The 55,382-nt window shown below is 39.1% G+C and carries 71 protein-coding genes (2 of these 71 only partly in view); 47 read left to right on the top strand and 24 right to left on the bottom strand.

Annotated elements, in window-relative coordinates; all coding sequences use genetic code 11:
• From V3I05_RS03465 to V3I05_RS03435, 7 genes are all read left to right on the top strand, one after another.
• Positions 1-522, top strand: partial view of a M20/M25/M40 family metallo-hydrolase gene (locus V3I05_RS03465; RefSeq protein WP_300448798.1) — the 3' end only. 843 nt of this gene lie to the left of the window's left edge; the window shows 522 of its 1,365 coding nt (coding positions 844-1,365); its start codon lies off the left edge, out of view; its stop codon occupies positions 520-522.
• A 3-nt stretch (positions 523-525) separates the two neighbouring features.
• The gene (gene argC, locus V3I05_RS03460; protein WP_295701693.1) at positions 526-1,566 is read left to right on the top strand and encodes an N-acetyl-gamma-glutamyl-phosphate reductase; all 1,041 of its coding nucleotides are present in this window, start codon (positions 526-528) and stop codon (positions 1,564-1,566) included.
• Positions 1,553-2,431: a metallophosphoesterase gene (locus V3I05_RS03455; protein ID WP_295701695.1), complete on the top strand. Its 879-nt coding sequence runs from the start codon at positions 1,553-1,555 to the stop codon at positions 2,429-2,431. Before argC ends, V3I05_RS03455 begins: the two co-directional genes overlap by 14 nt.
• A 24-nt stretch (positions 2,432-2,455) precedes the next feature.
• Entirely contained in the window at positions 2,456-3,382 is a 927-nt protein-coding gene (locus V3I05_RS03450) for a chemotaxis protein CheV (protein ID WP_300451793.1), read from the top strand.
• 39 nt (positions 3,383-3,421) lie between these two features.
• Positions 3,422-5,782, top strand: a complete 2,361-nt coding sequence (locus V3I05_RS03445; protein ID WP_300451784.1) for a hybrid sensor histidine kinase/response regulator — start codon at positions 3,422-3,424, stop codon at positions 5,780-5,782.
• A 1-nt stretch (position 5,783) separates the two neighbouring features.
• Positions 5,784-6,275, top strand: coding sequence for a chemotaxis protein CheW (locus tag V3I05_RS03440; RefSeq protein WP_300451781.1), 492 nt, complete (start codon positions 5,784-5,786; stop codon positions 6,273-6,275).
• A 173-nt stretch (positions 6,276-6,448) separates the two neighbouring features.
• Entirely contained in the window at positions 6,449-6,841 is a 393-nt protein-coding gene (locus V3I05_RS03435) for a DUF4136 domain-containing protein (protein WP_295701700.1), read from the top strand.
• Between the two features lie 3 nt (positions 6,842-6,844).
• On the opposite strand, the gene V3I05_RS03430 is transcribed toward V3I05_RS03435, so the two are convergent.
• Positions 6,845-7,222: a winged helix-turn-helix transcriptional regulator gene (locus V3I05_RS03430; RefSeq protein ID WP_295701702.1), complete on the bottom strand. Its 378-nt coding sequence runs from the start codon at positions 7,220-7,222 to the stop codon at positions 6,845-6,847.
• Between the two features lie 115 nt (positions 7,223-7,337).
• Between V3I05_RS03430 and V3I05_RS03425 the strand changes: the two genes are divergently transcribed.
• Entirely contained in the window at positions 7,338-7,949 is a 612-nt protein-coding gene (locus tag V3I05_RS03425) for a nitroreductase family protein (RefSeq protein ID WP_300448782.1), read from the top strand.
• An 87-nt stretch (positions 7,950-8,036) separates the two neighbouring features.
• Here V3I05_RS03425 and mnmA read toward each other — a convergent pair whose 3' ends face one another.
• Entirely contained in the window at positions 8,037-9,074 is a 1,038-nt protein-coding gene (mnmA, locus tag V3I05_RS03420) for a tRNA 2-thiouridine(34) synthase MnmA (RefSeq protein WP_300448780.1), read from the bottom strand.
• 157 nt (positions 9,075-9,231) lie between these two features.
• On the opposite strand from mnmA, the gene V3I05_RS03415 reads away from it, so the two are divergent.
• Genes V3I05_RS03415 through V3I05_RS03400 form a run of 4 tightly spaced genes read left to right on the top strand, consistent with a single transcriptional unit; the run spans position 9,232 to position 12,492 of the window.
• A complete protein-coding gene (locus V3I05_RS03415) occupies positions 9,232-10,071 on the top strand; it encodes an ATP phosphoribosyltransferase regulatory subunit (protein WP_295701708.1) in 840 nt (279 codons plus the stop codon).
• Between the two features lie 41 nt (positions 10,072-10,112).
• A complete protein-coding gene (locus V3I05_RS03410; RefSeq protein ID WP_300448778.1) occupies positions 10,113-11,354 on the top strand; it encodes an adenylosuccinate synthase in 1,242 nt (413 codons plus the stop codon).
• 2 nt (positions 11,355-11,356) lie between these two features.
• Positions 11,357-11,785 carry a flagellar export protein FliJ gene (locus V3I05_RS03405; RefSeq protein WP_300451777.1) on the top strand — a complete coding sequence of 143 codons (429 nt, stop codon included), beginning with the start codon at positions 11,357-11,359 and terminating at the stop codon, positions 11,783-11,785.
• Entirely contained in the window at positions 11,782-12,492 is a 711-nt protein-coding gene (locus V3I05_RS03400) for a MotE family protein (RefSeq protein WP_295701714.1), read from the top strand. Before V3I05_RS03405 ends, V3I05_RS03400 begins: the two co-directional genes overlap by 4 nt.
• A 402-nt stretch (positions 12,493-12,894) precedes the next feature.
• Here the strand turns inward: V3I05_RS03400 and V3I05_RS03395 are convergent, their stop codons facing one another.
• Entirely contained in the window at positions 12,895-13,677 is a 783-nt protein-coding gene (locus tag V3I05_RS03395) for a LexA family transcriptional regulator (protein WP_343354017.1), read from the bottom strand.
• Between the two features lie 311 nt (positions 13,678-13,988).
• Here V3I05_RS03395 and V3I05_RS03390 point away from each other — a divergent pair, with 311 nt between their 5' ends.
• The 15 genes from V3I05_RS03390 (at position 13,989) to V3I05_RS03320 (ending at position 23,693) form a co-directional block, all read left to right on the top strand.
• Positions 13,989-14,186 (top strand): hypothetical protein, encoded by a 198-nt coding sequence (locus tag V3I05_RS03390; protein ID WP_034326840.1) that lies wholly within the window; start codon positions 13,989-13,991, stop codon positions 14,184-14,186.
• Between the two features lie 13 nt (positions 14,187-14,199).
• Positions 14,200-14,508 carry a hypothetical protein gene (locus V3I05_RS03385; RefSeq protein WP_034326839.1) on the top strand — a complete coding sequence of 103 codons (309 nt, stop codon included), beginning with the start codon at positions 14,200-14,202 and terminating at the stop codon, positions 14,506-14,508.
• Positions 14,509-14,857: 349 nt separating this feature from the next.
• Positions 14,858-17,026, top strand: a complete 2,169-nt coding sequence (locus V3I05_RS03380; protein WP_343354016.1) for a DDE-type integrase/transposase/recombinase — start codon at positions 14,858-14,860, stop codon at positions 17,024-17,026.
• Positions 17,027-17,369: 343 nt separating this feature from the next.
• Positions 17,370-18,248, top strand: coding sequence for an AAA family ATPase (locus tag V3I05_RS03375; RefSeq protein ID WP_300742775.1), 879 nt, complete (start codon positions 17,370-17,372; stop codon positions 18,246-18,248).
• A 10-nt stretch (positions 18,249-18,258) separates the two neighbouring features.
• A complete protein-coding gene (locus tag V3I05_RS03370) occupies positions 18,259-18,420 on the top strand; it encodes a hypothetical protein (RefSeq protein WP_300448761.1) in 162 nt (53 codons plus the stop codon).
• A complete protein-coding gene (locus V3I05_RS03365) occupies positions 18,420-18,773 on the top strand; it encodes a DUF4406 domain-containing protein (RefSeq protein ID WP_300742777.1) in 354 nt (117 codons plus the stop codon). Before V3I05_RS03370 ends, V3I05_RS03365 begins: the two co-directional genes overlap by 1 nt.
• On the top strand, positions 18,754-19,239 hold the full coding sequence (locus V3I05_RS03360; RefSeq protein WP_343354014.1) for a host-nuclease inhibitor Gam family protein: 486 nt from the start codon (positions 18,754-18,756) through the stop codon (positions 19,237-19,239). Before V3I05_RS03365 ends, V3I05_RS03360 begins: the two co-directional genes overlap by 20 nt.
• Positions 19,240-19,309: 70 nt before the next feature.
• Complete coding sequence (locus tag V3I05_RS03355) at positions 19,310-19,795, top strand: hypothetical protein (RefSeq protein ID WP_343354013.1); 486 nt, start codon at positions 19,310-19,312, stop codon at positions 19,793-19,795.
• The gene (locus V3I05_RS03350; protein WP_343354011.1) at positions 19,795-20,781 is read left to right on the top strand and encodes an AAA family ATPase; all 987 of its coding nucleotides are present in this window, start codon (positions 19,795-19,797) and stop codon (positions 20,779-20,781) included. The genes V3I05_RS03355 and V3I05_RS03350 overlap by 1 nt, the downstream gene beginning before the upstream one ends.
• Positions 20,768-21,175, top strand: coding sequence for a phage protein GemA/Gp16 family protein (locus V3I05_RS03345; RefSeq protein WP_343354010.1), 408 nt, complete (start codon positions 20,768-20,770; stop codon positions 21,173-21,175). Before V3I05_RS03350 ends, V3I05_RS03345 begins: the two co-directional genes overlap by 14 nt.
• The gene (locus V3I05_RS03340; RefSeq protein ID WP_343354009.1) at positions 21,175-21,435 is read left to right on the top strand and encodes a Mor transcription activator family protein; all 261 of its coding nucleotides are present in this window, start codon (positions 21,175-21,177) and stop codon (positions 21,433-21,435) included. The genes V3I05_RS03345 and V3I05_RS03340 overlap by 1 nt, the downstream gene beginning before the upstream one ends.
• The gene (locus tag V3I05_RS03335; protein WP_343354008.1) at positions 21,416-21,733 is read left to right on the top strand and encodes a hypothetical protein; all 318 of its coding nucleotides are present in this window, start codon (positions 21,416-21,418) and stop codon (positions 21,731-21,733) included. Before V3I05_RS03340 ends, V3I05_RS03335 begins: the two co-directional genes overlap by 20 nt.
• The gene (locus V3I05_RS03330) at positions 21,733-22,521 is read left to right on the top strand and encodes a phosphoadenosine phosphosulfate reductase family protein (protein ID WP_343354006.1); all 789 of its coding nucleotides are present in this window, start codon (positions 21,733-21,735) and stop codon (positions 22,519-22,521) included. The genes V3I05_RS03335 and V3I05_RS03330 overlap by 1 nt, the downstream gene beginning before the upstream one ends.
• 121 nt (positions 22,522-22,642) lie before the next feature.
• A complete protein-coding gene (locus V3I05_RS03325; RefSeq protein WP_300742782.1) occupies positions 22,643-22,861 on the top strand; it encodes a hypothetical protein in 219 nt (72 codons plus the stop codon).
• The gene (locus V3I05_RS03320) at positions 22,797-23,693 is read left to right on the top strand and encodes a hypothetical protein (RefSeq protein WP_334085650.1); all 897 of its coding nucleotides are present in this window, start codon (positions 22,797-22,799) and stop codon (positions 23,691-23,693) included. The genes V3I05_RS03325 and V3I05_RS03320 overlap by 65 nt, the downstream gene beginning before the upstream one ends.
• A gap of 36 nt (positions 23,694-23,729) precedes the next feature.
• On the opposite strand, the gene V3I05_RS03315 is transcribed toward V3I05_RS03320, so the two are convergent.
• The 7 genes from V3I05_RS03315 to V3I05_RS03285 all read right to left on the bottom strand — a co-directional run bounded on the left by V3I05_RS03315 (position 23,730) and on the right by V3I05_RS03285 (position 30,333).
• Positions 23,730-24,530, bottom strand: coding sequence for a DNA adenine methylase (locus tag V3I05_RS03315; protein ID WP_343354004.1), 801 nt, complete (start codon positions 24,528-24,530; stop codon positions 23,730-23,732).
• An 85-nt stretch (positions 24,531-24,615) separates the two neighbouring features.
• The gene (locus tag V3I05_RS03310; protein ID WP_300732775.1) at positions 24,616-24,987 is read right to left on the bottom strand and encodes a DUF1353 domain-containing protein; all 372 of its coding nucleotides are present in this window, start codon (positions 24,985-24,987) and stop codon (positions 24,616-24,618) included.
• A complete protein-coding gene (locus tag V3I05_RS03305) occupies positions 24,984-25,556 on the bottom strand; it encodes a hypothetical protein (protein WP_343354003.1) in 573 nt (190 codons plus the stop codon). The genes V3I05_RS03310 and V3I05_RS03305 overlap by 4 nt, the downstream gene beginning before the upstream one ends.
• Before the next feature lie 9 nt (positions 25,557-25,565).
• Positions 25,566-27,041 (bottom strand): hypothetical protein, encoded by a 1,476-nt coding sequence (locus tag V3I05_RS03300; protein WP_343354002.1) that lies wholly within the window; start codon positions 27,039-27,041, stop codon positions 25,566-25,568.
• Between the two features lie 98 nt (positions 27,042-27,139).
• Positions 27,140-28,039, bottom strand: a complete 900-nt coding sequence (locus V3I05_RS03295; RefSeq protein ID WP_343354001.1) for a hypothetical protein — start codon at positions 28,037-28,039, stop codon at positions 27,140-27,142.
• Positions 28,040-29,761: a hypothetical protein gene (locus V3I05_RS03290; protein ID WP_343353999.1), complete on the bottom strand. Its 1,722-nt coding sequence runs from the start codon at positions 29,759-29,761 to the stop codon at positions 28,040-28,042. It lies immediately after the preceding gene.
• Between the two features lie 83 nt (positions 29,762-29,844).
• Positions 29,845-30,333: a DUF1804 family protein gene (locus V3I05_RS03285; RefSeq protein ID WP_295701297.1), complete on the bottom strand. Its 489-nt coding sequence runs from the start codon at positions 30,331-30,333 to the stop codon at positions 29,845-29,847.
• Positions 30,334-30,542: 209 nt separating this feature from the next.
• Here V3I05_RS03285 and V3I05_RS03280 point away from each other — a divergent pair, with 209 nt between their 5' ends.
• From V3I05_RS03280 to V3I05_RS03185, 20 genes are all read left to right on the top strand, one after another.
• Positions 30,543-31,340, top strand: a complete 798-nt coding sequence (locus V3I05_RS03280; RefSeq protein ID WP_343353998.1) for a phage protease — start codon at positions 30,543-30,545, stop codon at positions 31,338-31,340.
• Between the two features lie 14 nt (positions 31,341-31,354).
• Positions 31,355-32,230: a Mu-like prophage major head subunit gpT family protein gene (locus V3I05_RS03275; protein ID WP_300733179.1), complete on the top strand. Its 876-nt coding sequence runs from the start codon at positions 31,355-31,357 to the stop codon at positions 32,228-32,230.
• A 178-nt stretch (positions 32,231-32,408) separates the two neighbouring features.
• Entirely contained in the window at positions 32,409-32,606 is a 198-nt protein-coding gene (locus tag V3I05_RS03270) for a hypothetical protein (RefSeq protein WP_300449086.1), read from the top strand.
• The gene (locus V3I05_RS03265; protein WP_300449085.1) at positions 32,606-32,926 is read left to right on the top strand and encodes a hypothetical protein; all 321 of its coding nucleotides are present in this window, start codon (positions 32,606-32,608) and stop codon (positions 32,924-32,926) included. Before V3I05_RS03270 ends, V3I05_RS03265 begins: the two co-directional genes overlap by 1 nt.
• Positions 32,920-33,279: a hypothetical protein gene (locus V3I05_RS03260; protein ID WP_300449084.1), complete on the top strand. Its 360-nt coding sequence runs from the start codon at positions 32,920-32,922 to the stop codon at positions 33,277-33,279. The genes V3I05_RS03265 and V3I05_RS03260 overlap by 7 nt, the downstream gene beginning before the upstream one ends.
• A gap of 10 nt (positions 33,280-33,289) precedes the next feature.
• Positions 33,290-33,652, top strand: a complete 363-nt coding sequence (locus tag V3I05_RS03255) for a hypothetical protein (RefSeq protein ID WP_300449083.1) — start codon at positions 33,290-33,292, stop codon at positions 33,650-33,652.
• Positions 33,615-33,827 carry a hypothetical protein gene (locus V3I05_RS03250; RefSeq protein ID WP_300449082.1) on the top strand — a complete coding sequence of 71 codons (213 nt, stop codon included), beginning with the start codon at positions 33,615-33,617 and terminating at the stop codon, positions 33,825-33,827. The genes V3I05_RS03255 and V3I05_RS03250 overlap by 38 nt, the downstream gene beginning before the upstream one ends.
• 112 nt (positions 33,828-33,939) lie before the next feature.
• Positions 33,940-34,146, top strand: a complete 207-nt coding sequence (locus V3I05_RS03245; RefSeq protein WP_334086974.1) for a hypothetical protein — start codon at positions 33,940-33,942, stop codon at positions 34,144-34,146.
• Positions 34,143-34,478 carry a phage holin family protein gene (locus V3I05_RS03240; RefSeq protein WP_300449080.1) on the top strand — a complete coding sequence of 112 codons (336 nt, stop codon included), beginning with the start codon at positions 34,143-34,145 and terminating at the stop codon, positions 34,476-34,478. The genes V3I05_RS03245 and V3I05_RS03240 overlap by 4 nt, the downstream gene beginning before the upstream one ends.
• Positions 34,471-34,608, top strand: a complete 138-nt coding sequence (locus tag V3I05_RS03235) for a hypothetical protein (RefSeq protein WP_295701271.1) — start codon at positions 34,471-34,473, stop codon at positions 34,606-34,608. The genes V3I05_RS03240 and V3I05_RS03235 overlap by 8 nt, the downstream gene beginning before the upstream one ends.
• Positions 34,609-35,199 (top strand): DUF5675 family protein, encoded by a 591-nt coding sequence (locus V3I05_RS03230; protein WP_300733192.1) that lies wholly within the window; start codon positions 34,609-34,611, stop codon positions 35,197-35,199.
• Positions 35,200-35,212: 13 nt separating this feature from the next.
• Positions 35,213-35,872 carry a hypothetical protein gene (locus V3I05_RS03225; protein ID WP_300859626.1) on the top strand — a complete coding sequence of 220 codons (660 nt, stop codon included), beginning with the start codon at positions 35,213-35,215 and terminating at the stop codon, positions 35,870-35,872.
• A 10-nt stretch (positions 35,873-35,882) separates the two neighbouring features.
• Positions 35,883-36,188: a hypothetical protein gene (locus tag V3I05_RS03220; RefSeq protein WP_300449077.1), complete on the top strand. Its 306-nt coding sequence runs from the start codon at positions 35,883-35,885 to the stop codon at positions 36,186-36,188.
• A gap of 47 nt (positions 36,189-36,235) precedes the next feature.
• Complete coding sequence (locus tag V3I05_RS03215; protein WP_295701263.1) at positions 36,236-36,442, top strand: hypothetical protein; 207 nt, start codon at positions 36,236-36,238, stop codon at positions 36,440-36,442.
• Entirely contained in the window at positions 36,442-39,576 is a 3,135-nt protein-coding gene (locus tag V3I05_RS03210) for a glycine zipper domain-containing protein (RefSeq protein WP_343353995.1), read from the top strand. Before V3I05_RS03215 ends, V3I05_RS03210 begins: the two co-directional genes overlap by 1 nt.
• On the top strand, positions 39,573-40,445 hold the full coding sequence (locus tag V3I05_RS03205; protein ID WP_343353993.1) for a hypothetical protein: 873 nt from the start codon (positions 39,573-39,575) through the stop codon (positions 40,443-40,445). The genes V3I05_RS03210 and V3I05_RS03205 overlap by 4 nt, the downstream gene beginning before the upstream one ends.
• Before the next feature lie 10 nt (positions 40,446-40,455).
• Entirely contained in the window at positions 40,456-40,584 is a 129-nt protein-coding gene (locus V3I05_RS03200) for a hypothetical protein (RefSeq protein WP_343353992.1), read from the top strand.
• Positions 40,541-41,878: a phage portal protein family protein gene (locus tag V3I05_RS03195; RefSeq protein WP_343353991.1), complete on the top strand. Its 1,338-nt coding sequence runs from the start codon at positions 40,541-40,543 to the stop codon at positions 41,876-41,878. The genes V3I05_RS03200 and V3I05_RS03195 overlap by 44 nt, the downstream gene beginning before the upstream one ends.
• The gene (locus V3I05_RS03190; RefSeq protein ID WP_343353990.1) at positions 41,841-42,992 is read left to right on the top strand and encodes a phage minor head protein; all 1,152 of its coding nucleotides are present in this window, start codon (positions 41,841-41,843) and stop codon (positions 42,990-42,992) included. The genes V3I05_RS03195 and V3I05_RS03190 overlap by 38 nt, the downstream gene beginning before the upstream one ends.
• 97 nt (positions 42,993-43,089) lie before the next feature.
• Positions 43,090-43,551, top strand: coding sequence for a phage virion morphogenesis protein (locus tag V3I05_RS03185; protein WP_343353989.1), 462 nt, complete (start codon positions 43,090-43,092; stop codon positions 43,549-43,551).
• A 3-nt stretch (positions 43,552-43,554) separates the two neighbouring features.
• On the opposite strand, the gene V3I05_RS10635 is transcribed toward V3I05_RS03185, so the two are convergent.
• From V3I05_RS10635 to V3I05_RS03120, 14 genes are all read right to left on the bottom strand, one after another.
• The gene (locus V3I05_RS10635; RefSeq protein ID WP_416372833.1) at positions 43,555-43,719 is read right to left on the bottom strand and encodes a S24 family peptidase; all 165 of its coding nucleotides are present in this window, start codon (positions 43,717-43,719) and stop codon (positions 43,555-43,557) included.
• A gap of 32 nt (positions 43,720-43,751) precedes the next feature.
• Positions 43,752-44,195, bottom strand: coding sequence for a hypothetical protein (locus V3I05_RS03180; RefSeq protein WP_300451074.1), 444 nt, complete (start codon positions 44,193-44,195; stop codon positions 43,752-43,754).
• Positions 44,196-45,073: 878 nt separating this feature from the next.
• Positions 45,074-45,334, bottom strand: a complete 261-nt coding sequence (locus tag V3I05_RS03175) for a hypothetical protein (protein WP_343353987.1) — start codon at positions 45,332-45,334, stop codon at positions 45,074-45,076.
• Positions 45,324-46,412 carry an N-6 DNA methylase gene (locus V3I05_RS03170; protein ID WP_425531743.1) on the bottom strand — a complete coding sequence of 363 codons (1,089 nt, stop codon included), beginning with the start codon at positions 46,410-46,412 and terminating at the stop codon, positions 45,324-45,326. The genes V3I05_RS03175 and V3I05_RS03170 overlap by 11 nt, the downstream gene beginning before the upstream one ends.
• Before the next feature lie 88 nt (positions 46,413-46,500).
• Positions 46,501-48,321 (bottom strand): dihydroxy-acid dehydratase, encoded by a 1,821-nt coding sequence (gene ilvD, locus V3I05_RS03165; RefSeq protein ID WP_295701719.1) that lies wholly within the window; start codon positions 48,319-48,321, stop codon positions 46,501-46,503.
• 22 nt (positions 48,322-48,343) lie between these two features.
• Positions 48,344-49,750 carry a sodium-dependent transporter gene (locus V3I05_RS03160; protein ID WP_343353984.1) on the bottom strand — a complete coding sequence of 469 codons (1,407 nt, stop codon included), beginning with the start codon at positions 49,748-49,750 and terminating at the stop codon, positions 48,344-48,346.
• 75 nt (positions 49,751-49,825) lie between these two features.
• A complete protein-coding gene (locus tag V3I05_RS03155; RefSeq protein ID WP_300449062.1) occupies positions 49,826-50,206 on the bottom strand; it encodes a GtrA family protein in 381 nt (126 codons plus the stop codon).
• Between the two features lie 179 nt (positions 50,207-50,385).
• Positions 50,386-50,529 carry a hypothetical protein gene (locus V3I05_RS03150; protein ID WP_300449063.1) on the bottom strand — a complete coding sequence of 48 codons (144 nt, stop codon included), beginning with the start codon at positions 50,527-50,529 and terminating at the stop codon, positions 50,386-50,388.
• 18 nt (positions 50,530-50,547) lie between these two features.
• Positions 50,548-51,162, bottom strand: a complete 615-nt coding sequence (locus V3I05_RS03145) for a hypothetical protein (protein ID WP_343353982.1) — start codon at positions 51,160-51,162, stop codon at positions 50,548-50,550.
• Positions 51,072-51,677, bottom strand: a complete 606-nt coding sequence (locus V3I05_RS03140) for a hypothetical protein (protein WP_300451091.1) — start codon at positions 51,675-51,677, stop codon at positions 51,072-51,074. Before V3I05_RS03140 ends, V3I05_RS03145 begins: the two co-directional genes overlap by 91 nt.
• Position 51,678: 1 nt before the next feature.
• The gene (locus V3I05_RS03135; protein ID WP_300451094.1) at positions 51,679-52,032 is read right to left on the bottom strand and encodes a class I SAM-dependent methyltransferase; all 354 of its coding nucleotides are present in this window, start codon (positions 52,030-52,032) and stop codon (positions 51,679-51,681) included.
• The gene (locus V3I05_RS03130; protein WP_300451096.1) at positions 52,007-52,315 is read right to left on the bottom strand and encodes a hypothetical protein; all 309 of its coding nucleotides are present in this window, start codon (positions 52,313-52,315) and stop codon (positions 52,007-52,009) included. The genes V3I05_RS03135 and V3I05_RS03130 overlap by 26 nt, the downstream gene beginning before the upstream one ends.
• Positions 52,312-54,048 (bottom strand): LIC_10190 family membrane protein, encoded by a 1,737-nt coding sequence (locus tag V3I05_RS03125; RefSeq protein ID WP_343353980.1) that lies wholly within the window; start codon positions 54,046-54,048, stop codon positions 52,312-52,314. The genes V3I05_RS03130 and V3I05_RS03125 overlap by 4 nt, the downstream gene beginning before the upstream one ends.
• Positions 54,048-55,382: the 3' portion of an LIC_10190 family membrane protein gene (locus V3I05_RS03120; protein WP_343353978.1), read on the bottom strand. 642 nt of this gene lie beyond the right edge of the window; 1,335 of the gene's 1,977 nt are visible here — the last part of the coding sequence; its start codon lies off the right edge, out of view — the gene reads right to left on this strand; it ends in the stop codon at positions 54,048-54,050. Before V3I05_RS03120 ends, V3I05_RS03125 begins: the two co-directional genes overlap by 1 nt.

The following is a 55,382-nucleotide window of genomic DNA, read 5'->3' as shown; positions in this document are numbered from 1 at the left end:
GCGATTATGCCGCTTATCTGTGGCATACATAGCGGCGTGTATGTGGCTTCGGCACAAGGCACTCTCTCTTCGCTTAATCTCTCGCTTTTAGAGCAAGATGGCATAGATTCCTTGCGACTTATAATGATGACTCGTGCAAATACTCAAACCCTTTTAGAACGCAATATCGCACGATTGCAGACTATCTTACCATATTTGAATCCGCATTGCACCTTTAAAACAAGCGGACATTACAGTCCGTGGGAGAAAAGCATCTCACCCAATCACAAAGCCCTTGAATTATTATGCGATATTTATAAGACACATAACATTATGCCACATATCACACAAATCCACGCTGGACTTGAATGTGGCATCTTAAAGCGACAAATTCTCCTCTATAGCTCCCTTTCTCACCTTGATGTAATTTCTATTGGTCCTACTATCAACGCTCCGCATAGTTGTAATGAATCGCTTGATTTAGCGCATTTTGATACATTTTGTGCTATCTTGAATGATTTTATTATGGCGTATAAGGCTTAAGCTATGAGTGTGTCTATTAATGTAGGAATCATCGGCGTGAGTGGCTATACAGGCTTAGAGCTTGTAAAGCTACTTATCAATCACCCTATTTTCAATCTTAATTATGTGGCAAATACACAAGGAGGAGCAGAACTAGCGCAGATTCACAAAATGCTCTCCTCACTTGATTTGGCGCATTTGCCTATCTATCAGGCAGACGCAAAAGCCGCCATAGAATCGTGCAGTTTGCTTTTCCTTGCCCTTCCTCACAAAAATGCTATGGCAATGACAAAGGAGATTTTTGCACTTAAACATAATGCTAAAATCATTGATTTATCAGCGGATTATCGCTTGAATACAGCAAATTATGAATCCTATTATTGCCCACATATTGATAAGGAAAATCTCGCTCACGCCGTATATGGGCTGCCTGAATATTATCGTAAAGATATACAAAAGGCTCATCTTATCGCTAATCCGGGCTGTTACCCTACTGCTACACTTCTCGCCCTGCTACCTTTTGTGCCCTATATTGATGGCTCTTGTGGAGTATTTGTCGATGCTAAAAGTGGCGTGAGCGGTGCGGGTAAATCTCTCACAGATAATACGCATTTCCCTCATATTAATGAGAATCTTTTTAGCTATTCGCCGCTTACACATCGCCATCAAATAGAGATTACACAAAAATGCCATGATATTAGCAAAGAAGGCTTAGATATTGTCTTTGTCCCTCATCTTATGCCTATCACACGTGGTATGTTAGTGAGTGTGTTTGCCACGCTTAAAGCCCCTCTTTCATCACAAGAAGCCCAAGAGATTCTATCCCAAGCCTACAAAAATGAGCCATTTGTAAGAATCCGCGAAAATCCTGTCAGTATCGCCCACACTGCAGGCAGCCATTTTTGCGATATTTTTGTCGCAAGCAGTGGTAAAAATCTCTATATCAATTCATCAATTGATAATCTTTTACGAGGAGCTAGCTCACAAGCTCTTGTCAATGCCAATCTTATGTGTGGCTTGAAAGAAAATTTAGGTGTGCCTTTGGTGTCTTATGGCTTATACTAACACAAATGAGAATCTTAGCCAAACCGCGTCCTTATGGGATAATGCCCCATATATTAAAAATGATGCGATTTTCATAGCAGATTCGCATTTTATGCCTTTAGATATGCCGCTTAATGAGAAGGGCAGAGACGCCTCACAAGCACTTCTTGCATATTTTGAAAACCTTAACAACAATCCGCACACTATCCCCTCGCAAATATTCCTTATGGGAGACATTGCTCATCTTTTGCTTGGAGGGGTGGATTCTAGTCATAGGGCAAACCACGCCCTTTTAGCCCATATAGAATCTTTAAGCCAAAAAAGCCAGATATGGTGGTTTGAGGGCAATCACGACTTTGGACTTAAGGCTTCTTTTAAGGGATTGCCTTGTTTAGAATCTGTGTATCTTATCCCACGCACAGAGCAGCCTAAAGCTTTTATTTATGAGTCTCAAAATACAAAAAAACATCTCCTCCTCGCACACGGAGATATATTTCTTAATGCAAAATATGAGTTTTATATCCGCTTGATGAATACAAGATATTTGCGTTTTTTGATTTACTTACTTGATAATGTAACCTTTGGTAATCTCTACCACTCTATCGCCAAAAAAGTTAATCACAATACTATTAGGGTAGGCAAAGTCTCTATGGAGCATTTTGCTCCTATGCGCATTAATGCCTACCGCACTTATATGCAGCATATTATTCAAGGCAAAATGCAAGATATTGATGTGATTATTGAGGGGCATTTTCATATTGGCAAAACATACAAAGGCAATAATGATGAGACTTTGTATGTATCCCTACCTTCATTTTATGTTAGTAGAAGTATTTTTGATATAAAATCAATATTTCATAACACCTCATTTGCACAAGGAGAATAATTGAAGTCAGGCAAGATCGATATTATGCGTATTGCAAGTAATGAAATGGAGCTTGTGGATTTTAGAATCTATGAAGATAAAGATGGGGAGACCTATGAGGGTGTGTATGGCATTAATGTTGCTAAGGTAAATGGAATTGTTGAATTTCCTAATGAGATTTTTGAGGCACCTGGTAGTCCTGATTATATGCTGGGTATGTTTGATTTACGTGGTGATATATTACCTCTTATTGATTTGACAAAATGGATGAATATTAAGCCAAAAGAAGACCCTAAACGTCAAAAGAAAGTTATTGTTACTGAATTTAGCAATAAGCAATTAGGGTTTGTCGTCCATGCGACAAGACGATTAAGACGTGTAAGCTGGGCAGATATAGAATCTGCAATGTTTAGTTTAAGCAATGATGAGCAAAGGGGTAAAATCACAGGCACAACACGTATTGAAGATGGACGCACGTTGCTAATTCTTGACTTAGAGGGCATACTTGATGACCTTGACTTTCATATACCAAGTGGCGATAGTGCAAGTGTTGAGCAGTTTAGACCTACACATAGATTTGAAGGCAATGTGCTTATCCTCGATGATAGCTCTATTGCACGCAAACTTCTGCGAAGCACACTCAGTGATATTGGTTTTGATGTCATTGATGCAGTCGATGGAGAATCTGGTTTAGAACGACTAGAAAAGCTCTATGAGCAGTGGGGTGATAGTATAACGCAGCATTTAAAGCTCATTATTTCGGACGTAGAAATGCCCAAAATGGACGGGTTCCACTTTGCTGCACAAGTAAAAAATGACTCAAGATTTAACAAGATTCCACTTATTTTTAATTCCTCTATTAGCGATAAATTTAGTGCTACTAAAGGAAAGGAGATAGGAGCGGAGGCTTATTTAGTGAAGTTTGATGCAAAATTATTTTGCGATGAAATTAGTAGAATTTTGACAAAATAATAGTAGAATGCTATTTTAAATTATGTTAGAGGATTCACAATGGACGATATGCAAGAAATAATGGAAGACTTCCTTGTTGAAGCTTTTGAAATGATAGAGCAGCTAGACCAAGATTTGGTAGAGCTTGAAAATAATCCTGAAGACCTTGATTTGTTGAATAGAATCTTTAGAGTAGCTCATACTATCAAAGGTTCAAGCTCGTTTCTTAATTTTGATATTCTCACTCGTCTCACTCACAATATGGAAGACGTGCTTAACAAAGCAAGACGCGATGAGCTAAAAATCACTCCTGATGTAATGGACGTAGTTCTACATTCTGTGGATTTAATGAAGTCCCTTCTTACAGCCATACGCGATAGCGGCACTGATGCTAATAGCGGCATTGAGATTGATGATACTGTTACTCGTCTTCAAGCTATTTCTAATGGCGGCACAGCCCCTGAAAGCAAACCTGAAACAAATACGCAACCCACTCCTGCAGAGTCTTCAAACACAGCAAGCAGTGCGGCTGATAGTAATAATCCACTTGCTGATGAGCCAGATAAAGACTATTCAAATATGAGTAGCGAGGAGGTTGAAGCAGAAATTGAAAGATTGCTTAAAAAGCGTCAAGAAGCTGATAAGCAGGCACGTGCAGCAAAAAAAGCAGGCGGTGAAACACCTAAAGTGCAAGCACCTAATGCACCTGATACTACAGCTGCTGCAAAACCTACTCCCAAACTAGCAGCAAAAAAAGCAGGCGGTGATGAAAAAGCTCCAGCAGCAAATGTAGAGCAAACTGTCCGTGTTGATGTGAAGCGATTGGATCATTTGATGAATCTTATTGGTGAGCTTGTGCTTGGCAAAAACCGCCTAATTAAGATTTATGGTGATGTTGAGGAGCGATATGATGGCGAAAAGTTCCTTGAAGAGCTTAATCAAGTTGTGGCGTCTATTTCTTCTGTAACTACTGATGTGCAACTCGCTGTGATGAAAACGCGTATGCAGCCTGTGGGAAAAGTGTTTAATAAATTCCCTCGTATGGTGCGCGACCTTTCACGTGAGCTTGGCAAGAATATCGATCTTGTTATCACAGGTGAGGAGACAGAGCTTGATAAATCTATTGTGGAGGAAATTGGCGACCCCCTTGTGCATATTATCCGCAACTCTTGCGACCACGGGATTGAGAAGCCTGAAGCGCGTGCTGCAGCTGGCAAGCCTGAAACAGGCACAGTGAATCTTAAAGCTTATAATGAAGGTAATCATATTGTAATTGAGATTGCTGATGATGGTAAAGGCTTAGATGCACAAATGCTTAAACAAAAGGGTATTGAAAAAGGGCTTATTAGCGAAAGAGAAGCAGATTCTATGAGCGATAAAGAAGCTTTCAATATTATCTTTAAACCCGGATTCTCTACTGCTGCAGCTATCACTAATGTATCTGGACGTGGCGTGGGTATGGACGTGGTGAAAACCAATATTGAAAAGCTCAATGGTATCATCGATATAGAATCTGAAAAAGGTGTAGGCACAACTCAAAAGCTTAAAATACCACTTACCCTTGCCATTATTCAGGCATTGCTTGTGGCTGTGCAAGAAGAATATTATGCTATCCCGCTGTCATCAGTTATTGAAACTGTGCGTGTGAGCCAAGAGGAAATTTATACTGTTGATGGCAAGAGTGTGCTTCGATTACGTGATGAAGTGCTGCCTATCGTACGCTTGGCTGATATTTTTAAAGTAGATTCTGTGCTAGAAAATACAAGTGAGGTTTATGTAGTTGTCATCGGTTTGGCAGAGCAAAAAATGGGTGTGATTGTGGATTATCTTGTAGGACAAGAAGAAGTGGTGATTAAGTCTCTAGGCTATTATCTCAAAGGCACAGAAGGCATTGCAGGGGCTACCGTGCGTGGTGATGGTAGAATCACTATGATTGTTGATGTGGCAGCAATGATGGAAATGGCAAAAGAAGTGAAGGTTAATATCACAAAGCTTGCTGAAGAAAGTGCCGCTAAAACGAAAACTTCGCCAAGCGATTATGTGGTGCTTGCTATTGATGATAGTAGCACCGATAGGGCGATTATGAAAAAATGCCTTAAAACACTCGGCGTTACCGTGCTTGAAGCAGCAAATGGCTTAGAGGGGTTAGATATTGTTAAAAATAGTGATAAGCAGCTTGATGCAGTGCTTGTGGATATTGAAATGCCTAAAATGGACGGCTATACTTTTGCTTCCGAAGTGCGTAAATACAATAAATTCAAAAATCTTCCGCTTATTGCTGTTACAAGCAGAAATAGCAAAACTGATCGTATGAGAGGTGTAGAATCTGGTATGACTGAATATATTACAAAGCCCTATACGCCAGAATATCTTGCTAATGTCGTAAAACGTAACATCAATTTAACGATAGATGGAGAGTAAAATGAGCGAAAATAAACTAAAAGAAGTTCTTGATGGACAAAACAAAAGTAATGATAGTGTTCCTATGGAGGAAACACTCCATATTATTGGTTTTATGATTGGGAATGAGGAATTTGCTGTTCCAATTCTTAATGTAAAAGAAATTATTAAACCTATTGAATACACACGTGTGCCTGCTGTACCTGATTATGTGCTTGGTGTGTTTAACTTACGCGGGACCGTTTTGCCCTTAGTAAATATGCGTCTTAAATTTGGCTTACCTGCTATTAAGCAAGATGCAGACACAAGATTTTTAGTTATTACACAAAAAGATGAAATGATTGGCTTTATGATCGATAAGCTTACAAGTGCTGTACGTATCCCTGAAAGCGACATTGAACCAATTCCTGAATCTTTTAATGAAAATCAACAGCTTTTGCAAGGTATTGGTAAGCGAGAAGACCGTCTTATCACTATTTTACGTGTAGAAAGTCTCTTAAAGCGCACATTTTAATACTCTCCCCTTATTTGGGGAACTTCTTTTATCTGTTTAAATCTTTTGACACAAGCTAGATATTTCATAGTTTTGGAGGCTATTATGAAAATATATGTTTTGCCCCTTGTGTTAGGCTGTATGTTTGTTGGCTGCGCTATCTTAAACCTATAGATTCTAAAAATTTTGCTGATATGAGTGGGTATAAATACGCTATTATCGGGCAAACACAAACGCTTAATTCTAGTAGTGGTGCTGGCTATGTGGGCTATGGAGCCGGTATGGCTTACGCTGTGGGTAAAAGTGTAAATCCCAGTGATGTCATCAGTGGAATCTTAATGAAAAAAGGATTTATCATTGTAGATAGCCCAAAAGCAAACAAAACATTGCTTGTTAAATACGGGCAAAGCGATAAACGCAGCGTTTTGGGAGGTTTGGGGGGATACACCCTAGAGGTTTCTATACAAATGCTTGATGCCTTAACCCAAGAGCTACTTTTTGTATGCACTGCAGAGGGTCAAGGAAGCACCGAAGCTGATGATATAAGAGTGGCTATCGTGCGATGTTTAGAGAGTTTTAATCCCTAGAATCTAGCATTTGTCAAAAACACATTTGCTTTGCGTGTCTTTGTATGTCACCCCCCATTCATATAGAGAATCTAAAATCGGTATAAGTGTTTTGCCCTTATTTGATAGGGAATATTCTACTTTGGGAGGTATGCTTGGATATTCCTTGCGTTCTATCAATTTATCTTTTTCTAGCTCTCGCAAGGTGTTTGTGAGTGTTTTGAAAGAAATATTTCCCATATACCGCTTAAGCTCATTATAACGCACAACTTCAAAATACGCCAACGCAAATAAGATTCCCATTTTGTATTTGCCTGCTATCATACTTAATGCGTAGGCAAAGGGCGAATGAGCGATATTCTCTGCCTTTATACATTGTAATTCTTTGGTATGTTTTTGCATAGCCCTTCCTTCGTATGCTTCCCTTTAGGTAAGTATCTTACCTCTTTTTCCGTATTGTATTTTTGAAAAGTTTAACATACAATGTCAAATCATTTTATTTTTTAAAGGAGAAATTATGAATTTTGAACAACTCTTAACACAGCGATTTGCGTGCAAATCATTCACATCAAAAGAAATAGCCAAAGATGATTTGGACTTTATTTTAGAATCGGGGAGATTGTCTCCTAGTTCTTGTGGTTTTGAGCCGTGGAAGTTTGTTGTAATAGGAAGAAAAGATAGTGCTACTTTAAGTACAATGTGCTTTCATCAAGAAAATGTGGCTAGCGCAAGTCATAATATCATTATCTTAGCTCGCACAGACTTACAAGCAAAAGATGATTACATCAAAAAGCAAGTAGGCAGATTCTGCCCGCCTGAAAATGCAGAGAAATTTGATCAAGTTTTAAATACTTATACTGCAGAGACAAATGCGATGAATGCAGAGCAGCTTTATGCCTATGCAAAGGCAAATTGCTATCTTGCTTTAATGCAAATGTCCCTAGCAGCTATCAGTAGAGGTATTGACTCGTGTATGATTGGCGGCTTTGAAAAAGATAAGGTTGATTCATTTTTAGGGCTAACATATCCTTTCCAAACAGCCGTGATTCTAAGTCTAGGCTTTAGAGATAGTGAACCAAAACACAACAGAAAGCGATTAGCCATACATGAAGTTGTAGAGTATCGCTGATACTCTAAGTTTGCCTCTTAAAATAGGCAAACTTAGAATCTTTAAAGATAATTGCATTTCGTTGTGTGTAAAAAGAGCTGTGCGGATTTACTCCGCTTGTGTAATCACCCCACCGCCTAGCACACAATCACCTTGATATAGCACAAGGGCTTGTCCTTGTGCGACACCATAGGCAGATTCTAAAAGTTTTGCGTGGATATAATCCCCCTGCATATCAATCTGAGCTTTTAATGGCACAGAGCGGTAGCGCACTTTAATGTCATATACCCCTCCATTAAAGGCTTCAGGGAGGCTTTTATTAAGGGCTTTTATAGAATCTACGGCTAGTTCTTCTTTTGTCCCTACGACGATTTCATTGGTTTTTGGATTAATCGCTTTAACATAATGCGGCTCGTGTGAGCCAAAGACACTAAACCCTTTGCGTTTACCAATAGTGTAGTGCATATAGCCCTTATGTGTGCCTACGGCTTTACCACTGCTATCGCGCACTACACCCTCATTATCAACCTTTTCATAAAGGCGTAAAATATCAATATAGCTATCCTCGACAAAGCAAATTTCTTGAGATTCCTTATACGTTTGCAAAGTGCCTAGAAAGGGCAAAAGATCAAGAGCGGTTTTTTTCACATCTTCTTTATACATTCCGCCAAGGGGAAAGAGGATTCTATCAATAGCTTCTTGAGGCAGAGCATAGAGGAAATAGCTTTGGTCTTTTGTGTCATCAACTGCCTTGGCAACACGTTTAATGCCATTGATTTCTTTAATCTGTGCGTAATGTCCTGTGGCGATGTAATCACAACCTAGCTCATCTGCCTTTTTTAACCCTAAACCAAATTTCATTAGAGGATTGCAAATAGCGCAGGGATTAGGCGTTTGCCCCTCTTTGTATGAGCGCACAAAGGCATCATAGACATTTTGTTTAAAAGCCTCTTGTAAATCAAGTACTTCAAAGGCAATGCCTAAATGTGCGGCGACTTTCTGACAATTTTGAATAAATATTTGATGTTTTTTTTCTTTGCTATGTAATTTAAGATAAAGCCCTATAACTTCATAGCCTTGTGAGGATAACAAATGAGCGCAATAGGAGCTATCTACCCCACCACTCATAAGAAGAGCAACTTTCACGAAAAATCCTTTAAAAATAAAATGTAAAAAAGGAAAAAGTGTAGCATTTTGAAGTAAGTCGTGTGTAAATATTTCAAAAGTGATTTTGTGATATAATTTAAACTTTTGAGGATAACTTTAGAAGGGTATTTAAATTATTTAATTTTTGAGGTGCAATGTGATTTTAGAACACGAGCTACCACAGGGAAGCAAACTCTATTTTGATACTTCAGCCAAACTCAAACGTAATATAGAATCTTGTGCAATTAAAGCATTTTATGAGAATGATTATAGAGAGATTGTAACGCCCACTTTCACATTCTTAGAACATCAAAGTGATATTTTGAATCGTGAGCTTGTGCGACTAAGCAGTGAGAGCAATCATCAAATTGGATTGCGCTATGATACGACATTTGAGGCTATGCGTATTGTTACAAAACATATTACCCGCAGCAGTGAGCATAAGAAGTGGTTTTATATCCAGCCTGTGTTTAGCTATCCCACAACTGAAATCCACCAAATCGGTGCAGAACATCTAGGTGGTGAAAGTCTTGCACCTGTGATGTGTTTAGGGGTGCATATTTTGCAAGAGCTAGGCTTAAAGCCCTATTTGCAAATCTCTAATATGCAGATTCCACTTTTGTGTGCTAAACATAGCGGTGTGGATATAGAGGTGTTTGCTTCTCAAAATGTGGGAAAACTCTTAGAAATGGAAGGCTATGTGGCGGATTTGGTACATATAAAGACAAAGCAAGATGTGCAAAAAGCCATACATACTGCTCCCACTTTCTTACGTGGAGAATTAGAGCGTTTGCTTGAATGTGCGAGTTATTGCGAATATGAAAAAAGTATTTTTTCTCCTCTTGCCTTTTCGCCTACCTCATATTATGGAGGGTTGTTTTTCCGTATGTTTATGGGTAATGCCACTTTATTGCAAGGAGGCAAATATAGCATAGGAGAGCAAAGCTCTTGTGGGTTTGCCATCTATACTGATGAGGTAGTAGAATGCCTTATTTAATGCAATGTATAGCAAGTATCAAATAGTATAAGGGAGATATAATGGCTGATTTAATTGTGGGGATTCAATGGGGTGATGAGGGCAAGGGCAAGGTTGTTGATGCCATTGCAGGGGGGTATGATTATGTTGTGCGTTATCAAGGCGGACATAATGCGGGGCATACGATTGTTGTCAATGAACGTAAAATTGCATTACATTTGTTGCCTTCAGGGATTCTGTATAATCGATGTAAAAATGTGATTGGCAATGGCGTAGTGATTAATCTTCAGGCTTTGCTAAGTGAGATGAACGCATTTGGTGATTTGCAAGGGCGGCTTTTCGTGAGTGATAAGGCACATATTATTTTGCCTTATCACGAAATTTTAGATAGAGCTAGGGAGCAGCATAAGCATAAGGCGATTGGCACGACAGGTAAGGGCATAGGACCTTGTTATGGGGACAAGGTATCACGCAATGGTGTGCGTTTAGCAGATTTGCGTAATCTCTCTTTGCTAAAAAGCAAGATAGAATCTATTTATGAGCAAGCACAATATGTGCAGAATCTCTATGGAGTGGCACTCCCAAGTGTTGAAAGTGTGATAGAGTATATAGAATCTGTTTCAAAGGATATTTTGCCTTTTGTTACTGATACGACACAGCTTTTATGGGAAGCACAAGAGAGGGGTGAGAAGATTCTCTTAGAGGGTGCACAGGGTAGTATGCTTGATATTGACCACGGCACTTATCCCTTTGTAACAAGCTCTACCACAATCGCCGCAGGGGCTTGTAGCGGGAGTGGCTTAGCCCCTAGAGATATTAAAAGTGTTATTGGCATTGCTAAGGCATATTGCACGAGGGTTGGCAATGGTGTATTCCCTACCGAAGATATGGGAGAGGTGGGCGAGAGATTACGCAAGGCGGGAGAGGAATTTGGCACGACAACAGGACGTGCAAGGCGGTGTGGGTGGTTTGACACGGTGGCTGTGCGATATGCAGTGCGTTTGAATGGCTGTGAAAGCCTTAGCATTATGAAGCTTGATGTGCTTGATGGCTTTTCTTCAATTAAAGTATGTGTGGGCTATGAATATGATGGCAAGGAAATTGATTATATTCCTACTGATTATGAGCGGGTAAAGCCTATTTATAGGGAATTTGAAGGTTGGGATAAAACCTATGGGGTGCGCTACTTTGCGGATTTACCAAAGGCGGCGCAAGTTTATATTAATGAGCTAGAGCAGATTATTGGTGCAAGAATTGCTATGATTTCTACAAGCCCGGAACGTGATGACACTATTAGGCGTTAGCGATGAAGACAAAGTTTAGCGCTATTGTGAGTTTGCGTAAGAAAGATATGCAAGAGTGTGAGCGAATCATTATGCAAAATGAGAATAAAATCGCTAGCAAAAAAATGCAAATAGATGAAATTGCTGATGAGCTTGTAGCGCTTCAAATGCCACAAAAAGGTGCGTTTGATGTTTTTAGAGCGTATAATGAGATGAAGAGAATGCTTCTTCTTGCTATGCACAATGTACAGCAAGAACTTGATGAGCTTTTGAAGGAAAAGCGAGTTTTGCAAGAGCAGTATAAAAAACATCATATGGAGTATGAAAAAATGTCTTTTTTGGACAAAAAAGAACAAGAGGCGATGATAAAAGCTTTAAAGATTCAAGAAAAAAGAGAAACTGATGAAATTGTGATTATGCTTTATGGAAATCCAGAAAGTAGAGCAGTATGAGATTTTTAGCTATCATAGCGTTTTTAGGCAGCTTGTGCGTATTTAGCTTTGCAGAGAACTCAAAGCTACTTGATTGTAGCATTATTTTTGAAGCACGTAAAGATGAGATTAAGGCTCAGCTTGATGAGATTGATGAGCGGCAGCAAGCTCTGCAAGTATTGCAAAATGCCACACAAGTGTTACTTGATGAGAAAGAGCGCCAACTCCACGATAGGGAGCAGGATTTAAACCAAAAAATAGCCTCTTTTACACAAGAGCAAGAGCAAGCAAAAGCAGCAGAACAAGAGACACATCAGCGCAATCTCGCAGAATTAGAGCAAAAAAGTAAGGAGATAGAGCAGCTTATTGCAAAAAATGAGGAGATTCTCTCTCAAATTAAGACACAAAAAGATGATAAGATTATCAAGGCTTATAAAGGTATGAAAGAAGCCAAAGCAGCGGCTATACTTGCCGATTTGCCCGAAGAAGAAGCTGTGGAAATACTTTCCCAAATGGAAGTGAAGGATATAACCAAGATTCTAGGCAAGATGGACAACCAAAAAGCGGCTAAGATTACCTCTAGTATCCGTCTAGTTGCGCCTAATCGTCTTCCTAGCACCACTCCAAGCAATCCTCAAGGCAATGGAGAAGCACAAGATGGGGCTTCTTCCACTGAAGAAAAGCAAGAAACAGATAATCCGCAAGATACTACACTAGAAGCTCCATAGTTTTGCAAAAACAAATACATTATTTCAGCAATTCTTTTAGACTTTACAGCAAAAATTTTAGACCTTAAGGCTTAACATCTGATTTGGAAATATAAAAGTTACATTGTTTCTATAATCATAAGGACAAGTAAATAATAAAAAATGAACAGAAAAAGATTTCTGCCACGATAAGCACAATTTGTATAGTTTTGTCAGGAATCAAAGTGAGAGAGAAAATAATCAAATAAAGCAAAGTGCGAGAGAATGAGGGATATTTGAAAAATCAAAGTGCGCTCAAATACTTTACAAAACTTGACAAAATACTCAACAAAACTTTACATTTACTTGACAAAAACTATACATCTACTTTACATCTACTTGACACACCTTTTACAATGCGATTAAATGCGCTTTTAAACGCCCTTAAATCATTCGTTTAAAAAACCCCACAACCACACCGATAATGTCATATTCTCGCCCCTCTAGCTCTATATTTTCATAGCTCTTGTTATCACTTATAAGGCGGTATTTGGGAAGCTTTTGTAAGCGTTTAACATAGAGCTCATCATCAATACGCACTACACATATCTGCCCCTCTTTAGGCACACTCTTTTGGACTAGGAGTTGGCAATTCTCTGGGATTGTAGGAGACATAGAATCGCCTTTAGCAGTGATAATAGAAAGCCCAAGAAATGAGCTAAGCCCAAAGTGTGTGCGCAAAAAGCCTTTGTCTATGCCTACGCTTTGTGTGGGATACTCATCGTTTATCACGCCACCTCCTGCACTTGCGACTACATCATCATAAATAGGGATTTGAACTACATCAGTATTGATTTGAGCGGTAGGTTTGGGACTTATGGACAACTTATGGACACCATCATTAAGACTTATGGACTTTGACTTATGGACATTTTCGTTTTTTTCGACTAAGTAACACTCATCAGATGACTTAGTAACAGGACTTAGTAACGACTTAGTAACATTCTTAGAATGCTGGACATCATTTATAGGATTGCTGGACATTTGCTGGACAAAAAAAGATTTATCGCTGGACATACCTAACACATCAAATATTTTTTTTAATGTCCCAATCTGTATAGAATCTTCTTCCTGTTCATATCTACGCATAGTCCGTTCTGAAACACCGATAGCCTCTGCTAACTCTATTTGGCTTAATCCCATATCCTCTCTTAATTCCCTAATCATCATAAAATCCTTATTTTTGACAAAATTTACCTATAATACTTGACAATAGGTAAAAAATGTCCTATAATTACATCACTTTTAAGGTAATTATATCATAAAGATAGAAAATCTTAAAAGTGGTCGGGAGGGTGGGAAATCAGCCTGAAGGATTTGAGATGTTATGTTTCAAGTTCAAAAAGGTTGTGAAAATCAAGCTTCAAGTCTTTATCCGAGTAGGCAAACTTAGAATAAAGATAAAAGCTTGATGCAAACAATCTTCCTTCACCTTTTTGGTGGAGGTTAGATTGAATTGTAGCACAAAAGGAGTAAAAATGCAAAAAGATTCTATCCCCATTACGCAACAAATGTCTCAAAAAGGCATTAAGCTGCGCACTTGGTGCAAAGCGATGAGTTTAAGTGATGCAGATTATTTCATTATAAAGGATATATCTAAGGGTAAAATCAAGGGCATACGAGGTAGGAGCAAAGAGCTTAAAGAAATGCTTGAAACAGAGGGATTTTGTATCTAAGAAAGGAGTATCAATGAAAAAGAAGCAAAAGAGAGAAGAATGCAAAGCGTGGCTAAAGGGCGATAGAGACAACAATCTCAATTATGTTAGAGAGCTTTTAGAGGGCATACACTATATTGGTATGCGTAAGGATTTCTATGGGAAACACGCTTGTCTCAGCTCTCTTATTGTGAGGGTTGCGACTTGTATAGACGAGCTTGTGCCAGAAAAAAATGAATCCTCCGCAATACATCATCACGAGAGAGGGAGTATAGGTTTTGAAGAGATTGTGCGGCAAAATCTTTGTAAGAAAGACGGGCGTTCAACCAAAGGGAATCAATAATGTTATTACAAGAAATGTGTGCTTTTGCTAACATATAGAGGGCAGGAAAAATGAATATTGTTATCTTCGCATCATCCTTACCTAGCAAAGCTTCGTGTCTCTTTTTGGCGGTGAGTTTGATATATTTTGTAGCATTGGCAATTGTTTCATCACTAAGGGGCTCTATCTTTATATCTTCGTCTTGCCTGCAGTCTTCAATGAGGGATTCTATCTGCTCTAATACTGAATTAGGTAATTCTTTGAGCATATCGATTGCAATATTTTCAAGACTAGAGAAATATTTTAAAGTTTTTTTCATAGGACAACCTTCTTTGGTTTATTATAACATAAAAATAGATGAGGAATCATAATGGGACAATGGGTAAGTAGCAAGGAGTTCGCAAAAGCGCATAGCGTTAAAATAGATACCCTATATAAAACAATTCAACGCAATTCAAAATGCGAGAAAAAAATTTGCAAAATTATAGGCAAATTTTGTCCTATATTGTATGCAAATGGACATATTGGAGGTAATGCTGGTAAAGTCCTCCGCATTTGGAGTGAGCCATTTAAGACGCAAGCAGAGGCAGAGGCGTTTGTGGAATCTTATATAAAAGCACAAGAGGCTTCTTTTCAAAAGATTACAACACCTACAACACTAACAACACCGCATAAAATAGGCACTTCTAGCGTTTTAGCACAAGAGCAAGCAAAAGCCTTGAGCTGTCCATCACACTTTATACAAAGCGCACAATCTAAGACTATGTTTGATAATAAAGATGATGATGGGCAGTTGAGGGCTTTAGATGCTTTTAGCAAAGCTTCACAAAAAGATAAGAATCTCGCCCTAGAGAAAAAATCCATTATCAAAGAATGGGAAGCATATAAGGCAAGAGGTGTGAATGCAAAAGATTTTATCGCGCTGCTGAATGCAGGTGGGCAATACTCTTGTGTCTTAAGCGAAAACAAGCTCTATGCGTGGCAGAGGGCATATAAGAGAGGTGGCATAGATGGGCTGCTTGATGAGCGAGGCAAAAATAGAAAAGCCCAAAGCAAGATTAAAGAGCTTGGATTAGAGGAGCTCACAAACAAGCTTATTTTGGCAAGTCGTGGCAGGGTGAATATCTCCTCACTGCATAGAATGTTGCATATCCACCTTGATAGTGTGGGCAAGGCGGATTTGGCGGATTTTTTAGCCAAAAGGAGCGAGGTAATAAGCTATTGTGTGCTTGAGCGATATGTCAAGGCTTACTTAAAAGCTCACCCCATAGAAGCAAAAATTATTTATCGTGGTGAAGATGCGGCGGTTGGGAATTTCCTCCCTGCACTTGGGCAGAGTAATTGGGCGGCGGATTCTATTAATCAAATCGTAGAAATTGATGCGACAAGCATTGATGCGATTATTGATACAAGCGAAATAGCGCGCTCTCTAGGGCTTGAGGTAGAGAACATAGAATCTTGGCAAAAGCGATTTGTGCTTATTTCACTCATTGATACTTATAGTGGCGTGTGTAGCTTCCATATAAGCGATACCGAAAATGCGCTCGGTGTCTCTCGCGCCATTGCAAAATACATCACTACCTATGGCAAACCAAAGTGCATTAAAAGCGACAACGGCAGCGCATTTGTGAGTAAATATATCAAAGAAGTGCTTATGCGACTTGATATAGAGCATATCAAAGCTAAGGCGTATGCTGGGTGGTGTAAGCCCTATGTGGAGCGAAACTTTGCGCGTTTGCAAAATCACCTTATGGAATGGATTAAAGGCTATATCGGGCATAGTGTGAGCCAAAGACAAGCCATTGAGTTTTTCTTCTCTCGCGCACAGAGGCGACTTAAAAGAGGGCAAAAAAGCAATCAAACCAATCTTCACACGCTTAAAGAGCTAGGGCAGATGATAGATGCCTACACGCATTCTTTGATGAATAATGCGTATTTGCAGAGATTAGATTCTACACCCGCAGAGGCGTATAACGCGCGTGTAAATGAGGCAGTGAGAATCCACGAATATGAGCTTTGCTCTAAGCTTTCCCCGCTTGAGAGGCGCGCTGTGAATAAAAAAGGTATCGCTTATGGTGGGCTGTGGTATCAAAGTGCTGCTATGTTTGCGCATACAAGTGTATTTGTGGCAGCAAATATCAATAACACCAAAGAGCTTTTTATGTATGACGAGCAGCACCGCTTCATCGGCGTAGCGTCAAATCTTGATAGTGAGGAGATGAGTGCGGAAATGGCGCGGAATGCGCAAAAAATCTTTTATAAAGAGCTTAAAGCGCGCAAGGTCAAAATGCAAGAGGCACGCGCAGAAGTCGAGGCGCAATTCCCACAAATGCTTTTACAAGCGCACAAGAAAATGCCAAAAACGCATATGCCCATACTCAAAGCCATTAATGATAGCAACCTTAAGCGTGCGAAGCTGCTTGATGAGGCAAAGCAAAAGGCAGTGGGCAGTGATGTTTTAGATTCTATAAAGGAGGTGAAGCAAGAAAAGAAAAGGGATTTAAGCTTTGAAGCAGCGGTGCTGAAAAAGGCAAAATAAAAGCGTTGGCTTTTTTGCAGGTGTTGCAAGTGTGGATTAGCACTTCCTAATAAGCCCTAACCTTAGAAAACGAGTTGATGAATGCGAAGCAGTCATAACTCAAGCTTTAGGCGAAAAGGTGGCTTTGCTACCTTTTGTAAGACTTTTACAAGTATGGATTAGCACTCCGTGCAAATCACTTGCTACAAAGCAAGAGAGAACCTTAAGAACTCGCTTGCAAGTGTGGATAAGCACAAGTGCGTATGACAACCAAGCATAGCGCGGTTGTAAGCGTATCCTTTAGGCGATACTTTGGGCTTCGCTCAAAGTATCAAGACATTAAATGAATGAAAAGGAAAATTCTATGAAAAATGTAAATTTAAATCAAGTGCGAGAGGAGCTAGAGATATTTTTAAAAGTGCAAAATATCTCTCAAGCGGCTTTGGGTAGAGCTATTGGCGTAAGTAGCGCGAGTATCTCTACCTTTCGCAAGGGCGAGTATAAGGGCAATAATAAAGAGCTAGGGCGCAAAATCAAGCTCTACCTTGATGATTATGCAAACAAAAACAAAGGAGGCGCAAAAAAAGAAAATGTGCAAGTCTATGAAAGCCACGATAAGCAAATGGCGGATTTTGTCATCAATGAGGCGGTGAGAGATAAAGAGATTGCCATTATCGTAGGTGTGGCAGGGAGTGGTAAAAGCACGATTGCTAAAGATTATGCGCGCTTGCACCCCAATGCGATTCTCATTGAAGCTACACTCCATAGCACTGCCAGAGTGATTTTAGATGAGCTATGCGAGCGCACACATATTAGCGGCGGGAGAAATCTGCACGAAAAAGTGCTCCTTATAGCCAAAGAGCTTAAAAGGCGCGATGTGGTGATTCTTATTGATGAGGCGGAGCATTTAAGTGTGAGGGCATTAGAGGATTTACGCAGGATTTGGGATTTTAGCTCCTGCCCTCTTATCCTCTTTGGCACGGAGATTCTCTTAAAGAATCTCATAGGTAAAAATGGCGAATTGCGACAGCTCTACTCACGCATAGGTGGTAAATGGAATATGAAAGGTCTCTCTCAAGAGGAATGCGAGACACTCTTTTTTAAGGGCATACACGCCTATACAAAGGGCAATTTTAGAAGCAGTGAGAAGCTCTATCGCAGGGCGGCTCGACTAGCAGAGCTACACGATGTGAAGATTGATAAAGATATCATCGCTCAAGCGGTAAGTATGATTATTGTGTAAGGAGGGAGATATGAGTAAGGCTGAATTGTTTAAGCCCTTTTATATTTATGGGCGCAAGGCAAGGTATTTAAGCACACATTATTTTGTGAATAATGAGTATATATTTCTTAAAGGAGGCGTGAATGAGGCGATAAATGGTTATAAATGCGTTGATGTGGTAAAGGAGTGGTAATGATGATTTTTGTAAGCAGCCCTTATGCGGCAGTGTTATCTAGTATAAAAGATGAGGCAGAAGCTTTAAGCACAATTACCTCTCTTGCGCTTGATGGCTGCAAGGCAGTAGTAGATATGGGATATATCCCTCTCTCTCCTGTGCTTGCGTTTGAAGGCGTATATAATGAGCGCACACAAAGGGATTGTGCGATAGGCGCGAGTTTAGAGATGCTTAAAAAGTGTGATGCAATCTATATCGTCAGAAGCCCATACAATGAGTATTCTCAAGGAATGATACTCGAAAAAGAGTTAGCCACAAGGCTTAATATGCTTATATATGAAGGAGTTAGAAATGGCAATACAAGATTATGAGAGTGTAGATAAGGCACTTAAAAGGTTATGTGAATTAGAGGTGAAAATCACTCATATTGAGGGTGAAGTAACGCTTGCTTGTAACAAGATTAAAGAGGAATACAAACCTCAAGTAGAAAGTCTTAATAATGAGGCAAACTTTATCCGCGCAGAGATTGAATCTTTTTGTGAATCTCACAAGGCAGATTTTGCAGATAAGCGAAGCAAGGAGCTAGTCTTTGGCACGATAGGCTATCGCTTGAGTAAATCAGTGAGCCTCCCGCGCGTGAAAGCAAAAGTAGAATCTTTAATTGCAGCGATTAAGAGCTTTGGGTTAAGGGATTGCCTCATTTATGAGGAGAAGCCAAATAAAGAGGCTTTGGCAGAGCTAGATGAAGGCTCATTGGTGAAGCTTGGATTGAAGCGCGTAGTGAAAGATAATTTCCGCATTGAGCCAAAAATTGAGGCATTAAATAATAATAAATGAGGATTTAACCCCTTTTTAAAGGGGGTTTGAAAACAAAGTTTCTTTAGCAAAATGGTTTAAAAGGATTTGAATGTTAAAAATAAAATATGGTATGTCGTGTGAAAGTATGATATTTTGGAATAAGCTATTTTCGTGGCAGCTCACACAAAAGATGGCAAAGTATGCCATTGCACCCTACCACATAGATAAGCAGTTTAAATATGCGGTTGTGAGGGGAGATAAGCTCATATTTTATTTTTTGCATTCAAGCGCGAAACAAGAGTTTGCCTTTCAATTTGAAAACATCAAGCAACGCTTACGAGAGAGCTTTAAAGAGCATAGGCAGCAGTGTAAAGAAGCGGGGATTACCTTTAGAGATATTACTGCGCTTGTGCACCTACAGCAAGAAAATAGCTTTAAAGAGCCACAAAGGGTAGCGCAAATTTATAAGGAACGCTCCACAGGAGATTTTACCTATAACAGAGATTCTATTTTTGCAAAGCAGTTTGAGAATCTCGCACAGGCTATCAAGAGGCGTATAGCACAAGAGAAATCACAAAATTTTAAGGAGGCGTGATGAGCTTAGAATTAATATATAATCTTAGCCTTAAGGGTGAAAATCTACACGAGAAACTTGAGTTTTTAATCCCGCACTTTTTGCCTAAAAAGATGATTACTACCATTTATGCCGATGGTGGCAATGGTAAAAGCTATTTGAGTGCGGCAATTTGCAAGAGGCTCTGTAAGAGTGAGAGCGTGAGACATATCGTATATGTGGATTTAGATAATCCTATCTCTATGCTTGTGGATAGGGGCTATGATACTTTGCTTTTAAATGAGCCTAAAATCGCTTATATTCATCGCTGTAAGCTTAATATTAAGCCCTTTGAGCTTTTATGTGCGCTTGAGAAGCAGGCACTGGGAAGCAAATATGAGGGGTATGTGTTTATATTTGATTCATTGCGTAATTTTGTGGATATTGATAATGATAAGAGCGCAATGGCACTCTTTGATGTAGCGATGAATTTGCGTGAGGCTGGAGCTACTATCATAGCCTTGCACCATTCTAACAAAGACGGAAAGAATTTCAAGGGCAGCTCACATATACGCAATTCTACCGATGTGATGTATCGCTTGGAGAGATTGGAGGGTGAATCACAAAAGGTATGCGTAAAGCTCATTGCGCAAAAAGAGAGAGCGGGCATTAGAGATATGAGCTTTGGCATTGATGTGCGGGATTTGAGCTTAAATGAGGTAGATTCTAAAATCGCTAATATGAACGAGAAGCAAAAAGACTTTGTTTTAAAAGCAAAGGCGGTGCTAGAGCATTCTAATCCTAATAAAACGCAGCTCCTCCTTGCCTGTGGCTATGAAAAGGGCGATAAATGGGCGCGAGAGACACTGCAACACTTTGAGGGCTTATTTTGGGAAAGTCTGCCAAAAGGGAAAAATAATGCCCTTACTTATCATCTGCTTACAACACCTACAACACTTACAACACCGCGTGAAATAGAGGCTTGTGATGTTAAGGATAATAGAGGAGCAGAATATGAAAACAATTAAGGCTAATCGTAAAAGCTTACTTTGCATTATCCACACCCACCCGCAGTATAAGACTATCAAAGAAAATAATGCGTGGGAATCTTGGCTACTTGTGCGCTATGGCGTAGAGAGCTGTAAGGCTCTTTGTGATGAGGAGCTAAGGGAGGTGATTGGGAATTTTAATGGGCATATAAGCGATAGGGATTTTGTAAAAAGAGAACATAGGGGTGAAATGATAAGTGGCTCACAGGAGCGAAAAATAGCGGCATTACTTGCCCTCTTGGGCTGGGGTGATGGGGCTTATTGTAAGTTTGTCAAACGACAAATTGGCGATTTGAAGCTCCCACATACACTTTCAAAGAGTGAAGCTACTTGTGTTATCACAGGCTTACAAAAGATAGTAGGAGAGCGATAATGGATAAGAATCTACTAGAACAAATTTGTGAAAGCTATAAAAATGGTATGAGTTGGGAAAAAATCTATAAAAAGTATGGGGGTGTGAGTATCTATATCCCCAAAGTCTCCCCGAGTGCGAGAGAAGGTATCATCAAAGAGTGTAATGGCTATAACTTTGCCTTTTTAGCGCATAAATATAACCTAAGTGAAAGAAAGGTGCGTGAGATTGTGCGGGAAGCTAAAGAAAAAGGAGAGAAAAATGAAAACAACAGAGATTAAAAATGCAGAGCTACGATTTTTTGTAAAAGTAGATATGGATGAAAAGTATCCCTACCAAGTGGTGTGCTTTAAAAACAATAGGTGCTTTTGTGTGGTTAGAGATATGTTTGTGGCAAAAGGAATTTGTGATATGCTAAACTATAACACAGCAAAAACAAAAAGAAATTATATTTTTCTCTTAATAGCTTGTGGGGCTTTACATAGGGATTTCTTAAAGCCCTCAAATATCAAAAAGGTTAGCAAAGAGTGGCTTAAGCAAAAATACAATCAAGTCTTACAGATAATAGAGGCGGATTGATGATTAGCGCAAATCTAAGTGGTGGTAGAGATAGTAGCGCAATGGTAGTTAAGTGGCTAGAGAATGGCAACGAGCTAGATTATATTATCTTTTGCGATACAGGATTTGAATTTCCACAGATGTATGAGTATATAGATAAGTTAGATTCTTATTTACAAAGGAATTTTAATATAAGTATTACTCGCATAGATTCTAGTAAAGAAATACAGAAGTGGGCATTTGAGTATCCTATACAAAGTGGAGAGAATAAAGGGAGATTAAGGGGGATACCTAAAACAATAGGTAAGGAATATTGCACAAGAGAAACAAAGGTTAATCCTACTAAGAGATTTGTGTGTGAAAAATCTTCAAACAAATTTAGAAATACTGCACTTATTGGCTATACATACAATGAGGTAGAAAATGGGCGTGTATCAAACTTAGACTATGCAGTATCTAGGTATCCTTTGCACGAATGGCAAATGAATGAGCCTGAAGTAGATACATTTTTAAAAGAGCGTAGTATCCATAATCCTTTGTATGAAAAGTTTTCACGCACAGGTTGTTACTTTTGCCCTAAGCAGTCAATGAGAAGTTTATATACTTTATATAGAGATTATCCTACTTTGTATCAAGTAATGAAAGAATGGGAAATAAAAGCAAAGGAATTAAATTGTGTGAATCAAACTTGGAAGCCTAATTTAACCTTAGATGAGCTAGAATCTAGAATTAAAAATATGGGAGTAGTTGGAGAGCAGTTATTCACAAATAAATTTGAAAATGAAGAGACTTGCTTTTGTGGTAAATAAATATAATTAATGAGTGAAAATGTTACTTTAAGAATGAGTATTGTATAATTTTTGCTTAATATTTGCTTAGTAAATACAAAAAGCTGGTTTTATTTCGTTTAGTACATCATAAGGAGACGATATGAAAACTCAAATAGATATTGGGGTAAGTATTCCTGTTCGTGATAGTAGTTTTATGGATTCTATTATAGCGTCAGATATTGCTGATAGTGGAATGGAATCTACTGGTGATGTGTTTTTTGAGGATAACCAGAAATGCGACAAAAAGATGACAGATGCCGAATTTGATGCTTTTTTGGAGGAGTGCGGTATTGGGGCAGAGCGATTTAAACAATGGTGATGACTTAAATTTGTTTTTCGAGCTTTATGCACAATTTTTAGCAATAGATTCTATAAATACTCTTGTATATGGGAGAAATCGCTCTCTCATCAAGACTTTTTATGAATTTTATTATTTTCAGGCTATGTCTAGAAAAAACAAAAACTTGCAGAAAAAACTCAAAGAAACAAAAGATAAACTAAAAAAAGAGTGGGTAGAATATATAAAAGGATATTCTCAATATTGTATTAAAGAAATACAGATAAATCAGCAAAGCTCTTCTGTGCCTCGTCATATTATAGAAAATCCAAATATTAGCGAAGCGTTCTCGTGTTTTGTTGATGCCATTCAGCAGTATGAAAAATGGAGAAGCAGGTTAAGTAATGAGCACATATTGTCCATTTATAGAAAAAATCTTGAAGATAGACAGAAATACTATGCTGATGATGGATTTGATGAGTTTAATGAAGAGCTGCTTAAAAAAATCAACATAGAAAAGCTTAAAAATAATAAAATACTTAAGCAAACACTCATAGAATTTCATAATGCTATTTCACACTTGGTTGCAGTGTATTGTGGGAGACAACAAGATGGCAAAAATAAAGACAGAGCAATAAACCATTTTAGGAGAGGGGCATTAGATTCATATAAGGCTATCATTAAAGATTTTTATCATCTCCGAAATGTCAAAAAAGTTGCGTATAAACCATCATTGAAAAAGATAAAAGATATACGAAGAGAGGAATACTTAGGTATAGGAAGTGATAAAGATATATCCAAAAAATACAAAAATTTTACTGATGAATTAATTGCAAACATACACACAAGATATTTTGATGATGTAAAAAGCTAGGTTCCCTTTGAAACAAGCGGGATAATCCCGCCCTAGCTAATAATTCACCACAATAACCTCCCTTGTTTTCTTTCTCACTTTGACATTCAGCGAGTATCGCACTTCTTTGCTCTCTATGATTCTAAAGTCCTTATACAGCTCCCTTATAAGCTCACAATCATTATAGCTTAGGATAAATTTGCCCTGCAAACTTTTAAGTATCGCGCACAGCTCCTTATGCTCTTTTATTCCAAAGCTGCGCCGCATTTTATAGTAGTTTTCACTCCCTACATAAGGCGGGTCTAGGTAAAATAAAGAATCTGCACTATCATATTCTTTTATGAGCCTCCTAAAGTCCATATTCTCTATGCAAACACCCTTTAATCTCTCGCTCCAAATAGAATAATCTTTGTAAATATTCTTTGGTGGGCGAGTTTTACACATTGCAAAGTTATCACCCTTAGAGCCAAAACTAAAGGTTAGCAGGCAATAATACAAAGCCGCCCGCTCTATCTTGTTTCTAGGGGAGAGTGTGCCCTTTTTAATCATCTCAAAAATCTCCCTACTGCATAGCAGGTTATTGAGATATAGGGCGAGGGTTTGGGGCGCGGTTTTGATGATTGTGTGCAAGTTTATCAAATCGCTATTGCTGTCATTAATAACTTCTACATATTTTGCGCTCATATTCTTGCGACTAGGTTTTGCATACAGCACAGATAATCCCCCTCCAAAGACTTCAATATATCTTTTATGTGGTGGCATAAGCTCTACTATGCTTTTAGCGAGCTGTGATTTGCCTCCTACCCAACCAAATGGGGCTTTAAGCGTGGTGGCTTTGAGTGTTTGTATGTGTGGCATATAGCCTCCTTTAGAAAAAGTAATTTTTCTCCCTCACATCATCGTGGCGAGTTAGAATGTATTGCTTTTTAAAGGCTTGGCTAAGTTATTTGTATCCTTTCAAAAGTGCGTAGATTCTCACCCCTAAATACAAGCTCCATTTTGTGAAAAAGGGGATAGAGATAGCCTCCATAGATTCTAAAAATATCCTATCTGCTTCCTTGCGATTACACTTGCCTTTATGAAACTCCTCACATAAGTAGTCGTGCAATACAGCACATTTAGCATATCTCCCAAAAGGTGGTAAAACACTCCATAAAATGCGGGGTGTGCTTGCAAAATCTGTCATAAAGCCCTTTGGCACGATAATATCCTTTTTGCTTTTATCCTCTCGGTAATAGCAAAAAGATTCTGTGAGGATATAGACTCTCCCGCAATCATAGACTTCTACTTTGAGTGGGCTTGTGAATGAACTCAAAGTGCTGCCTCATTTTCTAAAGAAGCTTTGTTCTGTGTTTTGATGATACGCTCATAATCCTCCCATTGTAATGCCTTTATTTGCTCTATATCTTCTAAAGTTAAGAGATATGCTTTAAGCACCCCACAAGCATAGATAGTATCACTCTTATATTTTATGCCATCAGCATAGACTTTTTTAAGCTGTGCAGAAGTATGCGGGATATTTGCCTTTGGCTCTCCTGCTTTATGACATCTAAAATATGAATCTGCCTTTGATGTGGCAAGAGCCATAAGGTTAAGCTGGTCTTCTACACTCATATCATATATGTAGCTCTCCCCTAATGCATTGCTAGTAAAGCTCTTAAGGAGTTCATCACATTCTGCATTAAGCTCCTTTTCTTTCTCTTTGCGCACAGCTTCAAGCTCCGCATTAAACATATCTTGCAGAGATTGTGGCAAAGAAGCGGGGATAAAAGGCTCACTTAGATTTTCGCCCTTTACATAAAGTTTGCCATCAATCTCGCCAACATAAACAAAGCTCCCGCTCACTTGTAAAACCTTGTCCTTGTTTAATTCATATATTTGCATAAAATCCTCCTATTGTTTTTGTAGTGTAGGTGTGGTGTATTTAATAGAGCCATTGCTCGCAGTGCCACAGGCATAGAGTTTATTTTTTGCTATCATCACCAAATGCCCGCCTGCACCAAATCCTATAAAGGCAAATTCACTCACATTGCTTGGGGCATACACGGGAGTGAATATGTTAGAGTTTGCATTTTTGCCAATGCCTAAGCTCCCATCGGTATTAAAACCAAAGCCCAAGAAACTATCACTACTTTTAAGCTTAACAATAATGCGTGTATTTGCTCTATCCCAATGCACGAGAGATTCTACATTTTCTAAGACTTTTTGGGCAATGAGATTATTCCCTCCTATATCATTGCCATAGCCATAGCTTCCTTTACCCCATACATAGAGATTCCCGCTTTCATCAAGCGCACAAGCAGTTCCATAAATACTTGCTGGAAACACTTTGATGATATGACTTAATATTTCACCTTGATTGTTAGTCAAGGAGATGAAAATATTACTATTACCAGTGGCAGCTTGTGAGAGATTATTGTCTCCTCCATACCCTGCTCCACGCACACTCCCGTCCTCAAAGATAAGTAAGCAAGTGCTATAATCTACATTTGAGTATCTATTAATACTCGCTCTTGCGTATTTCACTTTTTGGTTAAAGCTAATCTTAAAGGGGATAGTGATATGTGTGTTATTGCCATTACCACACGCACCTTGTGTATTATGTCCGCATACCCACAAAGCCCCCTCACTATCAATGCACTGCATTATCCCCGCATAGCCATTACTCGCAAATGAAATATCCTCAATATTTGATAGATAGGGATTTTGTGTGAAAGTAGAGAGTGGAAGCGTATTACCTGTGCCAAGCTCTCCTATGGAATTACTCCCGCTCACATATACTAGCCCATTTTCAAGCAGTGCTACCGCACTTTGTTTGCTATCTACCTCGCTAGTCCCACAGCAAATTTTTACCACACGCGCAGGCATTTCTACCCTCACAGGCATAGGAATCACTTGAGTATGTCCTGCTCCAGCACAACCTTCCACATTTGCACCCCACACATAGAGGAAGTTCCCCTCTTTTGGCAAGGCATAAAAGGTTGTATGTCCGCCAAATACTTCTACAAATTCTATATCACTAGGCAAAGCCACGCGTGTAAAAGAGCCAAGATGTGTCCTACCGCTTCCTGTGTTATTTTGAGAAAGTCCTTGCATATACACATCGCCATAGGATACTATTTTGCCATTTTTATCTACATATACCTCTTGATACATTAGAGCTTGTTTTAAATGCACTTGTAAAAGTCGTTTCGCTTTTACAAGATTCTCTTTTTTTGCCTCTTTTACAATGTTATTAAGCTCTTGTGCGAGATTTTGGCTCAAAGTGTTTAAAGCTCTAACCTCTGCATCAAAGCCAGAAACTTGCCTTATTTCCCTCACTTCTTCTTGTATCTCTTGTAAGAGTGTTATTTCTTCTATATTTCCCATTTTTACTCCTTTCCTATTAATTTGATGTCTTACATACAGGAGCAAAGCCCCTGTATGCGCCTAAAGCCCTGCGGGGGGCACTCATTTTGAAACAATATTCATAGATTAATTGCCCTCACTCTATTGCTGCGGGGGGGGGGGGGTGGAATCCTCTGCCCTACATAAAACCCCTCTAAGAGGAGATTATGATTAACCTCCACAGAATTTGTGCGCCCATAGATAGCAGAGCAGCGAGAAGCATTAAAATTAAATGCTGCTGCGTTGCTCCAATCAACTGTTTGTGGCGTGCCACCCGAGTTATGACCACCTTCTTTAGCAAATGCCCCACTTGTCCAGCCATAATCGTGAAAAGTCTCGGCAATGCGATATACTCCTCCTGTGATATTTGGTAAGCCCTCTCTCTCAAATGCTCCTACAAGGGAGGGATTGTTTGTAGCCTTAGCATAGATATTTGGCTTAGGTAGTCTAAAATAGCCTTTAGGGCAATTCTCTTGTAAGCCTTTACTCGTGCTTTTAAAATACAGATAAGCTAAGGGATACTCGTCTATTTTTAATATACTCCCCGCTGCCACATAACCTTGTGGCAAGCAGCAGCGAAAAGAGAGTGTGTATTGCCCGATTCTATTTTGCCATTCTTGCTTTCTTTGCCTTTTGTGTTTTATCTCTCTTAGGGTAAAGAGAATATGATGAGCTATATTTATGAATTGGTCGCTTTGCAATGCGGTCTGTGCTAATATCTCTTTTATCGCATTCTTTTTTTCATTCTCTACTTCTGTTTTAAAGCCTTGCCTATCTTGTTTTAGGTTCTCTTTTAGTTCAAGTTCTAGCTCTCTAAGGGATTGCTCTACGCTTGTGCCGAGCTCATTTATTTGTAAAGCAAAGCTATTAAGCTCTTCGCCAAATTGTGGCAATGCTTCTACAAAAGCATCAGCCCTTATATCAAAGCTTTGTGTATCGTGTGTGGTGGGCGGGGTGGGTAATGGTGTAATTTTTTGCATTTAAAAAATCTCCCTTGCGTGTTGAAATAGGCTCTTGTATTCTTTTTGTGCCTTGTTTATGGCTTTGTAATTTGTCTTTGCGCCTTTATTAAAGGCTTGAAGCGCAATATCTATGCTATCAAGCAAGTCATCGTGTGCGCATTTGGGGTAAGTATCAAGCTCCTCTCTTAGAAGCAGTGCGTTTGTATCAATACGCATATCCTCTTGAGAAAGTAGTGGAGATAGGGCATCAAGGCGCACATTTTTATGCGCGGCATTGCGAATCCCAATAATTGGCACAAATTGCCCGAGTGAGCGCATTCTCTCTTTAAGTGTGTTTTTAAAAAACTCTTGGAAAGCTATTTCTTCACACGCGATTGTGATAGTGGGCGTAATTTTGCTAAGTTTTAAATAGTAAGCGATAATCTTATCTATCATCTTATCAGGTGTGATTTTATAGCCATTTGCTGTGGCATAGAGCTTCTTTTGGCTCTTTACATAAAATATCGCGCCAAGCCCAAAGTAATCTCCTCTTGCCTTACCCATACTTGGGTCTATGCCTATGGTTATAGAATCTATGCCTTGAGGTAGCACATCATAGGTGCTATAAGTGCTAAGAGGCGCATTCTCCTTATCAAGTGGGAGATTTTGAAACTCGGAGTAAAAGCTTGCGCAATCTTGCAAGTAATCACTTAGAATCTCTGTGATATTTGCGCGCTCATCATCAAGCTTATAGCCTTTGGGTTTAAAGCTACTAAGATTTTCGCGTGTAAGCTCCTCAAGGTTGCTTGGCATTTTGATTAAAAGTGGGAAGTTAAAGCTCTTAAAATCATCGCGCTTTTGCATTCTTTGCAATAGGCTATCATAGTGCAAGGTCGTGCCTACAAGTAGGATTTGATAACTTGCGTTTGTGCGTGAGGGAAGCTTTAAAATCGCTTTATTAAACCAACTATAGAGCTTATCACGCTGGGTCTTACTCTGTATGTTCTCATCATTTTCAATATCATCACATACGATAAGGTCAGGGCGTATGCTTAAAAAATTTGTCCCGCGTATCTTTTTACCCGCACCAAAGCTCTTAATCTTGCAAGGCAATGTATTGACTTCAAAGCTTATCTCTTCCGCGCTCCATACATTAAAAGGTGTGATGTTAAAGTCGCATTTGAGATTAGCATTATCTTCTAGCTCGGTTTTTATAAGGTCTATACCTTCTTTGGCTAAATCTAGTGTGGAGCTAATGATAATGGCATATCGTTTGTTTCCTCCTAAAATCTGCCATAGCACAAAAAGCCGAGAGATAAGCGTAGTTTTGGCTGCGCCACGATAGGCTTTGATGATAAGTTTATTATCCTTGATATGTGGTAGCTCCTCATATACCCAATTTCTAAAGACTGAAGTCTCATTTGTTTTAATCTCGCTTCGGGCAAGTGAATTGCCCTTGCTCCTAAAGCCCTGCGGGGGGCACTCATTTGTTTTAATCTCACTCGCGGGAGTAAATCCCACTTCGTTCCTTTTACCCTTGCGGGATTTGCTGCGCTGTATGCAAGTGTGGATTGGCACTTCGTGCAAATGCCCGTGCTTTGGACACTCGTTTTGAAGTCCAATGTGATGTCCCAAATAAGTATGCACGAAGTAAGTAAAATCACTCTTTGCGCGCGCTACTCGTTTATTACGTTCCTTATCATTAAGGATAGGTAGAGACTGCAGGAAACTTTTAAGTTCTTTTATAGCTAAATCATTCATCGCATAATACCTTTTAAATTGCGTTTAAATTGCGTTTAAAATCGTTTTAAAGCTTAAAGGGTATTGGGTAGATATTTTACTTTTCAATTTTTATCCTTAAAAACCTTATTTATAATCGTATCTGCATTTTTTGCTAAAAAATCCGCCACAATCTCATTATTTTCTTTGAGGGCGATATTTGCGATTTCATTAATCGTATCGCGCGCAGTGGCAATGAGTTTAGATTTGAGTGAAAATTCATCATTCTTTGGGGCTTTGAGCCTCCAATAAGTCTGCGCGTATTGATGAAGCTTATCGAGTGCCTCAGGGCTTAATCCATTCTCTTTGCTTTTTTGCATAAATTCTTCAAAGCTCGCAATAAGCGTGGCGATAAACACCGCCTCTTTGTCTCTTATGGAACTAATATCTCGCTTAGATTCTAAAAGGAGATTATCCCAATTAATGCCTTTTTTTAAATCCGCGTTTTTGTGGTAGTAGAATCCTGCGCGGGTGATGTTAAGGCTCGTGCAAATATCTACAATATCCATACCTTGAATGTATCGCTCTTTTATTTGTTCTCTTATGTTCTTCACTCTTAAAATCCTTTTTTTACTTAAGCCTTTTTGGGTTAGCATTAAACCAAGCCTACGTGCATTGTTTTTGTGAAAACTTCACCAAAACAATGCGTGAAAGAACTCTAGAATGCCAACACTCAAACAAATGAGTGCCCCCCGCAGGGCTTTAGGAACGAAGCGGGATTTACTCCCGCGAGTGAGGTTAAAACAAATGAGGAGAGTGGAGAATGAAAGATGTAGTGTTTTTGGAGCTTCAAAGCGCACAAGCACAAAAGGACACAAAAGAGAAAGTGAAAATCTCGCCTTGTGGCTCTTTTAGTGGCATTGATGGGAGAGAGTTTAGCCTCAATGCTGCGCTTGTGCTAGAGAGACTAAAGCTTAAGGGTTGCGACATTATGCTTGATAAAGACCATCAAGATAAAGAAGCACTCGGCTGGTTTCCCCTAGATTCTTTTGAAGCAAGAGAAGATGGAATCTATGCGGATTTAGAGCTAAACTCCATAGGCAAGTCTCTTGTAGAAGACAAAGTCTATCGCTATATCTCCCCTGCGTATTTAAAAAACGCACAAGGAGAGGTTGTAGATATTGTATCTATTGGGCTTGTCAATCGCCCTAATCTTTCTTCACTTACTGCCTTAAATAATGAGCAAACCCTACAAGGAGAGAGAATGAATGAGGAGCAAGCAAAAGCCTTGCAAGATGAGCTTGCAAAGGCAAAGGAAGAAAATAAGGCACTAGAGGTGCGAATCAAAGCACTAGAAGCACAGATACAAGAGGAACAAGAACAAAAAAGCAAAGAGGAACAAGAGCAAAAAGAAAAGCTTATCAATGAAGCGATTAAAAACTCCTCTATGCTCCCTGCGCGTAAAGAAGCTGCACTTGCGATGAATAAAGAAAATTTAGGTGCTTTCTTAGAAGTATGCAAGGCTGAATGTGAGAGCGTTTTGAAAAACAAGAGCGCAGATTTTGATGAGAAAAAAGGCTTAGATATTGATGAGCATATCAAAGCCCAACTTGATTTGTAATTAAAGGAGAAAAAATGCCAAAACTAGATACTGCATATATGGAGCAAGTCTCAAAAGGACTAAGCAAGGTTTTCAACGATGCTTTAAAAAGCGAAAATGAGGATTATAAGAAAATTGCCACAGAAGTAAAAGCAAACACTATTAGCGTTGATTATGCGTGGATTGGTGATTTTCCAAATATGATTGAATGGACGGGTGAGCGCACACTTAAAGACCTTAAGGCAAATACCTACACCATTACGCGTAAGAAATGGGAGAGCACTATTGAAGTGAGCCGAGATGTGATTGAGTATGATAGTTTAGGCATTGTCAAGCCTCGCGTGCAAGCAATGGCTGAATCTGTGCGTGAACATTATGACGAAATCGTCTTTGGGCTTTTAGAGGCAAATAGCGCGTGTTATGATGGCAGACCTTTCTTTGCAACAGACCACGAAGTAGGCAGTCAAACCTTTAGTAATTCCCTCTCTCTTGCACTTAATCAAGCAAATTTCTTAAGTGCAAGGCAGGAAATGCGAGGGGTGAGTAATGAATATGGCAATCCTTTGAGAATCCGCCCTAGCTTACTTGTAGTCCCACCAGAGCTTGAAGTAGAAGCGATTAAGATTCTTAAAGCACAAACTTTGAGTAATGGCTCTTCAAACATCACTTATGGAATGTGCGACTACATCGTGTGTGATAGGCTTACTGACGCAAGTGCGTGGTATCTCTTTGACACAACACGAGTCCTAAAGCCCCTCGTGCTACAAATCAATAGAAGTGTGGAGTTTGCAGGGCTTGATAAACCCACAGATGAAAATGTCTTTATGCGAGATAGCTTCTTATATGGAATCCGCACAGAGGATAATGCAGGGTATGGAATGTGGCAACTCGCTCTCAAATCTAAACCTTAAGGGTGTTTTTAGGGATAAGGTGGGTAATCCCCATAAGCGTAAGTTTGGGTAGAAATACCTTAGAAACCGAGTTGATGAATGCTTTAGCAGTCATAACTCAAGCTTTAGGCGCGAAGGGCAATTTACTTGCCCAAAGCAAGACCGAAGCGGTGGCTTTAGCTACAAAAGCGAGGATAAAATGGGAAATAGAGAAAATGCAAAAGCCTTGCGTGAAGCGCAAGGCAGGCTCAATACACAAATTGATGAGAGGCTAAGTGCTTTTGAAAAGAGAATTGAAACCTTAGAGCTTCAAGTATCCTCTTTACTTTCTGTGGAGGAAGAGCAAGAGAGTGAGCGTGATGATTTAGTAGAGCAAAAAAAGTCAAAGGGAAAGTAATGGAGCTTTTAGCACATCTTAAATTTCGCGCGACACAAAGCCTTGATAATCCTAGCGAGATTACAGGGCAAGTGTTAGAAATCGCACTAGCTCAAAGCGATGAGATTTGCAAAAACAAAGATGTGCCTACTTTTGCGCGTATTGATATAGCCTATATTCGCCTTAAAATCTATCTCAAGATAGAGCTCAATGGCGAAGATGAGCTTTTACTCAAAAACGCACTAGAAGTCGTAAAAAACGCGCCCTTTATTGATGAAAAGGGGGCAAAAAGCCCAAGTGCTTGTTATGCGGCACAAAGCAGGGAGAGTGAATTTTGTTAAAAACGCTATTAAACGAGGTTTTAACACTTTTTAAAAGCTGCAATCTCTTGCTTTTAAGCGAAGATAGAATCACACAAGAGGGTAACTATCTGCTTTTTAGCTCTATGAGGAGCAAAGAGGAGAGCTACCGCGAGTATGAGCTTAAAATCTATGTGGCAGGAAACTCTCTTAACAAAGATGGCTCTAGCATTTTTTTACGCATAGAAGAGATTTTAGAGCTTTGCTCTAAGCACAGGGCAAATGCACTAAGCTGTGTTAATGCTTCGCTTATGAGCTGGGAGAAAGTAGGGCTTTTCACGCAAACAAATGGGCTTTTTGTGTATGAAATAATACTTAATCTTAAAACACGATAAAGGAGAGAAAATGAAAAAGACAATATTTGTAATCCTAGGGCTTGTGAGTGTTGTGCTCGCGCTATTTTATGGTATCAATGCCTACATTGATAAAAGTATCGATGTGGGAGTGAAAGGCGCGATACTTGCCGAGCAAAACAAGGCTATTAGGCAAAACGCACTCGATGCAGAGGTAATCTCACGCTACAACGAGCGCGAGAGTAATATAATCGAGCAGGAAGTGCGGCGCAAATACTATGCAGATTTAGATTCTACAAATAATCCATACATAAGCACTACAAATACACAAGGGAGCGAGCTTCCCGAGTGTGAAATTCGACTTCAGGAGGTAGCAAATGCTTTACAAGTCTTTTTTGTTTCTACTTCCCCTTAGCCTATTTTATGGGTGTGCGAGGATAGAGTATGTAGAAGTGCTTGTGCCTCAAAAGTGCAGTGTGGCAAAAAGAGAACGTCCAAAACAAAGCTTTGATATGGGTAAAGATGTGAAAAATGTCCTTATTTATACTCAAATGCTTGAGGTTGATATAAAAAAATGCAGAGGAGATTAGAGAATCCCCTTGGCGTTGAATGCGTAAGAAATGAGTGCCCCCCGCAGGGCTTTAGGCGCATACAGGGGCTTTGCTCCTGTATGTAAGACATTAAAATAAGTAGAGGTGAAAAATGACAAAACGAAGTTTCTTTAGAAAATGTAAAAACAACCTCAAAAGGCTGTGGTTTTATTTTCGCTGGTTTTTGATTGGCAAGTATCACTGCGATATTTCGCCTTCATACAAGCGATTTTGGTTTGTCGTGCATAAGAGCCTATGGGCGATGATTATCATCTCCGTGGCACTTAGTGTAGCGCGTGTAGTGGAGGTAATACTATGATTGAAGCAGGACATTATTTAGAGCTTTTACCCATTGCTATTGTTGGTATCTTAGCGGGGGTTGTAAGCTTTTTTAACGAGGAACAAAGAGAAGATACATCAAATGATATGCGCTACTTGCTTAAGGTTGCTTTGAAAAGTGTAGTTACTTCATCATTTTTGTGTGTGATTGTCTATGCCACTCTAAGTGCTACTGATTTGCCTTACCTTGCGCGAGTAGGTATCGCTGCTGCACTTGGATTTTTAGGAATTGAAAAGGCACTTAATCTTGCAAAAGAGCTACTTGCCTTTAAAAATGGCAATAAAGAGAGCAAAGGAGGCAAAAATGAATAGCACCGCTTATAAACTTGTCCGCTTTATTGTTTTGGTCGCCTTTGTCGTATCTTTAAGCGGCAATATTGCTCAATACTATTCTTACAAAGATGCTGTTGAGAGTTTAGAAATCTTATCACAAGGAGAATAAATGAAATACAAAATTATACTTCAGCGACTAAGCGAACACAAAGATGTGAAAAAGCCAAATGTCGCAAAAATCGAGGATTCTACATTAGGTAAATTTAGTGTGAATGAAATTCAAGAGAATGACACTTTAAAAGAGATATGGAGTTGCTTTACTTGTGAGAATATCGGTGAATCTACTGATACACCAAAACAAGATAAGCGTATTATGCCACGCACATATCAATTAGAGTGGGCGCAGACAGGCAAAAATGCTTCACTTGCAAAAAATCATAAAGATTACATGCTTGAGAATTTCAAAAAGACAGGACTATATTATCGTAAGGTGCAAACTCCAAATGGAGAACAAACACACCCTTACATTGCAATTTTGCTTACTTGCGATAAAGAATTACCTAGCTTTAGGAATCGTAGCATTCTTATTCACATAGGCAATTACCCACAGGATACAGAAGGCTGCATTTTACTAGGTAAGAGTAAAAATGATAGCACAGGCACAATCGGTGGTAGCACACAAGCAATTTTGGAGTTTTTTAATCTCTGTAAAAAAATCGGCTTAGAAAATTGTGAGCTTGAAGCAAAAGAAATTGCATAATAAAGGAGTAAAAATGCCAATAAACAACACACAAAAGGACAATTTATTTTTGAGCGGGGGCGTGATGTATATAGAGCCCTACAACACAGATGGAAGTTTAAGCGGGGAAAAGTTTGATATGGGTGCGACAGAGATTACCCTCACGCGTGATACGACAACCGCGACTGCTTTTACACGAAGTGGAGGACTAAAGCAAAAAATCGCAGAAGTGGTAACTGAAGAGAGCTATACACTTAAGATAAAGTGCAATAGTTTCTCTCCTGCTAACCTCGCTGCAGCTTTAGGCTCTAAGATAAAAGAGGTAGCTTTTAAGAAAGGTGAGATTTTGCCAAGTGGAGCGGTAGCAGATTGTGCTTGTAGCTTTGTCAAAATTGACGCAGGGAGTAATCCGCTGCTTAAAGCAAAGCTTACTTTTGTCGGCACACCCGTGCAGGCAAAGCAGGTTGTGGGCGTGATTTATGAGGCAAATATCAAGATGAGCGGAGATTTGCCCTTGATGAGTGAAGAGTTTGCAACTATGGATTTTGAAGGCAGTGCGAATAAAACCGATGAGGGCTATTATACGCACTACATTCAGCAATCAAAAGAGGAAGCCCAAGAGGAGATAGTGGGTGAGGAAAATCTACAAACAGATGAGCCACAAGAGGTTGTGAATGAGTCAGAATCTAATTAAGGAGTAGAAAATGAATAAAAGTTTTGTATTTAAGGTAGAACGTCCAAGTATCAATATTCAAGCACAGCTTAGTAATGGAGAGAGTATAGAACTTGAGATTTTAGAGAGTAATGCCAACCAACTCGCCGAGCTTGAATCCCAAAAAGACACACTCAAAGGCTTTGAGCTTACTAAAAAGCATTTAAGCGAGAATATCAAGGGTGAGAAAAAAGATGAGTTTATCGCAGATTTGCTTGAGAATGGCTCATTAGCAGACTTTTACACCGCGATAAACGAACAATTTAGAGCCATTAAAGGCGCAAAAAGAAAAAACTAATCCGCTGGGCAAAGGAAAAAGCATTTTTAAGCAAGGATAGTAAAAGTGTGCCTTTGCCCATAGAGCTAGAGGACTTAGAAGAGCAGCTGCTCGCCTTTGGGTTTAACCTCGCACTAGAGTTTAATATAGGGGGCTTTGAGCTAATAAAGAGCATTAACTATGCCATACTCAAAGACTTTGCGCTTAAATATCAACTCGATGCGCTAGAGATTCTAAGCCTTTATAAAGAAATGATTGCGGAGATGGAAACATAATGTCAAAAGTCATTGCAGAGATTATCTTTAATGTCAAAAAGGGTGAGCTAACAAGCGCGAATAAAGAGCTTAAAAGCACGCAGGAAAATCTCGCCCACGCAAACAAAGAGAGCAAATCCTTTGGCTCTAGCATTGGCAAGACGACTTTGGGCTTAGGTGCTTTAGGGCTTGCTGCACAAGACTTAAGTATCCTCAAAGATGTGTTTGTTACACCCATTAAAGAAGCTATTGCACTTAATGCTCAATATGAACAGCTAAATAATTCCATCGCCTCACTTATTTCTATTAACCACGAAAATGCTACAACCACAGGCAAGATGCTAAATGCCCAAGAAAAATGGCAGATTGCCCTCAAACAATCAAAGCAGGTTGTTGATGATTTAAAGATTTCAGGGCTAGAGCTTGGCTACTCTGTGAGCGATATGAGCGATATGTTTAAGGGATTTTATTCTACTGCAGGTAGCTCTATGAGTTTAGAGCAAGCAAAAAATGCAATGAAAGCTATTGCCGCAGCAGTTAATGTCAGCGGTGTGAGTGTGGATTCTCTAAAGGTAACACTAGATTCTTTAGGAAGTGGCATAGCAAACACTGCCACAGATTTTGGGCGATTTGTGAGTGCTATGGGGCTTAGCACAGAGGAGATGAGTAAAGCAAAACAAGAGGGCAAACTCTATGAACTCATTATGGAGAAGTTAGAACCGCTTAGTGAAAGTGCTGCATTTAGTGCTAATAGCTATGCTGTAAGTATGGCAAAGCTTAATTCCACCTTTGATGATATTAAGCAAAGTGCTATTGCGCCATTTTTTGATTCTATGAAGCAATCTCTTGCCTCACTTACGCAGTTTTTAAGCACGCATAAAGACACGATTGTTAGCGTGTTTCAAGGCATACTTGATATTATAAGCACACTTGTAAGTGCTGTTTTTGAGGCTGGAATGATGGTAAGAGATACTATTGTAGCAGCCATTAATGACTTAGCAGAGGCTTTTGGATATAGCGCGAGTGAAGGTGATATACTCTTAGGCGTAATAAAGAGCTTTCAAAGTGCTGCAGCAATGCTAAGCTCGGCTTTTAAGATGGTGCAAAACACTCTATCCTTACTTATCAACTCTTTGCGATTGCTTATCAATAGCGCACAGGTTGCCTATCACGCAATGGCACGTGTGTTTAGCTTTGGTGAGGACGACAAGCACCATAAATCGCAAATAGAGCGACTAAATAATAAAGATAAAGAGCTAAAAGCTGCTATGATGAGCAATATTAAAGGCTATGGCGATATTTTTAGTGAGGGCATTGAGAAAATCCAAGATATTTGGAAAGACAAAGCCAAAGAGGGTTTAGAATCTGAAAAAACTACTCAAATGCTTAAAGGCAAAATCGGTGCGAATGCGAATAAGAAGCAAGGCAGCGGCACAAAAGATGGGGATTTGCTAAGAAGCTATTTTGATAATGAATTTGCCATAAGAGAAAAGAATATCTCTTTGATGAAAGAGGACAAACAAAAGGAGCTAGAATTAGAATCCTTACGCTATGAGTGCACAATCACGCATTTAAACTTAGAGCTAAGACAAAAGATAAAATCAGGGCAAATCTCCATAGAGCAAGCCAATAGACTCTATGAAGTGGAACTAAAACTCCACGAGCAAAAAATGCGCCATATACAAGAGCATTCAAAAACCTATGAGGATTTAAAAAGCAATATAAACTCCGCGCTTAATGAAAATATCAATAATGCGCTTAATGGCAAATTTGTCAGCTTATCAAACTTTGGCGAGGATTTGTTTAGATCTATGCAAACCTCTATTACAAAGGGCTTTGCAACTTCCATCTCTGCTGCCTTTATGGAATCCTCTGTTATAGAATCTATGAATAAATCCCTCGCCTCCGCCATTGATGGCTTAGGCAGTAATGGCGCAGTAGGTGGTGTTGTAGGGAGAGTAACAGGCTTACAAATTGGGCAATCTTCACTAGGAGAGGTTGCAGGGGATAGCCTTGCAGGATTTGGCATTGCAAGTGCTGCTGGGGGCTTAGTAGGTAACTTCATAAGTGATAAGGAGAATGCCGCCAAGACACAAAAATACGCCCAAAGTGGTGCAGCGGGAGGAGCAGCAGCGGGAGCGGCTATTGGTAGTTTTGTGCCTGTGATAGGCACAGCTGTTGGTGCGCTTGTAGGCGGACTTGTCGGTAGTATTGGTGGAGCACTGATAGGAAGTTTTAGCTCAAGCAAGCTTACTACCAAAGCAAAGGGAGTGGAGCTTATCTCAAAGGCTACAAAAGACAATGTGAGTGCGCGAGAATTTGCAGATAAAACAGAAACCACAAAGAAATGGTGGGGTCTCTCAAAGAAAACAAGGCATTGGACAGAATATTATGATGCCTCAAATATAGCCCTAAGAGGCATACAACAAGGCATAAGGGGCTATGAATATTTACTGCAAGACATAGGTGGGAGTGTCAAAGAGCTAAGTATTGCTGCTGGGCGATATAAAGACTATGATGAGATTTTGAACACAGGGGCAAAGGAGCTTATAAAGAGCTTTTTTGAAGCACCAAGCAAGGCATTAAAAAGCACAGCTCCCACACCAAACATCAATGCAATTTATAGTGTATGGGAAGAATATGCTAAGAGTATGAACAAGCAAATAAGCGAGGCATTAAGCGAAAGCCTTACTACATTTGTATCCACAGGGCAGAGTTTTCAGAGTTGGCTTTATACTTTCAAAGGTCAAGAGAGCGAGGCGGCAAGATATGGCGCAGAGCTTGCCGCACTTCAAGTAGAACGTTTGCAAGAGGCACTGGGCGCAGCTGATGTGAATATCGATAATTATCTTAGCTATCGAGAGGAAGCATTAAGGGAGAATTTCGACCCACACACAATCGAGCGCATTAACGCACTAGGCGAGGCATTAATACAAAGTGCTGATGCGAGTAAAAAGTATGAGGAAGCCCTAAAGGGTGAGAACAAAACAAAGCTCAATATGATTGACCCCTACCTTGAAAAAACAAAAAAACTAGAGGAGATAAATACACAAGAGCGCAATACAAATGAAAAATTACAAGTGGCTATGCTTAGCACTCTCAAACAAATGCTCCGCGTATCTCAAGAAAGTTTAGAAGCAGGAGCGCAAAAGTGAAAGTTTTAACGCGTAGTGAAGTTGTGATTATTGATTCTAATCTCCTAGAATCGACCCCCACCTTTGAATTAGGTAGAGAGTATCACAAAGACGACAAGGTGCATAGTGATAAATATGTCTATGTCGCCCTAAGTGATAATGTAAATAAGCCACTGACTGATGTTTTGAGTTGGAAAAAAGTAGGAACTAGCAATCAATGGGCGTGTTTTGATTATTATCTCAATACCTCTTGTATCGCGGAAGATGAATTAGATATAAGTTTTTCTTGCTTTGGTGCAAAGGGCATTTATATAAGCAACATTGAGGCGAAGTTTTTGAATATTGAAGTCATAGATGTGCGTAACGCACAAGTGATTGAAGAGCGGACATACAAACTTTATGGGCAAAATATTTCAAGCTGGAGTGAATATTTCTTTGGAAATTGGGGTAAAAAATATAGACATCATATTTATTATGAGCGCAACACTTTCACGCGCAATATTATCTTTAGGGTAAGGGCTTGGGGCATTAGAGATATTAAGATTGGCTCTATTATTTGTGGAGATTTAATTGAACTTGGTATCTCGCTCTATGCGGATAATTCTATCTCTATGCTTGATTTTTCTAAAGTGCTTACAGATGAGGAAGGTAATACTTCTTTAACAAAGGGCAATTTCAAGCGCACAAATGCCTTTAATGTGCTAGTGAGTGATGATGAAATGGATAAGGTAAGCTATGAATTAGCCGAGTTAAGAGGGCAAGCAGTGGTGTTTATCATCGCAAACAACTATGAATGCCTTATGAGCTTTGGTTTTTTGAAAAACCACGAGATTCTTTTAAGCAAGGTGGGTGCGAGTATTGTAAGCATAGAAATCGAGGGATTAATATAAAGGAGTGCAAATGAATATCAAAAACCTTTTTAAAAAGCCTTTAAAAGGACTTAAAACACCGCATATAAACTTTAGAGCCAAGCTATCAAAACTATGTGCCAAATGCGATAAGTTTTTCACAAGTAAAATCCGCACTTAATGCGGAGAGTTTAAGTGAAGTGATTGCGTGTTTTGAGCATTTTAAACGCTTTGATACGCAAATTGCAAGTGAGCTTAATAAACGTAGGAGTAATCTCATCGGTAAGCCTATTGTGGTGCAAAGCGATGATAAAGCCCAAGATATATTTCTTCAAGAGCTAAGTAAAAGTCGTAATTTTAGAAAGTTTCTCTATGAGTGTAGCTCTGCCATTGCTTATGGCTTTGCGAGTTTTATTATCAATTATAGACAAGAAAATAGCAGAATCTACCCTCAATTTGAGTTTATCTCACCTCGCTATTTTGAAAGCAATAATGCCTTTATGCCCTATGTTTCTCAAGGTGGGAATAAGATATATCTTAAGGACAATACAGATATATGGACGCATTATCACCCCACAGACACAGGCAACATCATTGAGCAATCTTTAATCTATAAAATCATATCCATTGCCTCACTTAAACATATCTCGCTTATGAAATATATGAGCTATCTTGATAGCTATGCGATTCCACCACTTATTATCAAAAGCGATAGTCTTAGCAATGAAGAAGATAGTAAAGCTATTTTAAAATCAGCGCTTGCCCTAAGAAGCAATAGCGTGGGGCTTTTTGGAGCAAATGATATGGTAGAGGTAGTTAATGGTAATGTAGATAAAGGCACATTTTTAGAATTTGTGCGCTATTGTGATGAGAGTATTTCTAAGCTCATCACAGGGCAGGTTTTGAGCTCCAATTCTACACAAAATGGCACGCAGGCACTCGGCAATATCCATAATGAAATGCAAAAAAATGCCACAGACTTTGACGCTTTTTTGTTAAGTGAGAGTGTGTATTCGCTTTTAACTCAACTCTTAGCTCTTAATTTTGCTACTCCTGCACCTTTTAGTTTTGAAATTGATACCAACACAGAAAAAGATGAGAAACTTCAAGCCGATACTTATCTTATCCTCTCTCAAATGGGTGTGAAAATCCCCATAGAACATTTAGAGAAAACCTTTAAAATCTCGCATTTAAGCTATGCAGATTCTACGCAAACTTCTCACAATTTATCATTCAACAAAGCTCAAGACTTACTCACAGGGCAAGAACTAGAGATTGATAAAGCCTTGCAAGATGTGAATCCTAAGAGCGAGTTTGATTTGGGAGCATTTTTAAAAGATTGCAAGAGTTATGAGCAGGCAGCACAAAAGATTGCTTTGAGTTTTAAGGGAGAGGATTTGCTTTTAAAAGAGCAAGAGCTAATGAGGCTTTTTCTTAATGGCGCACTCTTTGGGGCAGATGATGTTACACTTTGATTTCAATCTACCACCAAGCGAGGCTATCGCTTATTTGCAAAGCAAAAAGCCTGAAGTGCTTAATGAGCTTTCCACCCTAAAACATAATATTTATAATCGTGTTTTTACTATTAAAGGCATTGCCAATGTAGATTTATTAAGCGATATGCAAAAATCTTTAAGCTTAGCATTGCTTCAGGGACAGGAGTTTAAAGAGTGGAAGCAAAACGTGCAAAGTTTGCTTACCCAAAGTAATACCCCCCTTAACCCAAAAAGACTAAAGCAAATTTATCATCAAAATATCCTTAACTCTTATAATCAAGGGCGTAAAATGACACAAGATAATCTCAAAGGTGAGATATATTATCGCTATGTAGCTATAAATGATTCGCGCACGAGGCTTTCACATAAGCTTTTGCATAATACTATCTTGCCCCGTGAGCATAGCTTTTGGGAGAAGCATTATCCTGGGGCTGATTTTGGGTGTAGATGTAGAGTGGAGGCTTATACTAAGGAGCAGCTTGATAGATTTGGCTTAAAGGTAAGTAATATAAGTGATATGCCAAATGTGCAAGAAGCAACATTTGATATAAGTGATAATAATGCGGCTCTTGCTCACATTCTTAATCAAAAACTTAAAATCCACGCGAATAATCCAAATGCTATCACAAGGCTAAAAGCCATAGCAGCATTTATACAGCAAAGAAATGTAAGGTTTAAGGAGATAAATGAGCTATGGCGCACATCGGACTTACAAAAAACTGCCTCTATTTGCAAAATACCAAAGCAACTACAAAAGATATTTGCTAATGAAGCAGAACATATCCGCATAAGCACGAGTGTTATAAATGACCATAAAAGCAGACACCCAGAAATTGATGCTTTTGATTATACGCTTATAGCGGATATGATAGAGCATATAGATTCTATATATCAAGATGAGAAATCTAGCGTGAAATATATCTTGCTGAACAAACTTGATAGGTGGTATAGATTAAGTCTCAAAAGCTTAAGTGATAAAAAGGAAGTTTGGGTGGAGAGCTTACTAGCAGTAGATAATAAAGAAGTCTTGCTTAAAAATCTCAAAAATAAAAAAGTGATTTATTCACAGCCACAAAACGCAAGAAAGCTCTAGACTTGCACACTACTTTTCAAGTGGAATGGGATACTCCAGCTTATTTTCTTTTGTGGCAGAAGCAATTATACCATATCTTTACAAAAAAGGAGAGGCTATGCCAAAATATATGAGTTTTGATGAGCTAAGAGGACAAATGCAAAGCTTAGAGTTAAGGCTCAAAGACACAGAGCCACTAATGGCACATATTGCTAATACTCTAGCTCTCTTTACCTCACAATCTTTTGAAAAAGAGACCTCACCCTTTGGGGAAAAGTGGAAGCCTTTATCATCTGCTACGCTTAAAAAGAGCAAGGGCTTAAAGAAAAAGCTTGTAGATAAAGGCAAACTGATAAATTCTATTCACACTTCACATACTGCCAAGAGTGCAAGTATAGGCACAAATGTAGTGTATGCGAGGATTCATCAATTTGGTGGTAAAGCAGGGAGAAATCATAAAACTATCATTCCTGCTCGGGCATTTCTACCTATCAATGATAAGGGTAATGTCCCTCAATCTTTGCAAGATGAATTGCAAGAGCTTGTGCAGGAGTATATTTTAGGGGTATTTCTTAAGTAATCATCACACAGGAGCAATCACCCCTCGTATCCGCCCTATAATTTCTACCTCATTAAGCGCATAGCTTAATGGCTCATAGTTAAGATTTGCGGAGATAAGCTCTAGGCTTTTATCTTTGATAAAACAATGCTTGATAAAAAGTCCATCATTTGTCCTTATCGCATAAATCTTGCCATTTTTGACTTCACGTTCTTTATAGCTTACAAGGCATAAGCTCCTATCGGTGATGTATGCTCCATACTCTCACCAAGTGCGAGTATAAGCTCACAATCTCTCACTTTTAAATGTGCTAAAATGCGCTCATCAAATATCACTTCTTGTGATTGTATGCTTTCATTGATACAGCCTCCACCCAAAGAGGCATTAGCACTATAAAGTTTTAAAATCTTGTAATGCTCGAAAGTATGAACACTCTCTTTTGGTGCACTCCCATAGAAAAAGGTATTGATACAGATGTGCTTAGATTCTAAAAAATCCATAATGGCTTTGTAAGGAATAGAGTTTTTAAACTTTGCTTGAGCGAGGGTATTTGGCGACATATTAAGAGCTTTTGCCACATCGATGTCTTTAGGCTTTAGGATAGAATCTGTGGCAAGTATGTCTTTAATGCGCTCTATGATTTCTCTAAAGGTGAGCTGTGGCATTGTGAATCCTTATAATAAATAAGTGATTGTAACAAATGCGAGAGTGAGAGTAGCACAAAGATGAGAAAAAATAATGAAGTGTGAGGGAAAGGGATTTTAAGGGGCTTTAAAAGGGTTTTTAATATCTTTTTAAAATGCGTATGGTGGGTGTTTAAAAGATTTAATGGTTTTTTGAATGAGTAGTATATGATGGGGCTAATGGCTGGGAGATAAGATAAGGCAAGAGAACATAAGAGAGATTATGGAGCTTTTTAAAGGTTGGGAATAAGAGGCTTAAAGGGCTAGTTTTACTGCTGGGGATTATTTACTTAAATTTAATTGTTTGAAATCAAAGTCAAATCTCTCACTTTGATTTCAAACGCGAAATGACTTTGATTTTACGCGAGGGGTTACATAATCCCCGCACCTAAAAGCATAAGAGATGGCATTTAAATCCTTTATGATGATATTTGTATGTAATTACAACATTATTGAAAAAAATAGCAAATGCTATAAGCACTTAAGGCTTTGCAAAAGTCCATAATCTACAAAATAGTTTGCAATCTAATAAAATTTAATAGGTTGCTTTGTCCTCACTCCTCACAATGGTAGAATAGCAAATATAGAGTTTATAGCAATATTTTCATATTTTGAGAAGCAAATATTTATAAAATGCAACAATAGGCAAACACTTTGTTTGCAGCCTATAAAGTAGAATCCTCTCTTTTGTTTCCTCACAATATTGAAAAAAATAAAGATGTAGCACGACAAATCTGCTGTCTATAAAATCCTCATTTTTAAGATTCTGCAAAAATGTGCAAAGATTTTCAATCTCTGCCTTGTTGATAATCCCCCACTGCACAAAATAATATAAATATTCACTTAGCTCATAAAGTGCCTTATTTTTCCCATTTGCTCCTACAAAATGCGTCTCTTGCAGAGTGCTTAAAGCAAGTTTTTTTTATTCCTCTTATCCACATCATAGCCGATTTGCCATTCAATATAATGTTTTTGCGAAAATGGAATTTTTTTGTCGCCGTTGGGATTCCATATTCATAAAAGCTATTTCTTATCTTTACTCTAATCTTACCGCTTTGTGTTGTAAGCGGAATCTCTACACGAATTTTCTTATCTTTTACATTTACACTTTCAATCCTCATAATGCTCCCCTAACAAATCTTTGAAATACTGCATTATATCCTCGCTTAGAATCTTACTCTCACTTGCTTTGATAAATGCAGATTCTAAGGCTTGAAATTTCTTAAAATCTATCAAAATATCACAATTTCCTAGATAATAAGGAATATGCTTGATGATTTGCTTAAACACATCAACATAGCAGTAAAGACTATATTTATCCTGTGTAACATACACTGCATTTGCAGTATTTTTGCTTATAAATGTTTTGGAGCGGCGGAGGGCATTAATATCGCGTAGAGTATAAAACATCGCCACTTTGTGCTTTGAATCCACACGCTTTTTATTTGGATATTTATCAATATATTGTGCGATAAAATCAAAATCATTGAGCCTAAAAGATTTGTCCTCACGAGTTTTAAAAGAAAAATTACAAATAAAATCAAAATCCATTCCTTGATTGTCTCTTTCATACAAGGCAATAACAATAGGAAAAAATCCCAAAGATTTAGGGCAAAAGATTTGTGAGCTAATGATTGTAGAATCCAATAGGCGATAGTGTTTAGTAAAGTTTTTTAAGGATTTAAAGTTTGATTCTTTAATCAAATAAGAAAGCGGGTGAAGCACACAGATATAATCCGCTTTTAATATATCAAATGAACGTAAAAAGCTAATGCCTATATCTCGCGCTTTAAGTTGAGAATCCACAGGGTTAGAATCTGTGCTTTTAAGGTGATTTTGCACGATAGAGGTTTTATCGTTATAAGGTGGATTACCTACGATAATGAGTTTAGAAGATTCTAAAATATTAAATTTTTCTCTTGAGACATTTTGCAAGGAGTTTGTATGGAGGAATAAAGGTGCAATGGCATAATCTTTAAAAATTTTTTGAGCCTTTTGCAAGGCTTGTTTATCAATATCTGCGCCAATAATTTGAGTAAATTGTCTATTTAGGAAACTTTGTGGAATCTCTAAAAAACTCCCATAACCACAAGAGCTATCAAGCAAAACATAATTTTTTATATCAATTTTAGCATTTAAAAGCATTTGATACACAAGGCACACGATAGAATCCGGCGTGTAAAAACTCCCTTGATTAATTGTTTGGATTCTGTCTAAATATGCTTGGGCTGTCATTTAATAAGTCTCACTTAATATCTTTGATTCCTTGTAGTAGTAAGATCTTTCTTCACAGCTCTGTTTTTAGCACAGCACCATTGGCGGCATTGCTCACTAATAGCGCATAACGTTTGAGCCACTTGCTTTTAATGTCCTTTTTTATCGGCTGCCATTTAGCACGGCGCGATTCTAAAATCACAGAATCTACCAAGAGTTCTAAAACCCCTTCACTCACGGAGATTCTAATCTTATCTCCATCTTCAATAAGCCCAATCAAGCCTCCCTCTGCTGCTTCAGGGCTTATATGCCCGATACACGCCCCGCGAGTAGCTCCGCTAAAGCGTCCATCGGTGATAAGCGCGACAGATTCACCTAAACCCATTCCCATAATGAGGCTTGTAGGGCTTAGCATCTCTTGCATTCCCGGTCCCCCTTTAGGTCCCTCATAGCGAATCACGACAACATTCCCCGCCTTTACCTTGCCGCCAGCAATGCCTTTAATCGCCTCGTCTTGCGAGTTAAAGCACACTGCGCTTCCTTCAAACTCTTTCATAGATTCCGCCACTGCGGCGACTTTCAAAACTGCGCCTTGTGTGGCGAGATTCCCATAAAGGATTTTCAAGCCCCCCACAGGCGAGTAGGCATTGTCATTATGGCGGATAATGCTAGAATCTGTGATATTTGCACTTTGAATACGCTCTCCTAACTTCTCACCTGTGATCGTAAGCGCGTCTAAATAGAGAATAGATTGTGTAGAATCTGGATTTGCAAGTGTGGGTGAATTTGTGCTACTAGAATCTTGGCATTCTAAGATTTGAGATGAGTTTTTAGGGTTGTGCGAGGCATTCAATGTAGGGGATTTATCGCTAAATCCTAAATCCCGCTTGGCGACTTCATTCATTACAGCAGAAACTCCTCCAGCTCGGTTAATATCCTCCATATGCACGGTGCTAAGGGCGGGGGCAATTTTAGCGATGTGGGCGACATTTTGCGCGATTGCATTAATGGATTGGAGGTCAAAATCCACTTCTGCCTCTTTGGCAATGGCGAGCATATGTAAAATCGTATTCGTGCTACCACCCATTGCCATATCCACAACAAAGGCATTATGCACGGCTTTTTTGTTGAGGATATTGCGGAATTTAAATTGCTCACTTTTGCCCTCATCAAGTGCAATTTCTACGATTCGTCTCGCTGCTTGGCGCAAGAGTGCCTCTCGTTCAGGGGTAAGCGCAGGAATCGTGCCATTGCCCGGCAGTGCTACGCCCATAGCCTCACACAACGTATTCATAGAATTTGCAGTAAACATTCCGCTACAGCTCCCACCACCCGGACAGGCTTTGCATTCTATCTCGTGTAGCCTTTTCTCATCGATTTTACCTTCACTATATGCGCCTACTGCTTCAAAAGCAGAGTTTAAATCCAAAATCGTGCCGTCTTCTAGCTTGCCCGCACGCATTGGACCACCACTTACAAAGATTGTCGGCACATTCACGCGCAATGCCCCCATAAGCATACCCGGCACGATTTTATCGCAGTTTGGGATACAAATCATCGCGTCTAGCGCGTGTGCATTCATCATCGTTTCGATAGAATCCGCAATCAGCTCGCGGCTTGGCAGAGAGTAGAGCATACCGCTATGCCCCATTGCGATTCCATCATCTACACCAATCGTGTTAAACTCAAAAGGCACGCCGCCCGCAGCGCGAATCTCCTCTTTAATAATCGCGGCATATTTGTTTAAGAAAAAATGCCCGGGAATGATGTCAATATAGCTATTTGCCACGCCGATAAAGGGCTTATCAAAATCTGCATCTTGTAATCCTGTGGCGCGTAATAAGCTCCTGTGCGGAGCTTTTTGATAGCCTTTTTTGATGATGTCGCTTCGCATAAAAACTCCTTATTGTTGTGATTTAGTGGCTTTTCTCATATCTTATTGCCTCAAAGATAAAGCTTGCAATGTCTTTCCCTGTGAAAAACTGCACACATACGGCTAGTAGTATCACAATAGTAATCAAAGGCGCGACATAGCGCATAAGAAAATACCAAATGTGAAACATAATAGGGGTAAAAAATCCCGCGCTAAAGCTTTGTAATTGCGCCTTTGGCACAACCCAGCCCATAAAGATTACAGCTAAAAGCCCACCAAGTGTCATAATGATATTAGCAGAGAGAAATTCCACTACGTCCATAAGCGACTTTGCCCCAAAGGTAAGATAGCTGCTTAAAGGTGTGGAAATAGAGCCAATAATCACCATTCCAAGCACAAAAACAGCCCCCACAATGCTCCAAGTAGCTTTTGCTCGGCTGTATTTAGCATTTTCGCATACATACATCACGGCGGGTTCAAGCAGTGAGATAGCAGAAGTGATTCCTGCGAAACTAAAGGCTATGAGGAATAAATAAGCGATAATATTGCCTAATATCCCCAAATGTGAGAGCATAACAGGCAAGGTGATAAAGATAAGCCCCGCTCCCGCACCCACTTCGCCATTGTATTCATACACGAAGGTAAAAATCATAAGCCCAGCCATAATAGCAATGACCACGCCAGAAAGCACTATCCACAAGGCGCTTTTGAAAAGATTTTGAGTCTCTTGCGAGGAGGCAGCATAAGTGATGATAATCCCAACTCCAAGTGAAAGCGAGAAAAACACCTGCCCTAGAGAATCTACAAATACATTAAGATTAAGCGCCTTTTTTAGCTCCTCTGTATTGAAACTTAGCATAAATGCCACTGCCTTACTAAAAGATTCCATACTCATCGCATAAAGCAATAATCCAAAAAAGATAAGAAATAATAGAGGTGTAAGAATGAGATTAAGTCGCTCAATGCCCCTTTTTACCCCGCGTGAAATCACCCAGCCGCTTAACCCCATCACAAAGAGTAAGCCCAAGCTCTGCAGGATAAAGCCCTGTGTGTAGAGGTCATTAAAAATCGCTGTGGAGCTTTCTATGTCGGTAGGGAGGTTAAAGCTAACAAAAAAAAGATAGTAAAACACCCAGCCTAGCACAATGGCATAAAATGAGAGAATAATAGGACCGCCAATGAGAGTAAGCCCAGCATATCGCCATCTTTTGCGATGAGGAGGAGCGAGATTCTCATAACTTTTAAAGGCATTTGCCCTGCCTTTGTTGCCAAGGAGCATTTCACCAACAAGCATTGCAATGCCAATAGAGAGTGCCAAAAATAAATAGAGTAAGACAAACGCCCCCCCCCCATTTGTCCCCGCCATATAGGGAAATCGCCAAATATGCCCTAAGCCAATGGAGCTGCCAAGGGCTGCGAGAATAAAGCCGATTTTGCCAAAACTATTCATATTGAGCCTTGTGTAGGATTTAAGATAGCGTGTATTCTACTATTTTTAGGCATTAATGCCTAAAAATAAGCAAATTTATCGATATATCACAAATTGCCTTAACCCAAAGTTAAAGATGAATGCTACCCCTGTGGCAAGAATCTTGCCCAACATTTCATATAAGCTTAACCACTCCACGCAAATAAACAATATGGTTATATCAATGAGTAATCCCCCAAAGCTCACGAGATAAATAAGTGTGCCTTCTTTAAGAAGAGAGTATGTGCTAGAGCAGAAAATGAATTTTTTAGCTAAAAGAAAATTCCACAATGTCGCAATGATAAAGCTTATAAAGCCTGCAAGAAGATAATGTAAGTTTAAAAAGTGAAAGCATACGAAAAATATACACCAATTTACAATCGCCGCAGAACCCCCTACAAGGAGGTATTTAAAAAGATTAAGAGTATAGGGCTTCATATATCCTCCATAAGCTAAAAGGAGACATTATAGCATATCTAGGGCTGAGGCTTGAAAACTACTTTAATGGGAGTGGGGATAATGCCATAGTGGTGCAAAGTATGGGAAAAACCATCAAAAAACCACCTCTCCCACTGCCAATGCGGAAATGAGCGAGGCACGATGATGGTAAGGGAATCTTACCCTTGCTTACTTGCAAGCTGCGCGGCATTTACCCAAGATTTTGCATATTCTCTGTGGTAGAGATAAGATTCTCTAGGACGTTCTTTATAAGCCTCAAATGGGTGTAAGAAGGCAAAAAGTGAAACGCAGTTAAGTATCATCATAGACTTTTTGCTGTCTTAAAGAGTATGACAAGCCACACACATAAGCCACAGCATAGAGAGGAAAAGCCCACTGATGAGGTGAAACTTCGCTCCACATTTTGACACAAGTAAGATATAAACGCACATAAGGCTTATAATCCATAAAAATTGTGTAAGGATAAATGGACGCAAGGAGCTATCTTTATAGGCTTTTATAAGAATGCCTATGCCTGCGAGGATAAAGAGTGTAAGGAATCCTGTGCGCAGGAGTTTGAGGCTATTATACATATATGAGATACCAAAAGAGAGGTTAAAAGCCCCGCAATACTCTGCTCTACCAGAATGTATGTCATAGTATGCGGCTACACACCACATAAGCAGACACACAAGGCAGATAAGTCCATATAAGCCTAATGTTTTCAAAAAGCTAAAAAGGCGATAGAAATGCTTTGTATCTTTTGCGATAAAATAGCAATATTCTACAAATAAGCTTATGCCACAAAAACTAGCAAGGATTAAACTTGCACTTATGATAGAAAATTGCGCGAGATAAAGAATGACTACCCCCCCCCCGTTAGAATCCACAGGGGTTGGGGTGCTATGGTGATGGGCTTTTGCACAAGATTTAATCGCAGGGCAAGTAAATAGCACACGATACAAAGCAAGGCGAGATTAAGCACATTGGGGATAATGTAAAAACTAATGAGGGTGAAAATGTACCCCATACCTTCAGCTTGTAAGTCTGCAGGGAGAAGCAAAGGCATACTATGAGCCTTCATCATACAAAATCCACTAATAATAAAAATACTTGTGATACAAAGCCCAAGCCACTTTGAAGCGCCAAAACTAAGGATAAGGCGATAGAGAATAATACTTAGCAGTGTATAAACAACACTTAGAGTGATAGCACTCATAAGTATGATAGAATCGATAAAGTCTAGCCCACTTAAAGGCATAATCACATATACGCTTATAATCCCCATACCCGTTTGTATCATTGGAGGGAGCAGCCGAGCGGGAATCCACGAATACATAGTAGGTTTAAGAGAACCATACGTACTCATCATTTGCCAATCATCGCCCCAAAATGGCACAATAGGGTAGGCAAACCCAAAAAACAGCATAAAAATGATAAATATGCAAACAAAATAAGATTTTACACCCAATTTAACGCTCCTTTTCTATCACGGCAAAGTTATTCATACCCAGCTGAAAATATGTGTGTTTCACAAGGCGGAGATGAGGTGAAGCGGCTACAAGCGATGTTAAATCCTTTCTATCATAATAGCGTTTATGGTCTCTTATCTCCTTCTCACTCACAATTTTTAGCCTAAAGCTTAGAAACTCTAGCACAGGCTTTGCAAGGTGGCTTGGGACGGTGAGGATTAAGCACCCACCAGGCTTTAGCACCCTTGCGATTTCACACATCATATCAAAGGGATAATACAAATGTTCGAGCACCGCCAAGAGACTTACTACCTCAAAACTCTCGTTTTCAAATGGCAGGTGGCAATGCCCCAAGTAGGTGGCATTTTCCCAACTTTGTACTATCCCCCCCCCCCGCTTCAGAATCTTTAGATTCAAAAAAGTAGGAAAATGTATGAATCTTTTGCGTTTGTATAATCGGGGCTTTGAAGTCAATCCCCACACCCTTGTAGATAAAAGGCTCGATTTCTTTTAGGAGTCTTGCCTCCCAGCCGCAGCCTACATCAAGCACAGAGGGATTTTTGAATTGTTTGATGGTGGGTAATACACGCCCAAGTCGCATTTTGCGTAAAGTTTTTTCTAAAAGTGCTTCTTTCATTGGTGTTCCTTTTTTCCCTTGTGTGATTCTATGACATACATATCTCTACCTAAGAATGTCTTTTTGCTAAGTTTGGAGTTGAAATAGGCTGCGGCTGGGAGTGGGGCGTCATATACTCTATCGCCCTCTTTGGGGTAATATATAAGCAGATTAGAATCTGTGTGTTTGGAAGCAAGGGCGACTTGGGGAATCTTTTGAGATTCTTTCCTATCTATGGCGTTAAAGTGAATGTGATTGACACTTAAAGACGCACAGATATATAAAAAGCATAAGCCTAGCACATAATGCTCTTTATGGGAGAGAAAATACTGCAACACAAAACTTGCGCTAAAGGCAAAGACAGGAAAGAAGTATTGAAAGCCAAAACGCGGATCAGGAGCAGAGATAAACCAAAATACAATCCCTAGAATTAGCCCAAGGAATATAAACACATAGGGCTTTAGCTGTGTAAAATAAATCCTGCGCATAATGAGCAGTAAAAGTAAAAAGCCACAGGCATAGAAGCTTAATTGTAAAAGCATTTTAAATGTGCCATTCCAAAAAAAGAGTTTAAACCACACTTTAATCCACGAATAATCTTGTAGTAACACTTCTCTATCCGGGCTTCCTGCGACTTTAGCCCAATTATGAATCCCAAGCACTTCTCCTGCACGCCTGCTTTCATCAATCACCCAAGGTAAGAATCCTAGGTATCCCACTTTTGCAGGATAGGCAATCATACCTGATATGCAAATACCCTTTAGCGCCCAGAAAATCCCTAGTATCACGCAAAATCCGCAAATGTATATACAATTTTTGAGTGATGTAAGGCTGTATCTATGATATTGAAAATATAAAAGAAGCGCACACACGAGCAAAAAGAAAGCAGATATTTTGATATAAATGCTAAAAAATGCCATCACAAAAAGCAACACAAAGGCTAAAAACGTGTGGGTAAGGGACTTTTCAATCATAAAAATGATGTAGGCTACAAGGCTTAGCCCCAAGATTTCTAAAATGCCCTCCGCATACATACCCCCGCCAAGCCACCAAAAGTTTATAGATATGATGATAAAGCTAACACACATAAAAATATCATTGAGTAGCTTTGCTCTCAAGGCACAAAGACTTAAAAAAGTGCTTGTAAAAAAGAAAAAAGCAAAGATTTCACCTAGTAAAAAGCTGCGAATAGAGGGAAAAATATGTGAAACTTCCGTGAGGGCTGCAAAGTTGTAGAGGATATTATTAAAACCAAAACGTGTATGTATGTTTGCAATACCAAAGATAATGGGATATTCCTGTATCCACTTGATTGCCTGAATATGATATAAACCTGTGTCATAAGCACTCTCTACCCTAATGCTAAGGATACTTGCGAGTATGAATCCTGTTAAAAGCGCCAAGATTAAAGGGAGAAAATATGGTGTTTGCTGCTTGATAAAAGAAATCTCTTGCTTGAAGGATTTCATAAAATAGAGCAAACCAAATAGCAAAAAAATAATACTTACATAATGATTTATCGCTGTGAAAAAATGCAAAAATTGCACAATAATGCTTAAAGTGGCAATCCCTACGATGCCTTTGAGCAAGAGATTAAATTTTAAATCCACACTTTTTATAAAACGCTGATGGAAACCTAGTTTAAGGGCAAAATGCTGTAGAATCTTTATACCTAAGATTCCATAGCCAAAAGTTGAAGGTATCCACAAAAAAAGCGCAAGTATAATGCAGAGATTAACTATCATAGCTTCCATTATTCACCCCTCATATAGGCTTTGCGTCCTAAGATTTCAGTCTCTTTAATCTGTGCGTTAAAATAAGGAGTAGTAAGAAGCGGCTCATAAAGAACGCTTTGTGTATGGGCGGTTGGCTCATCTTTACGTATAAAGAGGGTAAGCCCATAGTGAGTTTGCTTCTCCTCTACATAGATAGGGCGGATTTTAGGCAGCTCTTTTATGCCGTATATAGATTTGCGATACATATTAGGAATACAAAGCAGCGAGGCGATGATGGCTAAGGGTACATAGAATCTTGCATATCTAAGGGGTAGAAGCAAGAGTATAAGCCACACAAGCACAATGGCAGGGCGTTGATTAAAAAACATAGGCAAGATGCTTATGATAAACAATCCAAGCATTATGTAGCGCAAATATGCTTTTGAAATATGTTGAATATGATAAAAGTTACAAGCATAGACAAAACCAAGCAAGGGGATAATATATACCATTCCAAAGCGTGGATCAGGACCGCTTACAAACCAAAATATAATTCCGCAAAGAAGCGCACAAAAAATACCAATATAGCCAGATAGGGACAAAGTAGTCTTTATATGAGGCTCAATCTTTTTATAAAGCACAAAGAGTATAAGGCTAAGAGCCATAGAAAGCCCAAAAACATATACAAAATGTTTAAAATACCACCCAAAATAACGTGTTTTCATACCAAGCCAATCCCATACCCACGTATAGCTTGAAAGTACTTCCGCGCAGTTTTGCCCCGGAGCGTGCGCCCAACTCATAATCCAGCATACTTCACTTTCTCGTTGGGTATTGCTCACCGCCCAAGGGAGAGATTCTAAATATAAGACACTTGCAGGGTAGGCTATCATACCTGAAGTCATCATACCCTTTAATACCCAAGGTAACACAAAAATGATACATAATCCACAAAGGAGGACATAGTGCTTTATATAGGCTTTGCTAAAGATTGTGTTTTTAAGTATAAAGATGGAGATAAGTATTGTTCCTAGCACGAGGGCGACATTAGTGATTTTAATCATTGTGGCAAAAAGAGCGATGATAAAGCAAAGCACAAGAATGCGTGTTTCTTTTGCTTGAATACTATGTAAAAGTAGAGCAAAGACAAGGATTCCAAGCACTGCTCCTATGCCCTCGGAATATAATCCAGCAAATTCTCCCCAAATCATAATAAAAGGGAAAGCAAAGCCGCAGCAGAATATAAAAAGATGAGTAATATCATTAAAATGGCGTTTTAAGAGTATATAAAATACGCTCATAAAAAACCCAAAATATATGATTTCATTTCCAATAAAGCTTCGCTCCTTCCCAAAAAGAAGGCTTACATCAGT

Origin of the sequence: Helicobacter mastomyrinus, assembly GCF_039555295.1 — a bacterium.
Classification (GTDB): Bacteria; Campylobacterota; Campylobacteria; order Campylobacterales; family Helicobacteraceae; genus Helicobacter_C; species Helicobacter_C mastomyrinus.
Note: the sequence above shows the minus strand (reverse complement) of the source record. Positions and strands in the feature narration are given on the sequence as shown.

Bases quoted from the DNA above. Each gene is read 5' to 3' on its own strand.
- argC (WP_295701693.1), top strand. From the start codon at position 526: ATGAGTGTGTCTATTAATGTAGGAATCATCGGCGTGAGTGGCTATACA.
- V3I05_RS03455 (WP_295701695.1), top strand. From the start codon at position 1,553: ATGGCTTATACTAACACAAATGAGAATCTTAGCCAAACCGCGTCCTTA.
- V3I05_RS03450 (WP_300451793.1), top strand. From the start codon at position 2,456: ATGCGTATTGCAAGTAATGAAATGGAGCTTGTGGATTTTAGAATCTAT.
- V3I05_RS03445 (WP_300451784.1), top strand. From the start codon at position 3,422: ATGGACGATATGCAAGAAATAATGGAAGACTTCCTTGTTGAAGCTTTT.
- V3I05_RS03440 (WP_300451781.1), top strand. From the start codon at position 5,784: ATGAGCGAAAATAAACTAAAAGAAGTTCTTGATGGACAAAACAAAAGT.
- V3I05_RS03435 (WP_295701700.1), top strand. From the start codon at position 6,449: ATGAGTGGGTATAAATACGCTATTATCGGGCAAACACAAACGCTTAAT.
- V3I05_RS03430 (WP_295701702.1), bottom strand. From the start codon at position 7,222: ATGCAAAAACATACCAAAGAATTACAATGTATAAAGGCAGAGAATATC.
- V3I05_RS03425 (WP_300448782.1), top strand. From the start codon at position 7,338: ATGAATTTTGAACAACTCTTAACACAGCGATTTGCGTGCAAATCATTC.
- V3I05_RS03410 (WP_300448778.1), top strand. From the start codon at position 10,113: ATGGCTGATTTAATTGTGGGGATTCAATGGGGTGATGAGGGCAAGGGC.
- V3I05_RS03405 (WP_300451777.1), top strand. From the start codon at position 11,357: ATGAAGACAAAGTTTAGCGCTATTGTGAGTTTGCGTAAGAAAGATATG.
- V3I05_RS03400 (WP_295701714.1), top strand. From the start codon at position 11,782: ATGAGATTTTTAGCTATCATAGCGTTTTTAGGCAGCTTGTGCGTATTT.
- V3I05_RS03395 (WP_343354017.1), bottom strand. From the start codon at position 13,677: ATGATTAGGGAATTAAGAGAGGATATGGGATTAAGCCAAATAGAGTTA.
- V3I05_RS03390 (WP_034326840.1), top strand. From the start codon at position 13,989: ATGCAAAAAGATTCTATCCCCATTACGCAACAAATGTCTCAAAAAGGC.
- V3I05_RS03385 (WP_034326839.1), top strand. From the start codon at position 14,200: ATGAAAAAGAAGCAAAAGAGAGAAGAATGCAAAGCGTGGCTAAAGGGC.
- V3I05_RS03380 (WP_343354016.1), top strand. From the start codon at position 14,858: ATGGGACAATGGGTAAGTAGCAAGGAGTTCGCAAAAGCGCATAGCGTT.
- V3I05_RS03375 (WP_300742775.1), top strand. From the start codon at position 17,370: ATGAAAAATGTAAATTTAAATCAAGTGCGAGAGGAGCTAGAGATATTT.
- V3I05_RS03370 (WP_300448761.1), top strand. From the start codon at position 18,259: ATGAGTAAGGCTGAATTGTTTAAGCCCTTTTATATTTATGGGCGCAAG.
- V3I05_RS03365 (WP_300742777.1), top strand. From the start codon at position 18,420: ATGATGATTTTTGTAAGCAGCCCTTATGCGGCAGTGTTATCTAGTATA.
- V3I05_RS03360 (WP_343354014.1), top strand. From the start codon at position 18,754: ATGGCAATACAAGATTATGAGAGTGTAGATAAGGCACTTAAAAGGTTA.
- V3I05_RS03355 (WP_343354013.1), top strand. From the start codon at position 19,310: ATGTTAAAAATAAAATATGGTATGTCGTGTGAAAGTATGATATTTTGG.
- V3I05_RS03350 (WP_343354011.1), top strand. From the start codon at position 19,795: ATGAGCTTAGAATTAATATATAATCTTAGCCTTAAGGGTGAAAATCTA.
- V3I05_RS03345 (WP_343354010.1), top strand. From the start codon at position 20,768: ATGAAAACAATTAAGGCTAATCGTAAAAGCTTACTTTGCATTATCCAC.
- V3I05_RS03340 (WP_343354009.1), top strand. From the start codon at position 21,175: ATGGATAAGAATCTACTAGAACAAATTTGTGAAAGCTATAAAAATGGT.
- V3I05_RS03335 (WP_343354008.1), top strand. From the start codon at position 21,416: ATGAAAACAACAGAGATTAAAAATGCAGAGCTACGATTTTTTGTAAAA.
- V3I05_RS03330 (WP_343354006.1), top strand. From the start codon at position 21,733: ATGATTAGCGCAAATCTAAGTGGTGGTAGAGATAGTAGCGCAATGGTA.
- V3I05_RS03325 (WP_300742782.1), top strand. From the start codon at position 22,643: ATGAAAACTCAAATAGATATTGGGGTAAGTATTCCTGTTCGTGATAGT.
- V3I05_RS03320 (WP_334085650.1), top strand. From the start codon at position 22,797: ATGCCGAATTTGATGCTTTTTTGGAGGAGTGCGGTATTGGGGCAGAGC.
- V3I05_RS03315 (WP_343354004.1), bottom strand. From the start codon at position 24,530: ATGCCACACATACAAACACTCAAAGCCACCACGCTTAAAGCCCCATTT.
- V3I05_RS03305 (WP_343354003.1), bottom strand. From the start codon at position 25,556: ATGCAAATATATGAATTAAACAAGGACAAGGTTTTACAAGTGAGCGGG.
- V3I05_RS03300 (WP_343354002.1), bottom strand. From the start codon at position 27,041: ATGGGAAATATAGAAGAAATAACACTCTTACAAGAGATACAAGAAGAA.
- V3I05_RS03295 (WP_343354001.1), bottom strand. From the start codon at position 28,039: ATGCAAAAAATTACACCATTACCCACCCCGCCCACCACACACGATACA.
- V3I05_RS03290 (WP_343353999.1), bottom strand. From the start codon at position 29,761: ATGAATGATTTAGCTATAAAAGAACTTAAAAGTTTCCTGCAGTCTCTA.
- V3I05_RS03280 (WP_343353998.1), top strand. From the start codon at position 30,543: ATGAAAGATGTAGTGTTTTTGGAGCTTCAAAGCGCACAAGCACAAAAG.
- V3I05_RS03275 (WP_300733179.1), top strand. From the start codon at position 31,355: ATGCCAAAACTAGATACTGCATATATGGAGCAAGTCTCAAAAGGACTA.
- V3I05_RS03270 (WP_300449086.1), top strand. From the start codon at position 32,409: ATGGGAAATAGAGAAAATGCAAAAGCCTTGCGTGAAGCGCAAGGCAGG.
- V3I05_RS03265 (WP_300449085.1), top strand. From the start codon at position 32,606: ATGGAGCTTTTAGCACATCTTAAATTTCGCGCGACACAAAGCCTTGAT.
- V3I05_RS03255 (WP_300449083.1), top strand. From the start codon at position 33,290: ATGAAAAAGACAATATTTGTAATCCTAGGGCTTGTGAGTGTTGTGCTC.
- V3I05_RS03250 (WP_300449082.1), top strand. From the start codon at position 33,615: ATGCTTTACAAGTCTTTTTTGTTTCTACTTCCCCTTAGCCTATTTTAT.
- V3I05_RS03245 (WP_334086974.1), top strand. From the start codon at position 33,940: ATGACAAAACGAAGTTTCTTTAGAAAATGTAAAAACAACCTCAAAAGG.
- V3I05_RS03240 (WP_300449080.1), top strand. From the start codon at position 34,143: ATGATTGAAGCAGGACATTATTTAGAGCTTTTACCCATTGCTATTGTT.
- V3I05_RS03235 (WP_295701271.1), top strand. From the start codon at position 34,471: ATGAATAGCACCGCTTATAAACTTGTCCGCTTTATTGTTTTGGTCGCC.
- V3I05_RS03230 (WP_300733192.1), top strand. From the start codon at position 34,609: ATGAAATACAAAATTATACTTCAGCGACTAAGCGAACACAAAGATGTG.
- V3I05_RS03225 (WP_300859626.1), top strand. From the start codon at position 35,213: ATGCCAATAAACAACACACAAAAGGACAATTTATTTTTGAGCGGGGGC.
- V3I05_RS03220 (WP_300449077.1), top strand. From the start codon at position 35,883: ATGAATAAAAGTTTTGTATTTAAGGTAGAACGTCCAAGTATCAATATT.
- V3I05_RS03210 (WP_343353995.1), top strand. From the start codon at position 36,442: ATGTCAAAAGTCATTGCAGAGATTATCTTTAATGTCAAAAAGGGTGAG.
- V3I05_RS03200 (WP_343353992.1), top strand. From the start codon at position 40,456: ATGAATATCAAAAACCTTTTTAAAAAGCCTTTAAAAGGACTTAAAACA.
- V3I05_RS03190 (WP_343353990.1), top strand. From the start codon at position 41,841: ATGGCGCACTCTTTGGGGCAGATGATGTTACACTTTGATTTCAATCTA.
- V3I05_RS03185 (WP_343353989.1), top strand. From the start codon at position 43,090: ATGCCAAAATATATGAGTTTTGATGAGCTAAGAGGACAAATGCAAAGC.
- V3I05_RS03180 (WP_300451074.1), bottom strand. From the start codon at position 44,195: ATGCCACAGCTCACCTTTAGAGAAATCATAGAGCGCATTAAAGACATA.
- V3I05_RS03175 (WP_343353987.1), bottom strand. From the start codon at position 45,334: ATGAGGATTGAAAGTGTAAATGTAAAAGATAAGAAAATTCGTGTAGAG.
- ilvD (WP_295701719.1), bottom strand. From the start codon at position 48,321: ATGCGAAGCGACATCATCAAAAAAGGCTATCAAAAAGCTCCGCACAGG.
- V3I05_RS03160 (WP_343353984.1), bottom strand. From the start codon at position 49,750: ATGAATAGTTTTGGCAAAATCGGCTTTATTCTCGCAGCCCTTGGCAGC.
- V3I05_RS03155 (WP_300449062.1), bottom strand. From the start codon at position 50,206: ATGAAGCCCTATACTCTTAATCTTTTTAAATACCTCCTTGTAGGGGGT.
- V3I05_RS03150 (WP_300449063.1), bottom strand. From the start codon at position 50,529: ATGATACTTAACTGCGTTTCACTTTTTGCCTTCTTACACCCATTTGAG.
- V3I05_RS03130 (WP_300451096.1), bottom strand. From the start codon at position 52,315: ATGAAAGAAGCACTTTTAGAAAAAACTTTACGCAAAATGCGACTTGGG.
- V3I05_RS03125 (WP_343353980.1), bottom strand. From the start codon at position 54,048: ATGGAAGCTATGATAGTTAATCTCTGCATTATACTTGCGCTTTTTTTG.